This window comes from Gloeocapsopsis crepidinum LEGE 06123, assembly GCF_015207655.1.
Lineage (GTDB): Bacteria > Cyanobacteriota > Cyanobacteriia > Cyanobacteriales > Chroococcidiopsidaceae > Gloeocapsopsis > Gloeocapsopsis crepidinum.
The window spans coordinates 1-41,699 of sequence record NZ_JADEWN010000057.1; the positions used below are offsets into that span (position 1 = coordinate 1).

Here is a 41,699-nt window from a genome sequence, read left to right on the forward strand (position 1 = left end):
CCCCAACTACTGCATTCAGGGTTGATCTTCTCATTGCCACTGCACTCGATTTAATTAATCCCGTGCATTTGAAAAACTGGTTTACTCACTGTTGCTACTGTGCCTCATAAAACTGCAATAGGCTGTAACTTCCTTCTAGAAGTCCTGTTTCAGGATGTAATTATAGATAGGGGATAGGAAGGCGATCGCTTTTTTTAAATTGAGTATCAAAGTAACAGAATGCTGTAATACCTTTTTATTGAAATTACTTTGTACGTTAATTTACGGAAAAAATTTATCTAGTAATTTCTATCGATATCGTAGTTCTGCGGTGGAATATCAAAGCTTTGACTTGTTAAGACTGTACAGAGTAGTGAAGCAGTGCGTTATTGCGAATCCTAGATAGGGGAACTCATTACACATAGCTGCATAAGTTTATATTAATCACACTTGGCATAATTCCAAGTTCGTTTCGTGCTGCTCGTCATTTTGTTGAGGAAATAGTTTTTATTTTTAGCAGGAAAGCAGTCATGTCACGTCACAAGCAAGATAAAGCCATCCAGCGTTTCTTATCTCAGACGAACTTTAAACCTCAGTTACAGTGGTTTCTGCGTAGTTTAGTCGTCATCACTAAACAAAATAATCTTGCTGATGCTGGCTTTGTGTTGCCAACAGTCACTATGGTGTCAATGGTAGTTGTATTACTAACCACAGCGATAGTTTTTCGGTCTTTTGATCGCTCCAAAAACGCTACCTACGCCAGAGTCAATCAAGCTGTACTCAACGCTGCTAATCCTGCACTTGATCGCGCTAGAGCAAAATTAGATGCTTTATTTGCAGATCCTACACTACCAAGGGCAACGCCTTCTGATCTTGCTTTATACACTGCTCTGACAAATAACAGATATAGCTTCGGCGATGAAGAGCGTTTGAAACTGGTTAAAGATATTAATGGAGTTGCAGGTATTCAAACATCTCCCGATGTAATAGAAAATGATGATACCTTAAGAACTGCATGGAGATTTCCAGTCGATACAGATAATAACGGCAAGTTCGATAGCTATACTCTTTACGGTATTTACTTTCGTAGTCCCACTCGTGGCAGTGATGGGAAATTTAATAGAGCCAGAAATCCTCTAGAGGCAAGAACTCCACCAATGAGGGGTGGTAATATTGGTAATCAGTGTGCGAATGCTGCTGGTACTAGTGCTAGTTTGGTAGGTGACTCTAGTTGGTATAAATCTGGTGGCAAGCTGACTAAGAGTTTCTTTGTCTACACTGCGACTGTTCCAATTACTGAGCCTCCTCCTGATGATCCTGACAATAATAAGTACTATGAAAAAGGTAAGCAAAGCTTTTCTGCTTTAGAGTATCAGCAAGATCGAAGTCTTATACCTCTAAGTAATAATGCAGCTGTGTTTCAGGATGATCTTGAATTAACTCCTGGCTCGGCTTTCCGAATGAATGGTAGAGTCTTTACAAATGCTAACTTGCTCATTGGTGGACGCAATAGCACTGTAGTTAGGCTTTATCAAGTAAGTAGCAAAAATTCATGCTTTTATGAAGAAGAGAACAGTAAAATTACTGTTGGTGGTAATGTAGGAACTGGAAACGTTGCGGATACTTCAGACCAAAATGAGGTTACTGTTGATCTTTTCAAAGGTTTTGGCAATGATCCTGGTACTGCCACAATAAACAGTAGCAATAAATCTACAAATATTGAGGGTGGAGCACAAGTAGCATACAACGATGCTGCTTATAACAGACGGATTGCTGTAATGAAACGGACAGCACTTTCCTTACACGGAAACTATAGCTCTACAACAAATAAGATTGACCCACCACCAACAATCAGCAGCGTTAATGGAGTATCTCGGTATCCTCAAGCGGTGAAAGATGGATTTAAAGCCAAGATTCAAGCATCTGGAGGTAGTAGCTTAAATACGCAAGATGTTTTAGCACAAGAACTCGAAATTTACTTAAAGAATCGTACTCGGCGTGTTCCTTATTCTGAAATTGCAGCGCCTGATGGTACAGGTGCATTAGGTTCGTACGACAGTGATGGTGATGGCATTGATACATCCGTTTTTGCATCAGGTACGATTGATCCGCCTGATGCTTGGAGTGAAATTACAAATACCAGTCCTCTTTCTCTTACTACTGCTAAATTAGAACAGACTCAACCAGAGCAGCAAAAAAAAGATGGCAAGGAAACATATGTGGGTGATCGCATTCTTGTCGGCAATAACCTTCCTGCTTTCTGGAAAAAAGATGGCAAGTATGTTACTGGACGTAATGAAAAGCAGTTTCTTGGCACTACTATCAATTGGACAAGTCCAACTAATGAACCACGTTATCGTACTACTCAAGTAGTTCCTTTACCTGATATAGGAATATCTGACAGAAATGGTTTCTGGGAAGATGCTGCGGCTCAAGAACCACTAGGTAGCGCCAACACAGGCGGACTAAGGGTAATCACTGGAGCAGGAATTTATCGCAATGATTCATCTTCTTACACGGCTTTATCCACTTCTTCTTTCTTACCTAAGCCTATTACTCTAGATTCCGGTGGCACTATCCCAAATGCACCACGTTTAGCAGGTGAGTCTACAGCAACTCCATACAACTTGGTTTGGTCTGACTTGATGGCAATGACTGGCGGTGCGAATAGTCCTACTGCGCCACCGGACTTACGCATGAGAGCAACAGCTGTTTATCACTATAAAGGTAATGCGGGAACTAGTCAGACTCCGATCGCCTGTGTTAGCAGCTACTACGATCCAACAAACGCAACTTCAGCTAGGAATCCAACAGGTTTACCCGATGTTAGTGGTGTTATCAATGGAGCGCAGCCTGCAAATGGAAGATCGAATAATGGAGTAGTTTATCCTCCTCCCTACACTACTACTAGATTCGCGGCGATCGCAACTTATTTGCCAGAGTTAAAGGCTCAAGCAAAACTGATGTTTCCTAATGGACGCATTGTTAATGAACCATTGCAGCAAGCTTTACAAAAACTCAACACAAGCGGACAACTCGCAGATACGACTAAACCATTAAGCTTATCTGAAAATTCAGCAATTGATGCAGCAATTTGTGCGCTCAGAATTTTAACTGATAACATATTCACACCTAATAGCACTGTACTTCCTCATGGTGCAATTAAGGAAGCTACTTTCCTCGATGCCAGACAAGTAAGAGCAATCGATAAAACTCCAGCTAACTACGACTTAGAACTAGAGCAACGCCAACCCTTAGAAATTCGAGTAACTGATCTCAATATTGGTCAATTGGCTGCCAGATCGATTGGTTCCTCAACCAAGCAAGAGTATATCTTACCTAATAGCGGCATTATCTATGCGAGTCGCGATGATGCTTTAGCTGATTTAAGTGATACAAGTGTTGAACGAGAGTTACTTAGCCCTACTGATTTTAGACTTGATGCTACTCGTCGCCCAAATGGTATTCGCTTAATTAACAGCAGTAATTTAGCAAGAGAAAATAATTATAGAGAAGAAGAAAAGGGCTTAATTCTAGTCACTAATTTACCTGCTTACGTTAGAGGCAATTTTAATCTACACCAGCAGCCAGGATCGGGTACAGCTACTGAAGAGTTTGAAGAGACTCTAGATTCTAATTGGGGTAATTTTTATAATCGTGATAAACCTTTTAATAATAACTTTGCTTGTCGTCCTGGACAAACTGGTTGTGGTAGTAATGGCGATCAATGGCGTCCTGCAACGATAATTTCTGATGCAATTACTCTACTTTCTAATAGTTTTAGAGATGGTTTTCGCAGTGAAGGAGATTATGACCTAAATAATAACGCTGGTAGCTCTGCTACTCGCTCTCGTCTCCGCAATGGCTTTTGGAATAATAACTTTGTTACCAGTGCTTTTTGGTGGCTTGCAAGTAATACAAGCTCCAGTGTCTATCCGTACGATAAAACTACTGGCAGCCATGTTGGTTCTTATTTAACCAATGGAGTAACACCCATCCAACGGCGGGTTGATTTTCCTGAATATTTGATGGAATACTGCCCAAAAATACCTGTTTCTCAATGCCAACCTGCTGATTGGGTAATTAATTCTAGCGGTACAAAAGCGACTAGTGCTATTGGTCAAACCTTTAGTATTGCTACTCATCAAGCAGGCACAACAGCACAAGCTGCATCTTCTACACTACAACGTTATGCTCGCCGTGTTGCTTTTAAACGCAGATCTAATGGCACGCTTGAACTTAAGGAATGGAACAACAAGGCTACACCTATACCATTAGGAATCAACTCTAGTGGTAATATTGATGAATTTCCTTACGACACATACAGCGCCAAATCTCCAAGGATAGTAAAGAACGCTCTTTGGTTTAGGACAACAAATAATACAAGTGGCGAACCATATAATAACCCTAGTTACAGAACTGATAAACCGTTAGCATACATAGGCACTACTCGCATAATTTCACCCCCTACCCCTGAGATTCCAGGAATTCCTAGTCTCAATTTGCCTGAAGGAAATGCACCGTCTAACTACACAATTTGTACAAACGAAAATAAACAAGGATCTACCGAAAAGTTTTTGATTGAAAGACCTGGTGATATTGACTTAGATCGTTGTCCTAGTGCAACTTTAGCTCAAATAGCGGCAGTGCGTAACGCTTTAGTCAATACAACTACCTTTAATCCAAATTCTTCTGTGACAGATAATATTGTTGAACCTATACGAACTGGAACCTTTGGGGCATTTCCTGCTGCTGCTGGAACAACCACTATCTTTACGAGTAACCCTCTTGTACTATCTCAAGCAGCTATTAATGTTATTGACATAGGAGGAGACTTTAATACAAGTACCGCTTGTACAACTATTAAGCTTGTGGGTAATGAAAATTCAATATTTGTATTGAGAAAACCCTCAAATAGTCAACTGAGTTTTGGTGGTGGAAGTAGTCACTGTGGTATTCAAGTTCAATTAGAAGGAGTTGAGCCAAATAATGTAATTTGGGCAATAAATGCTAACGTCCATTGGAATGCAGTAGATCCTACTAAACCTCATAAAATGGTTGGTACTTTCATAACTGATTCTACTGGTAGTCCTAAATGGGAAACTGTAAACTTCGAGGATGGCGGTCGGATATTAGGACCTAACGGTGTTCCCTCAGCTCCGAACTTCGTTAATAGTAAAGTTTATGCGATCGCTTCCAATGGACAACCGTATTTAGTTCCAATATTACAAATTCATAGCCCCGAAGGAACTCCTTCTACTAGTAGCGATTCTTTACCAACTAATGGCAACTTAGAAAGCGAATGGCTATCAAGAGTAGCAGCAAACGCAACAATGAATGCTGTTTTTGTGTCAGGTAATAGTCCGAGTCGCCCAGCAGAAGAATCAGCAGGCTTGCATAACTTTGTGCGTTTTATCGAAACATGGCAGAATACTGCTCAAAGAACACTTAACATTAGAGGCAGTTTTATTCAATTTAAACGAACTGCCTATGCTACAGCACCTTTTGCAACTGTGTTAGTTAGTAAATCTGGAGCTAATGATGGCTCTCTTAGTATTTTTGGCTATATACCTACAGTCTACAAAGTTCAAAACGGTACACCTGTTAATGGTACTCTACCTTACTACAAAGCACCAACTTGGCAATGGGGTTTTGATGTAGCAATCTTATCTCAGTCACCCGATCTATTTGCTCAAAAATTCACTCAACAGCCTACAAACCCTCCTGATGAGTTTTTCAGACAAGTTGATCGCAATGATTCTTGGATTGAAACTCTGTTGTGTGCAGCGAAAGGATCTGGAACAAGCTACTCCTATGCGGTTGATCCAAGCGATCGCCCCACAAGTTGTCCATCTCTGAGTTCATATAACGACTAATAAAACATAGTTAGAACTTAAATTAGGTGGATAATAATGATTAAACGCAGAGTAAAGCAATATTTTAATCAAAACCAATCAGGTTTCACGATTATTGAGTCATTAATGGCTGTTATTGTAGTTGGCATCTTAATGAGTGCGATCGCTCCTGCAATTGCGCTTTCGGTTGCAACTAGAGTACAAGCAAGGCGAGTAGAATTAGCGACTCAAGCCGCAAGAACTTACATTGATGGTGTGAGAAGCGGTACAATTACTCCTCCTAGCACAACCGTTGAACGTAGTTCAACTCAATACTTTTTACACGACGTTAATCCTCCTACAGCCTCAGCAGAAGGTTTAGCAAGCTTGCATTGTGTAAGCCTCGATGAAACTTCAGGTTGTAGTAGTACTAGTTCTAAAGATTTAGTTATTCAAGCTGTTCGCAGTGTAACTTCAACATCGACTGATGCTGATAAAGGCTACCGTCTAGGTTTGAGAGTATATAGGGCTGATGGTTTCAGTGATAGTGGTTCTCTTAAAGCAAGTGACCGAAACACAAGACAAACTCAGATAACTTTTACTGGTGGGCTAGGCGATCGCAAAAAACCATTAGTGGAAATGACAACAGAAATTACCACAGCTAAAACGACATTTCAAGATTTCTGCGATCGCCTTGGTGGATGTTAGTCATGCAAACAGGGAAGCCATAACATGAGAAAATCACTAAAATTCTTATTCCAGCAATCTCATCAGAGTAGAAAGACAAGCGGCTTTACCCTAACTGAACTACTCGTGGGTATGCTAATGGCATCGCTAGTCATAACACCTTTGTTCTCGTTTGCTCTTAATATTATGGACAGCGATCGCAAAGAACAAGCGAAAGCAACTACCGAACAAGAAATTGAGTCAGCGCTTGACTACATTACTCAAGACTTAGAACAAGCAGTATACATTTATGATGCTGATGGCTTAGACAAAAACTCAACTGACACTCCTGTAGGAATTAAAAATCAAATTCCACCTGTATCTGCTACTGGCAATTGTGGAAGTACAACACCAACTTGTGTACCAGTTCTTGTGTTTTGGAAACGCGATCATCGACCAGGTATTCTTCCCGTATCTGGTAGCTCTGTCAAGGACGATACCTTTGTCTATTCCCTAGTTGCTTATTACTTAATTAAAGGCAATACTGGTACGCAGCCTTGGTCTAGCGCTGCTCGTATTGGAAGATTTGAAATTCGAGATGGTGTAAGAAATCCCACTTCACCTACAAACAGTGATGGTACACCTAACTTTATTACAAACGAATCTACTAGTGCAGGTTTTCAGTTATTTGACTTGAGTGTCACTGGTAGCAGCCTTAAAGAAAAGATGAATCGTTGGACAAAAGCAAGTGGTAGTTATACGACCAATGTTCTTACTTTAATTGATTATGTAGATCACAGTAACTTAACGCCACAGGCTTGCCCTACAGGTATGCAAAGAGTGCCCTCTGCAGCAACTTTACCAGGTGGATTTTATGCTTGTGTTGATTCAGCTGCAACTTCTGCACAAATATACATCAGAGGAAATGCATTAGCACGTTTAGGAAATAACACTACATTCAGTACAAATCAATCTGCTTATTTTCCAAGTGCAACAATTCAAGTAAAAGGACGCGGTTTTCTTGGAGTTGAATAAACTTAATTATATTGATGATGTTAAAGCGATCGCCACATAAACTAAATCAAGGATTCACCATGATAGAAATCCTAGTGGTGATATTAGTAATTGGCATACTAGCTGCGATCGCTGTTCCCAGTTGGCTAAATTTTCTAGATACTCGTCGCCTCAATATTGCCCAAGATCAACTTTACCAAGCTATGCGTGATGCTCAAAGAAACGCCAAAAGAGATAAATCAAATTGGCAAGCTAGCTTTAGGCAAGATAATGGAGTTGTTCAATGGGCTGTTCATCAAGTAAGCAGCACGCCCACTACAACAGATTGGCGAAGCTTAGATCAAAATGTTCGCATAGTTGCGACGCGACTTAACTCTACAGATCCTAATGACACTACATTATTCTTTGATAATACAAATAATCTTTGGAGAATTGTATTTAATCACAAAGCAAATCCAAATGGTCAAATAGGAAAAATTACACTATCTACTCGCAATAACAATCAACTAAAACGTTGTGTGATAGTCTCTACTTTGATAGGAGGTATGCGAACTGCTAAAGATAATAAGTGTTCTTCTAGTTAAGTTATTTTCTTACATAGCTATTGTGATATTTTAGGTAAGTCAATAAAGATGCTAAATATGATTGCAAATAATAAATTCTTGCAACGTAAATGAATGAACATCAACGGTTATCTAGCAAAATTACTCCAGCTATACAAGCTAGGATCGCCCAAGCAATTGAACGTCACCGTAAACTCGGAGAATCTATCGCCATCTGGCGCGATGGTAAAGTAGTTATTCTAGAAGCAGCGCAAATTCCGAAAATGTCAGTAGAACAACAGGAAACGACGGCTCCAGATTGATTTGGAGTGTTCTACAGTATATAAAGTTGAAGATGGCGATCGCTTATGCAAATTACATTACACTCTCACGTCGGGGAAGATGGAATTTTACATCTAGACGTTCCTGTAGGAATGACAGATGCTGACTTAGAAATTACACTGACAGTCCAAGCTGTAAAATCAGTACCAGAAGGTAGTTGGTCTCCTGGTTTTTTTGAAAAAACTTTTGGTGCTTGGGAAGGAGAACCCTTGGTACGAGAAGACCAAGGCGAATTTGAATCGCGGGAGTCATTCGATTGACTTACTTGCTGGACACTAATACTTATATTATTGGGTATATTAGTCGCCGTAGCTTACCTATTTTTCATCGATTGACTTCGCTTGCTCCAACCGAGGTGATCCTTTGCGATGTTGTTAAACTAGAACTTTACTACGGCGCTTATAAAAGTTCGCGTAGAGAAAGAAACTTGGAACTTTTGCAAGCCTTTTTTAGCGAGTTTATTAGTTTACCTTTTGATGGACGTGCAGCTAAAGTATCTGGTCAAATCCGCGCTAAACTTGCGGCACTGGGGACACCGATTGGTCCGTATGATATACAAATTGCTGCGATCGCACTAACAAATAATTTAACCTTAGTAACACATAATACCCGCGAATTTAGCAGAGTATCAGATTTAAATCTAGAAGATTGGGAAGTAGAATAAACTTAAAATTGCAGAATATAGCGATCGCTTATGCAAATTACATTATCTAGCAGCAAAATTTGAGCAATATCACATTATCCAAATTAGCGATCTTCATATAGACAAGTGGACAAGTGAAGAGCGTTTAAACCGTATTTTCCACTTAGTTAATTCTCAACTGAGCAACAGATGTTTCTCCCCAGGCTAGCGGCTACTATCAGTCAACTTGCATCCAAAGATCCAACTAAGTTGTATTAGATGAATTTGAGTTGCAATACGTGAACGAAGGCTGCTCGGTTGATCGTGCTATCGAAATGCTACCCAAGGTTGCTAGTTTTGTATATCGTTATTGTGCTAAGTTACAAGCAGCTTTAACTTTTGCTTTAAAAGTCTCTTGATCGTCATGTACTGACAGCAGTACGACATCACTTCGCAACGCTGCAATTTCCTTAATTACAGTTGCTCGATCGCGTCCTAATGTTACTTGGCTCTCTACATAACCAGGAATTTGGTCGTGAGTCAAGTACATTATCTCTGTTGAGTTCATAGCAGTTCTCCTTGCGTGTCAAGAATGTAGATTTGCTGGTAGTCTGCATCGCATGATTGTGTTGTTACGTAGAGAAATCCTCCTGTTATTTCCATTTTGCAGATATATCTCCGAGTCAATGATAAAACGGCTACTAAACTACACAATCTCTCCCATTGAAGTTCAGTCGGTATTTCAAACACTTCAATTAATTCTCTTACATATCACTAAACTCATTAAGTAACTCAGTTACACTCCAACCGCTGCCGTAGACTGATTCATCTAGATAGCTTTCTACCAAAGACTCTAGCTGTACCAATGGGGTGGGCTGTTCTATATCTAGTTCAATGTCATCAACATCGGTTTTGACCTGTTGCTCATCTTGAAAAACTGATTGAGGTTCTTCTGCTAGCTTTTTCAGTGGTTTACTAACTCTGATAATCTTGCCTGAAGTCATACGCTCCATTTTATTTTACTTGGGCTGATTTCGCCTTGCAAGTAGGCGATCGCATATTCCAATTGGATGAAAACATTAGAGGTTAATTCTTTTCATCAGTTGCGCGTTCTATTTTACCCAATCGGTAAGCAGTCAGTGGACTATTGCGAATATCTGCTTCTAGACGAGAGTTGAACTCCTCTAAGTCTAAAATGTGACTATCCATACGCTTAACGAGTTCGCGCAACTTGGAAACCGACTTGACTCTTGTCTCTAGGTTAGGAACTCTTGGTTGATTACTCATAGCAAATTCCAATTATTTTTGATCTCTTGAATGCTTGCTTTGATTGCGTCAATAGTAGCTTGTGCTTGCTCAATAAACAGAGTAAGTCAATCTAGAGTAGCATTAGAAGCCGCAGGTTGGGACTCATAAATTCGCCGCAGAGTTTAGAAAAACGAGAATAATACGTGTCTGCTCGTTCTATAAATATTGCGAATTTCATTTAATTCTGGAATCGTTTCCTCTTCGCCAAAGTGTTCAAAAAGTGCAAACTCTACAGCAGTTGCCTCGTCAATTTGTTCTAACAGTTGGATTTGTAGATTAAAAATAACTACAAGAGTTGCGTTCGGTAACTTTGCCATATACCGCGTGTATTTAAAAGCACAACAATAGTTTAGACTATCCCGTACTAGTAGCAACCGTAAACATTGAGTAAAAATACTCTGTAAAGATTTTGTATAAATGCGATCGCCCTCACAGCAGTTCTTCGTTAAACGCTACAATAACTGTGGTTTTCTTAAGCACTAATTGATACTATCCAATGTAAAGCTCAACCTACCAAATCGCCTTCACAACAAACTTGCTTTTCAATTCAGCGATAGAATATTTCAGCTTGTGGCAAGGAAGCAGTTATGTCAACTGGTAAGCACAACAATGCCATCCTAAATCAATTAAAGCATGGGCAGCGATTGCGCTCTTCTCAGCGCCAGAGACGATCGCAACTACAAAGACAATGGCTGCTACGTAGTCTAATCGTGATGCGGCAAAGGACTGCTACCTCAGGATTCGTCTTGCCTACAGTGGCAATGGTGTCGTTGGTGATTGTACTGCTGACGACTGCAATTTTAGTGCGATCGTTCGACCGATCGCGTACTGCAAGTAACTTGAGAGTGAGTGAAGCCGCTTTAAATGCTGCAACTCCTGCACTTGATCGCGCTAGAGCAAAAATTGATGCTTTACTGATCGATCAAACACTACCACAAGTCACGCCAACCGATACCGAACTAGAAAACGCCTTAAATCGTAACAGTTACACTCTTGGTGATGAAACTCGTTTAACACTTGCGCAGGATACTAATAATCGTAACCAAGGTAACACTCTAACAACGGCTTGGAAATTTCCTGTTGATACCGACGGTAATGGTAGATTTGATAGCTATACACTTTATGGCATTTATTTTCGCAGCGGTACCGCAGAAGAAGCACGAAATCCTTTGCAAGCACGAACGCCACCTATGCAGGGTGAGTTGTTGGGGAGAGAATGCGAAAATGTATTTGGTAATAGCGATCGCTCTTTAGGTGACTCTGGATGGTATCAAGCTGAGGGACAACTTAGTAAAAGCTTCTTTGTTTACACTGCAACTGTTCCTATTACAAACCCGCCAAATAATAACAGTTATGAAGCTTATCGTGGAAATCGCAGCTTCTATGCATTGGAATTTCAACAAGATCGCAGTCGCAACCCATTAAGAAATCATGCAGCGCTGTTTCAAAACGACTTAGAAATTACTCCTGATTCTACGTTTCGCTTAAATGGCAGAATTGCGACAAATGGTAACTTATTAGTCGGCAGTCAAAACAACACAACTACCCAACTTTATCAAGTTAGCAGTCAATATTCTTGTTTTTATAACGAAGAAAACGGCAAAATCACCGTCGGGGGAAATGTTGGTTTAGGAAATGCGGCGGATACAAGCGATCGCACAGCAGTAAATATCGATTTATTCAATGGATTTGGTAATAATCCCACAACAGTAGTACTCGATCGCAACATTAAATCGACAACGACTCAAGGTGGGACACAAGTTAGTTATAACGATGCGGCTTATAATCATCGAATTGCTTTGATGAAGCAGACAGCGTTAGATTATCACCCCAATTTTGAACGCCGCAACACAATAAATGAGATTCCGCCAACAGTAGAAAGTGTTGCATCTGTCAGACAGTATCCCTCAGAAGTTAAAGCAGGATTTGCAGCAGCGATCGCAGATAGTAACAATCAACGCGGAAGTAGTTTAAATGCTTGGGATGTCTTAGGCGAACAAATCGAGACTTATTTAAAATATATAACTCGTCGCGTACCTTATGCTGAAGTTGCGACAAGCGATCGCCGGAGTGCTTTAGAACAATATGATTTTGATAATGATGGCATTGATACCAGCGTGTTTACTCGCGATACTATTGAACCACCGCTAGAGTGGCGCGAACCGACACAAATAAACACTCAATTAACGCTAAATCAGTATAACTTACCGCAGACGCAACCAGAAAAACAGCGACAAGAAGGTAAAGAAAGTTATGTAGGCGATCGCATTGCTGTTGGTAATAATCTGCCGACTTTTTGGAAAAAGACAGGGAATTTCTTTTTAGGCTTTAATGAAAAGCAGTTGTTTGCTAACGGCGTCAATTGGAATAACCCGAATACTCAACCGCGTTATCGCACAACTCAAACATTACCGCTTCCTGATAGAAGGATACTCGAACGAAATGGATTTTGGGAAAATGCAGCTGCACAACAACTTTCGACAACCTTAACAGGTGCAGGTGGTTTACGGATTATTACAGGTGCAGGAATTTACGATCGCGCTGCTTCTTTTTTACCTGAACCGAAATTAGAAGAAGGTGTAACAGAACCACCAGCTTTTAGAACTCGTTCTTTTAGCAGCGATCGTAATATTGTTGTTTGGTCTGATTTGCTACCAATGACAGGTAATGCTGAAGATGGCAGCAAAAAAGGCGATCTTCAGATGCGGGCGACAGCAGTATATCATTACATAGATTCAAGGTATACCGGAACAGATTATGTTGAAAGAACTCCTACAGTGTGTATTAGTAGTTACTACGATCCTACAAGTGCAACGACTGCAAGGAATTTAGCTGATTTACCGGATGTTAGTGGGGTTATTGATGGCACGCAGCCTGCAAATGGTAGATCGAATAATGGTGTTGTTTATCCGTCTCCGTATAATGATAATGGTGGTCGAGAAGCCGCAATTAATCAGTATCGAGAACAACTTAATATTCAAGCAAGATTGATTTTTCCAAATGGGCGAGTTGCCAATCAACCATTGCGCGATGCTTTAGTTAAAATTGACGATAATCGAACGCGATCGCTAGCAGATAATTCAGCAATTGATACGGCAATTTGTGCGATTAGAATTTTAGATAATAGTCTTTCTCCTGTAGGAAATCCTATCATTCCGCATGGCGCGATTAAGGAAGCTACTTTTTTAGATGCTAGAGAAATCAAAGCTATTGATAAAGATGAATCATTAAGAAACTATGACTTAGAACTAGAAAAGCGCCAACCCTTAGAAGTTCGCGTCACTGATATTGATTTAGGTTTACTTGCAGAAACAGAAATTGGTAACGAGAGATCTCAAGAGTATCTATTACCTAATAGTGGCATTATCTATGCCAGCCGCGATGATGCCTTAGCAGATTTGAGTGACAGAAGTAGCGAAAAACTACTCAGCGCTACTGATTTTATTCTCGATCCAACTCGTCGCCCAAATGGAATTCGTTTAATCAATGGAAGTAATTTATCGAGAGAAGAGAATTACCGAGAAGTAGAAAAAGGCTTAACTTTTGTCACCAATTTACCTGCATACATCTTGGGGGACTTTAATTTACACCAACAGCCTATTACCCGAACTCCTACCGAAGAGTTTTTAGAACGGCTAACATCAAATTGGACGAATTTTTATACTCGTAATACAAGTTTTGATAGAAATTTCGCTTGTAGAAGAGGACAACCAGGTTGTGGAAATAATGGCGATCAATGGCGTCCTGCAACTATTGTTTCTGATGCAGTTACAGTATTATCTAATAGCTTTGTTGACGGGTTTCGGAATGATGGAGACTACGATCTAAATAATCATATTGGCAATTCAGTTACTACACAACGCAAGAAAGTTGGCTTTGTCGATAATAGCTTTGCTACTAGTGTTAATAGACAAACTGATAATAGAAGTAGAAATTCTTATTTAAATAATGGTGTGACTCCAATTCAACGCCGGACAACTTTTCCTGAGTACGTTATGGAAATTTGTCGTAAACTTCCTGTATCAGAATGTAAGCCCAATGATTGGGTAGTAGGATATGAAAATGATAGAAATCTAAAAGCTGCAAGTTTACCTGAAAGAGCAAAAGCTGCTAGCTTAATTGCAGGTACAACAGCTAGACCTGCACTCAATCCAGAAGATAGACGTTATCCACGGCGAATCGCATTTCAACGTAATGAATTAGGTACACTAGAACTCTCAGAATTTGGTAATATTTCTACTCCTATACCATTAGGAATTAATTCCTCTGATGAAGTTGATTTCTTTCCTTATAATACTTATAACACTAAGCGCCCGAAGCCAGTAAATAATGCTTTATGGTTTAGAACAACAAGCGATCCTGAGCAACCTGATAATGCGCCTAGTTATCAAAACGATCAGCCTTTAGCATATACACCAAATACTCAACTTATTTCACCTTCTACTCCTGATATTGGTGCTATCAATTTGAATTTACCAGAAAATAATCCTGTTTCTAGCTATACAATTTGTACAATGTCAGGTAGATACTTCAGGCAATACGAATTTATCAGCGGAGAAGTGCTGCAAATATTACCAAGTGAATGCGGAACAGATGTCCGAAACCAAATTCAAACGGCGTATCAAGATTTAAGAAATCTGAATCCAGACACGGATGTAACTGATGATATTGTCACAGCAATACAACAGGGGACTTTTGAAGCTGGAAGAGAAACAATTATCACTGCTAATGATAGCCAAATCATCAATGTTGCTGACATAAATGTCGAAAGAATACCTACTAATAATGTAGCTGCAACAACAATTAGATTAGTAGGTCAAGAAGACTCAATATTTATTATTAGAAATACTACAGGACAACTACAATTTGGTAGTGGAGGAAAAGATCATCATGGAGTAAATATAGAATTAGTCGGAGTTAGCCCTAATAATGTTTTTTGGGTTATTAATGGAAATTTAGTTGTCAATCAAGTTGCTGATGATAAACGACATTCGCTAGCAGGGACTTTCTTAAATAATGGCGCTAGCACTCCTACATTAAAAAATGTCGAAATTAATGGGCGTTTACTTGGATTTCGAGATCTACCTGAGAAAGGAGAAAACTTTACTGAAGGAAGTAAAATCACTGCAATCACTTCAGATGAACAACCCTTATTGATTCCTGTTTTGCAAGTTCATAGTCCTAATGGTTCCCCTAGGGGAAGTAACTTAGATCGCGGAAGCGCTGATCTGCAAGATGCGTGGTTGCAAACTCCAGAAAATGATACAACTGTCAATGCTGTATTTGTCTCAGGAAATAGCCCTAGTCGTCCAGGAGAAGAACCCGCAGGTTTACAAAATTTTGTCCGATTACTAGAAAATTGGCGTAACAGAACGTTAAATATCAAAGGTAGTTTTATTCAACTACATCGCAGTGCCTATGCTACAGCACCATTTGCCCCTATATTATCGAGTAAGTCTACAGCAAATGACGGCAGTTTAAGCGTTTTTGACTATAGATTTACGCAGTATAGAACGAATAATGGTCAATTTGGCGGTACGCTACCTTATTTCACTGCACCAAACCGACAATGGAGTTTTGATGTTGCACTTTTATCACAATCGCCAGATTTGTTCGCCCAAAAGTTCACGCAACCGCGCTTGACTTCAGCTAATGAATTTATTCGCGAAGTTAATCGCGACGATCCTTGGATTGAAACGTTGCTGTGTGCAGCAGAAGGTTCAGGTAATAATTATACTTACGCAGTGGATGAAAGCGATCGCCCCAGCAGTTGTCCTGCATTAAATGCTTACCAAGACACCCAAACTAACTTCACGCCATGATTTCTCGTTCACAAGATGGGTTCACAATCGTTGATGCTTTAGTCGCGATCGTCGTTGTCGGAATTTTGATGAGTGCGATCGCACCTGTCATGGTACTCTCTGTCGGCAACCGCGTACAAGCCCGTAGAGTAGAACTCGCAACTCAAGCAGCAAAAACCTATCTTGATGGTATTAGAAATGGCACAATTCTACCGCCTAATCACACCATCGTGTTGAACGAAGTTGATTCTACCAGTGCTACCCAACAATTCAACGCCCAGCGCGTTACCTTCAATGATGCTGCGGTTCCACCTGCTAGTAGTTTAGCAAATTGCACTCCCACAGCACCAGATTATCCATACTGTCAAAATTCTCCAAATTTGAGTTTGTACTGTATTGATTTTGATGAAGCAGCAGGTTGTAGTAGCAACAGTGTACGCGATTTAGTTGTTCAAGCATTTCGCAGCACCACGCCAACATCTACAGATGCTACAAAAGGTTATTTATTGGGTGTAAGAGTTTATCGTGCTGATGCTTTTAATGATAGTTTACCTCTTGTCAAAAGTGATGTGGATACCCGACGAACCCAAGCAACCTTTACCGCAGGATTAGGCGATCGCAAAGCCCCACTGATGGAAATCACCACCGAAATTAGTACTTCAGAAACACGATTACAAGATTTATGCGATCGCCTTGGTGGTTGTCAACTTTAGTAGGAATACGAATGGCGATGATAGGACAGCTATGCCATGATTAATTCACTTAAACTGCTGCGGTACATCCACACACGTTTTTATCCAAAACTAAATCGTGGCTTTACCTTAATTGAACTGCTAGTCGGTATTGTCCTAGCAGGGTTAGTGATTGCGCCATTAATGAATTTTATGCTCAACATTTTAGCAACACAACGCCAAGAGGAAGCAAAAGCTAATTCTGAACAAGAAATTCAATCAACAATTAATTATATTACACAAGATTTAAGGCAAGCAATTTATATCTATGATGCCGATGGTTTAAATAATACATCAACTAATATATCGCCAGGGATTAAAGATCAAATTCCTCCTTTAGCACCTGCACAAGGGTGTGATACTGATGCAGAATGTACTCCAGTTCTTGTTTTTTGGAAACGTGAATTTAAGCCAGAAGTTTTTTCACGCTGCACAAATGAATCAATTACCTGTTTGACTAGTACGAAACTTGATGATACTTTTGTTTACTCACTAGTCGCCTATTATTTAGTTGAAAATCCAGAAAATGAAACTAATTCTAATACAGCTCGGATCGCGCGATTTCAAATTAATGATGGTGTCAAAGATCCGAGAAATCCTAATAATTATATTGAATCACCGCATGATGGTTTTCAATTTTTTAATTTAAGAGTTCCTGGAGTAACTTTAAAAGATAAAATGAACCGCTGGCAGAAAGCTAATGAAAACTATACTCATAGCGTAGCTACACTCGTTGACTTTATTGACACAAGTGTTAGCACAAAGCAAAATTGTCCAGATAATACACAACAAGTTCCCGCTGTTGCAAGTGGTTTTTATGCTTGTATAGACTCAATAAACACAACAGCACAAGTTCACCTCAGAGGAAATGCGATCGCGCGGATTAGAAATGATGCAACGTGCGATCGCACTTCTGTATATTGCCCTAATGTTAGTGTGCAAGTCCAAGGGCGAGGATTACTAAGTCGTAATTAATAAAGAAATCAAGGCGCAGGGATTAGAGATTTCTCAGTTCATAATTACTTATTCTTAGCTATTACCGTTTTTTAGAATTATGAATATAGTTAACTCAAAACTCAAAACTATCTTTATCAAGTATGTCAAATGAGCAATTAGATTCAGGGTTTACACTGATAGAAGTTATTGTAGTTACCTTAGTTATTGGAATTTTATCGGCGATCGCAGTACCATCTTGGTTAGGTTTTGTGAATCGTCAACGGATAAGTGCTGTCAACGAATCAATTTTACGAACTTTACAAAACGCCCAGCAAGAAGCTAGAAAGCAAAAAATTAGTTATAGTGTCAGCTTTAGAACTAACAATCAAATTCCTCAAGTCGCAATTCATCCTATGGGTACTACACCAAGTAATACAGATTGGAAACCATTGACTGAAGACTTAGGAATTAACCCCCAACAAATTCTGCTAGGAACTAATTTAAATGGTGACAGCATTGCGAATACTGCCATAACTTATGCAGCAAATACAACACAAACAATTAGTTTTGATTTCAGAGGTAACTTACCACGCGATGCTAGTTTTAGCGAAACTAATCCTTTAATTGTTACTGTAGCCCAACCTGGTAATAATTCCACACAACCTCTAGCAGGAACAAGACGATGTGTAGTCGTCAGAACTCTTCTGGGAGCAATGCAAATAGGTAGAGAAGACCAGTGTAACGCTGGTAGCAGCTAAGACTGTTTGTCAAATCTCTTAGGGGAAACGTTTGCATACGTGGCGTCAGACTGACGTGGAGTTGAGGAAGACAATCAACATAAATTTTTACTAATCACTTAGCTCTCTCTTGCTCAAGTGACTACTGACGCTTGCTCTATGAGCACATGGCATTAGCCGACTCTAATTCTCTACTTAAAAGCGTTTGGCAAGTGTGAACTTTAGCTAACGTTATGTATTATTACATTAATCAAGTCTCAGATCCTTATCAAAAGTAAACAAATTGCTCAGTGACATGATATTGATATTAGAGCAGCTTAATCTCTAACTGTCACTTAACAATCATTCATTATGGGTTTTGCAGATGTATCCATTGCAGAATTAGCAACGGACTACAACCTCACAGTAGAAGAAGTATTTTCTTTGTGCGATCGGCTGGGTATTGCTTATAAGTCCTCTAAGACTCGTCTACCCTTGGAGGATGCCAAAGCAATTATCTCTCACGTAATCGAGAAGAATAACTCAGATTCTCAAGGGGAGGCTAGTTCATGACATCGAGTCAGAACCTAAAATCAAGCAGTCGGAATTTCGCCTTCGCTGTGAGTGAGAGTACAAGAAGGGATTGAGTTACCACGATAAAGCTGTGTTGAGGTCGAAATTTTTAAGAGGAAACAATGTTTAAAAGATTCATCGGGCTTGCGGTGGCTACTATATTGTTGACATTCGGATTGATTGTTAACAATGCAGCCGCAGTGGAACTAAGCGAAGCAGTGCGAACAGTACCGCTGAATGATCAAGGTGATACCACTGTGCTGAGCCTCAAACAAGTCCAAGAAGGTAAACGCTTATTTAACTTTGCTTGTGCGCAGTGTCACGCAGGAGGTGTAACTAAGACAAACCAAAACGTCGGGCTTGACCCTGAAACTCTTGCTTTAGCAACACCACCCCGCAACAATATTGAGGGACTTGTGGATTATATGCACAATCCCACCACCTACGATGGTGAAGAAGAAATTGCGGAGTTGCATCCTAGCACTAAGAGTGCAGATATTTACCCAGCAATGCGCAATCTTACCGAAGATGACTTAGTGGCGATCGCAGGTCATGTGCTGTTGCAACCAAAAATTGTTGGCGATCGCTGGGGCGGCGGCAAGATTTACTACTAAACTCTTGTCAACAAGCGATTAGCTTTTAGCAATTAGCTTTTAGCGCAACCCTGAATAGTTAGCCAACTAGATCAAACCTAAGAGCTAATTGCTTTTCTGTTATTTAGACAGTGAAAGTCAGCAGATTTAAATTTTTCCTACGAGTATCTCGATTTCTAGCCAATAATCTTACATTAATCGTGTTTCAAGCTTAAATAAATGTTAAGTACAAGCTGTGTGCGCCGTCTAGTTATATTTTTGTCTATCGTTGTCGTTTCGTTGTTACAGATGACTCCCTCAGCAACTGCTGCGGCTATCGACCCTTATCTTGCACGATATCTACGGCTTACAGAACCAATTGCTCTTGAAGTGGATGAACAAGGCACTACTCGCGATTTTTCCCTCGAAGAAATATCTCAAGGCAAAGTGCTGTTTGAAAACAACTGCTTAAACTGTCATGTAGGTGGTGCTACTCTTCCAGATCCTCAAACATCGCTTGCACTAGACAAGCTCAAAGGAGCAAACCCTCCAAGAGATAATGTCGGCAATCTCGTTGCTTTTCTTCGCCAACCGATGGTTTACGATGGCTCAGAAGAAACATACTGGTGTCGCCAAGTACCTGAATCTTGGATGACTCAGGAGGAAGTAGAAAGCTTAGCTGCGTTTGTCCTCACAGCAGCACAGAAGGCTAGAGGATGGGGTACAGAAAGCTTTTAACTGAATTTTCCTGATTTTTTTTAATAATAAAAAATGTATCTATGACAACTCGTCGTACTTGGTGTTTGTTTTTATTTAAAATTAAATAGCGACAATAAACTTCTTTGGAGAAAACTATGAAATCTATTGCTGCAACTTTGCGGCGCTTTGGTACAGTTGTCTTAGCACTCGTACTCGTTGTTGGTAGCTTTGCGTTCTTTGCTCCTACAGCAGCAGCTGAAACTTACCAAGTCAAACTAGGTTCTGATAAAGGAATGTTAGTTTTCGATCCGGCAAAACTCACAATCAAGCCTGGTGACACAGTTGAATGGATAAACAACAAAGTACCTCCCCATAACGTTGTCTTCGATGCAGCTAATAATCCTACTAAGAGTGCAGATTTAGCGAAAGGTCTGTCTCACAAGCAGTTGCTCATGACTCCTGGTCAACAAGTTAAGACTACCTTCCCAGAAGATGCACCCGCAGGTGACTACACCTACTACTGCGAACCCCACCGTGGTGCTGGGATGATTGGCAAAATTACCGTTGAAGGCTAATTATGCTGCTTGCGTGTTCAGTGGCATAAATTAACCTTGTACAGAGCATCGCTGTTGATGCCTCAAGAGTCATATAATAAACTCTTGGGGCATTTTGATTAGCTGAACCAAGCCTGACGAGGAATGTCTTGAAAAAATTACTATTGCTTGTCGTGCTAGCGATCGCTATTTCAATTTTTGGGACAACGCACGCCGCTATAGCAGACGAAACAACCAACGGTGCTAGGATTTTTCAAAATTACTGTTGGGCGTGTCACATGGGCGGTGGTAACGTGATTATTGCCTACAAAACCTTGAAGTTACCAGCCCTAGAAAAATACAAGATGAACTCAATGGTTGCGATTGTTAATCAAGTCCGCAACGGTAAAAGTGCTATGCCCGCTTTTCGAGGTCGATTGAGCGATCGCGAAATTCAAGATGTGGCAGCGTATGTTCTGCTCAAAGCTGATATAGGATGGTAAAGAAACTAGCCTAATGATGCTCTATACGTTGACTTATATAATCCAGATCGCTCTGAAAATAGGGAGCAATACCTTAATTAATTATTGGAAAGTTGAACCTGGGGCACTTGCTGATTCAGTTTTCCAGTTTTAATCGAGCCTTCGTCTCTCTTGTTTGGGCTAGAAATGCATCGAGAAGCGGCTTGCCAAACTGGATTAATGGTTGCACGATTTCCTTGCCCGCCGTTTCTGGTGTGCCTGCATTGAAAGGTGGCTCAGGTGTGTATTCCATCATCAATTGAGTCATTTTCGCGATCTCTTCACCGCAAAGCAAACCCAATAGCGTTAAGCCAAAATCAATTCCTGATGTGACACCAGCTCCTGTCACTCGATTACGATCAATCACAACCCGTTGAGGAATCACTTCGACCCCCAGCATTACCAGTTGATCTCGAAATGCCCAATGGCAAGTTGCTTTGTAGCCTTGCAGCAAACCAGCCGCCGCCAAGACCATTGAACCTGTACATACGCTTGTCACATATTGAGCAGAGATTGACTGTTGTTGCAGGAATGACAAGATTTCAGCATCTTTCACGATCGCAGTCTGCCCGATACCACCACCTGGTACACAAATCACGTCCAAAGGAGGGCAATCCGCAAGCATGACGGTTGGTATAAGGGTCAAGCCTTCGTTAGTGGCGATTGGTGTCAATGTTTTCCAGATTAAATGTAGTTGTGTGTTGGGTGGAAATGCTAGAACTTGATAAGCTCCCATCACGTCGAGTTGAACCACACCTGGATAAATAAGAAAGCCAATTTGCAGTTGGGTCATGGTCTACAGTTGCTTGAGATTTCCAATTGTGGAACGATTGTAGGGAAAGTCAGTTGCTGCGACTAGTCCTCAAGTGGGTACACTTCAACACATGGATCATTCTCTTCACCATTTATTTCAAGCAATCGCTACGGCACCCACTGAACAAGCGTTACGGTTTAGATTTATGGATGGTGTTAGCGGATACTTTGGAGTACAACGTTGGGGAATTTATCTTCTGGACGTAGAGAACCGCCCAGCTAGTATTGATGTCAAGGGCGTTTCAGATACGTTCGTTGAACAGTATCAAAAGTTTGGGAAATTCGTTGATCCAGTTTTACAATATGTTGTAAGATATCATGCTCCAGCCCATGAGGAGTTAGTTTTGCCAAAGGGAACTTGGAAGCAGAGTGAATTGTACAAAAGATGTTGTTCTATATGCGATCATGAGCATATTATGACTGGTCCAATTGTTGGGCAAGGACAGTTAATCGGTACAGTGAACTTTGCTCGAATTGGCAATACTCCTGCATTTAATCAACTTGATTTGGCTAGTTTTGGCGCAGTTTGCACGCATTTTTCTGCACGTCTTGCTGAGTTGCGCAAACAACCTTCAGTCATTCCGAATCCACTTTTTAAACGTCTCACACCTAGAGAAATTCAAATTGCTAAGCTCGTTGCTAAAGGTCTGACCAATGCAGAAATCGGTGCAGAGTTATGGATAACACAAAATTCTGTTAAACAAGCCCTAAAGCGCATTTTTCGGAAATTGGAAGTTTCTACTCGGACAGAAATGGTGGCAAAATTGCGCGATCTTCTTCAATCATGAAAGAAACTGGGCAAATGGTGCAAGATTGCCAGTCGATGAAGCGAACAGTTAAGACTTGATGGGCTTGCCAAGGTTATCTGCTACTGCTTAAGGTCACTAGACCGCAAGCCCTCAGTTGGATATTAGCTTAAACTTGCTAGTAAGGCGTTTAGAAGTAACCTTGCACAGTCAAGGAGTTGTAACGACAATTTATAACTACAATTGGCTATTGTAGCTGTCGTTTAGTCATGGAATACGAATCGGATGAAGCACAGCGTCTTATCAATCTTCGCAAACACGGGATTGATCTTACCGATGTCCCCACTGTATTTGATGGCGATATTTTGACTGTTGAGGATAATCGCTACAACTATGGAGAGCAGCGGTTTGTCACATTTGGTTTGTTGCAAGGGCGAGTGATTGCCGTTGTCCATACAGAGCGTAATAATTGTACCCGTATTATTTCTGCAAGAAAGGCAACGAAATATGAACAACGAGTCTACTTCGAGCAACTCTCAAACTGACTGGCAGCGCCTAGATGCCATGACGGATGAAGATATTGGTTTATCAGACTGTCCAGAGATTACGCCGGAAATGTTTGCAAAAGCAGTAGTGCGGCGTGTACCTAGTGCAACTAAAACTCAAGTTACACTCCGCATTGATAGCGATGTATTAGAGTGGTTTAAGTCTCAAGGGCGGGGCTATCAAACACAAATTAATCAATTACTACGAGCTTACATGGAAGCGCATCAGTAGCCACTAGCCGTTAGTTACTTGCTCTTGGATAATTGCCAAAACTAGCCACTAGTTAGAAGATATAAATTAAAAAATTGGTTATTGTGATTGCCAGTTTCTCACAACAAATTGCATGGTTCCTATTCGAGATAACAATCCTACGTCAATTACGCCTTATGTTACCTACGGGCTAATTGCTGCAAACGTTCTTGCTTTCTTGTACGAAGCAAGTTTGCCTCCACAACAACTTGATGCCTTTTTCCATTTAGCTGCAATTGTACCGCGTGAGTTGTCCGCCAGCTTTGCTGGAATTCCGGTAAATCAGCCTGTACCAGAGTGGGCGACGTTAATTACATCGCAGTTCCTCCACGGTGGTCTTTTGCATTTAGGAGGTAATATGCTGTTTTTATGGATTTTTGGCAATAATGTAGAAGATCGTTTAGGACATTTCAAGTTTTTGTTTTTCTACCTAGCTTGCGGTGTTTTAGCAGGCTTAGCCCAGTGGTTCTTTTCACAAGGTTCGACAGTTCCTTCTTTGGGTGCAAGTGGCGCGATCGCAGGTGTCATGGGAGCCTATATTATCCGCTTCCCAAAAGCTGAAGTATTAACGTTAATTCCTTTAGGATTTTACTTTCCTGCCGTGCGCCTTCCGGCATTTTATTTTCTCGGTTTCTGGTTTCTCCAACAAGCTATTTATGGAGTTGCGAGTTTAGAAGCCCGCACAAATATCGGTATGGAAAGCGGTGGTATTGCTTACTGGGCACACGCTGGTGGTTTCGTGTTTGGAGCAATTTTAGGTCCAGTATTAGGCTTATTTAAAGGCGATTCGCAGCAAGAATATCTCTAAACACAGAATGTAAAGGGAAACCGTTTTCCTTTTACTTCTGTAAGCAAATTTTGATAAAAAATTACATAGGATAGTTTTAAAACTTAGTAACTATCGCCACTTCTTCGGATAGACAACACCCCAATTGTCTAATTCTTGCATCTCAAACAGTATTAACATTAAAGCTACATACTCGCAAACAACACGGAGTTTAGCTTTTAGTTATCATGAATAACTAGTGGTGGTAAAGAGGCAGACGATACATTAGCATTTGTATTTGACGAATAGGAAGCAAATCTGTGGTACCACTGCGAGATAATAACCCAACATCAATCACGCCCTATGTGACTTATGCGATAGTTGGGGCAAATATATTCATTTTTCTATATCAAATAACGCTGTCACCGCAAGAACTACAAGCATTTTTCAATCGTGCAGCAGTAGTGCCATGTCAACTATCAACAACCTGTCCTGTTCCTGTGGATCAAGGAATACCAGAATGGTTAACTCTAGTGACATCACAATTTTTGCACGGCGGTCTCCTGCATTTAGGAGGCAATATGTTGTTTTTGTGGGTTTTTGGTAATAATATTGAAGACCGTTTAGGTCATCTCAAATTTTTCATTTTTTATATCAGTTGTGGCGTTTTAGCTGCATTGGCGCAGTGGTTTTTCTCTCAAAATTCCGGTACTCCAATGGTGGGTGCGAGTGGTGCGATCGCAGGCATAATGGGTGCATACATTCTCCGCTTTCCTAAAGCCCAAGTGTTGACTTTAGTGCCTTTAGGCTTTTTCATTACAACATTCCGCCTTCCTGCCTATTTCTTCCTCGGATTTTGGTTTATTCAGCAAGCATTTTATGGTTTAGTTAGCTTGCCTGCACGCACAAATGTTGGCATGGAAGGCGGCGGTGTTGCTTACTGGGCGCACGCTGGAGGTTTTGTTTTTGGAGCAATTTTAGGTCCAATGTTAGGTTTAATGCGGCGCGATTAACTCAATATTGCGCACAGCTAGGAAACAGAGGAGAAATTGGTTGTATTTCTCGATCAGAGAAAGGTATGACCTGTTATGATATGCAATACCTTCAGATGAATGTAAATCGCACAAAGCAAATTGCTAGCATTGTAGAAAAACGCCGTCCTTTAGCAGAAAAAATTGCGGCAGCAGTAGCAAATCTAGAAAAGCTTTCTCAAGCACTACGCGATCTTGAAGCGCATCGCCAGCAGATCCTCACGCAAGTAGATGATGTGAATAGCTGGGGACGTTTACAGGAAATCGATCTATCGTCGATACAGAGTAACATTGTCGCAGAATTACAAGCGCTAGCACAGCTCAAGCAACGTTTTGCGCGGAATACTCTTAATATTGGTGTAGTTGGACGCGCTCGACAAGGTAAGAGTCGATTACTGCAAAGTTTGACAGGACTGACCGCTGGGGAAATTCCTGATGGCGATCGCCAACACTGTACAGGTGTGCGTAGTACGATTCACCATAATCCAAGTATGGATGTTTATGGCGAAGTGTGGTTTCATTCAGAGCGATCGTTTTTAGATGAAGTAATTGCGCCTTACTATGAACAGTTACGTCTAGGCGCTAAACCAATTACCTTAACTGAATTTACCAAGTCTCCATTACCACCTTTACCCCGCGAACTTCCTGGCTATGCTGAACCAGGGGCAATGTATGAACATTTAGGACGGTATCACACCCATGCTGACAAGTACCGTCATTTACTGCGATCGCCTTCTCCACAAAGAATCTCAAGATCGGAAATTCGCGAATATGTCGCCCAAGATACGACTGATGGTCAGCGCGTGTTTTTTAATTATCTCGCAGTTCGCGAAGTGAAAATTGTTTGTACTTTCCCACATGCGGATGTCGGACAAATTGCCTTAGTTGATATGCCAGGCTTGGGCGATACTGGCGTTGGTGATGCCGAACGACTCGTTAAAACGCTGGGAAACGATGTCGATGTCGTCTTATTTGTGCGAATGCCAAAATCTTCTGGTGACTACTGGGCGGATGTTGATGTGCGGTTGTATGATACTGCACGCGCTGCATTAGTTGACTTACCACTCGAATTGTGGTCATTTATGGTGCTGAATCGCACTGATGCTAACTCGAAAAACGGCGATAACTCAAATAACTGTCAAGATTTAGCCGATACGCTAGCTGAAAAACACTTGAAAGTGGTTGATTGTGTCATTGCTAATTGTGCTGATTCCGTTGCTACAAATCAAGTTTTAGATCAAATTCTCGACTATTTGGCAGCACATATTACAACTTTAGATCAGCAGTATGCTACATCATGTCAAGAGCGATTAAATAGACTTCAGCAGACAGTAAACCTTGAGTTAGAGAAAGCTCATAAAGCTTTAGCGCAGGTAACGACAGGTGATAGCTGGTTTCCTTTGTTTGTTGAGTTGTTTGAGCAATTGTGGAATGAACTAACAAGTGGTTTAGAAGCACTGCTACGACATCTTAAAGCACAACGCAATGAACAGAATATTGATTTTAAACAACAAGTAGCCGCAGCAATTGCAGCGTGTCGTCAGGATACAGGAATTCCTGAACTTGAACAAATTGAAAAACGGCGCGATCGCACAGGTGGTTATCCTAATGCTTACTATCAATACTTGCATGAAATTCGTGCCCATCTATCACAGCATTTTTTAGCTTTGGATGTTGGTTTGCAGCGATCGCTTATACGGGTAAAATCGCAAGTTGCAGATGTGTTAATTCATCAAGGGCGTTTGGGTGGCATCACACCTGCAACAGGGGTAGAATTTCTCCAGGAAGTTGCCCAACAACTACCCGAATCTTTACCGACGCTACGATTGGGGTTTCAAATTTTGGCTGAATTTGAGATTTCCTATCGGGGATTGATTCAGCACCGGATTCGCAAGCATTTGGATGGGTTAACTCCTGATGAAACAACGCTGCAACTTTCTAAATCACCCACTGCGAAAGAAATTTTCTCTAACTTGAAAACACTTCATGCAGAAGCTGTATACGGTTGCGAAACAGCGTTAGAAGACTTACTGAGTGAACCAAGTTTAGCTGCATTTGCGATTGTTGAAGAGTTTGTCGATCGCATTCTCCGTGCTGAAGGTGCAAAATCAGAGTGGCGGATCTTTTTGGAAGAAGTTAGGGCGCAAGTTTGGCAAACAGAATTTACTGCATTAGGCGATCGCACGCGACTGCGGCGTGAATGGTTGGAAGCGATTGCGCAAGCTACCGCAGCAAATCAATCGAATGCTATGCAATTTTTGAATTAAAGTCAGGGCGATCGAATGCACGAAATTAAGATTACTATGTTAGGTCCTAGTGGGGTGGGTAAGACGACATTACTCACGGCAATTTATGAGCAGTTTGAAAGTAATATTGGTAAAACAAATTTACAACTGACTCCCGATGAAGAAAGTTCTGCGATTCTGCAAGAAAGGTTAGTGGAACTGAAAACTTTACTTGACGATTTTGAAGCATCTGGGGGAATTCAAGGTACAGAGGGCGAACCTGAAGAGTTGCGATCGTTTATCTTTGGTTTAGGGCAAAAAGGACAAAAACCTTCTTTACAATTACATTTTCAAGATTACCCTGGTGGATATCATGCTGCAAAAGCAACACCAGAAAAACGGCAATTTGTCAAGGATTTACTGACTGATTGTGTTGCAGTTCTGATTGCAATTGACGCACCTGCTTTGATGGAACAAAACGGCAAATGGCATGAATTTATTAATCGCCCGCAGCAAATGACTGATTTATTTAAAACTGCGTATCAAGATTTAGATTCACCGCGATTAGTGATATTTGCACCAGTTAAATGTGAAAAGTACATCCAAACTGAAGCCTCGGCTAAAGAACTTTTGCAGCGAGTTAAAGAAGGATACAGCCGCTTAATTGACTTGTTTAATTCAGCGAATTTACTACCTAAAGTTGCTGTAGTCGTTAATCCTGTGCAAACAGTAGGCAGTGTTGTTTTTTCTAGAATAGATAATAATAGTAGCACTCCGCATTTTCGCTTTCGTAAAATTAGTCATGATGCTGTCTATAATCCTCAAGATAGCGAACAACCATTGCGGTATTTACTGCGGTTTATTTTAAAGTTACATATCGATACGCGATCGCGTAGTTGGGGCTTATTTAGTTTTCTTCGCGATTGGCTAGGAAGAGATTATCATCTCAAGCAAGCGGTTAGTCAATTTGCTAGTGAATGTAAAACAAATAATGGCTTTGCCTTACTGCAAGGAGAAGAATTATTAAAAATTAGCTAGGGCGCGTACAAATTCGGATTTTATGAGCTATGAATATTTATGTCCAAAGTCGCGGTGATGCTCCAGATGATGATTATTGCTGGCAGCCGGAAGTACCATACACTCTTAAAAAACATCGCATTAATGAATTGATTCAGAGTGAATCGCCATCAGTTATTTTAGCTCGTTTTGATGGGAATCTACTCTTACTCGTCACCGGTTTAGAATCAAGTGAAAGAAAAGATTTTCAAGGACGTACTATCCGTAATTCTGTTGCTTGGGTAGGTGAAGATACAGAATCAAACGAAATAAAGTTACGCGCGATCGCTGCCTGTGCTTTACGCGACGAATTGCGAGAAAATTTAAGAGCAGAAATTGACCATGCTATCACTTTTGGTGGTGATTGCGGTTTTCAAGTGAATTTTGATTCACTAACTCATTTAGCTATTGAAGAAGTTATTAATGTTTATAATTTTCCGGCTAATTTAGACAAAAAACTTGGTAAAAATTCAAAACAGCAACGTGATGAACTAGCATACGAACTCGAACAACATATATTACCCAGCGAAAATGCTCCTTTGCTAGTCGTTACAGGGATTAAATCTGAATCAACTTTAATTCAAGCCGGAGTTTGGCGAGGATTATCTAGTCTTGTGCAAGCAGGAGGTTGGAAAGATCCTTATAAAAAAAGTTATACGTCCGCACAAACAACTACGAACAGTTACCAGAAAAATCAGAAAAACAATAACTTAGTTTTACTGATTTTATTACTTGTAGGAATAGCGATCGCTATCTTACTTTTACTTCTAATTGCTGAAGCCAACTTACAGTCACAACCAGAACTTAAACCAACTTCTCAATATATTTCTTATAGATTAAACAAATCGGCTATTCTAAGCATGAATTACTGATGCCCTTCGACTAAAATCAGTGCTACTCAAGCAAAGTGAACCTTCGTACTCTAAAGTAAGATTTTAATAGTACGTCCACGCAGGTGAAAAAGTTTATTTAATAGTGTATAAAAGGATGAAAAAATGTTATTAGAACTCAAAAAAATAAGTGTTCCGCCAGGACAACATGTGTTACTTCATGAAGTCAGTTGGCAGGAGTTTGAGCTGATTTTAGATGAATTAGGAGAACATCGCTCAGCGCGAGTTGCTTATGACAATGGGACTTTGGAGATTATGACGCCCCTACCAGAACACGAGGCTATCAAAGAAATTATTGGCGATTTAGTTAAAGCTCTATTAGAAGAATTAGATATTGAATTTTTAACGCTTGGCTCTACAACGTATAAAAATCAGGCAATGCTTAAAGGTATTGAACCAGATCAATGCTTTTATATTCAAAATGAGCTAGCAATTCGTGGTAAGAAGCGACTTGATTTAACTGTCGATCCTCCACCTGATTTGGCGCTAGAAATTGATATTACCTCGCGGACGCATCCAAACATTTATCAAGCACTTGGAGTTCCTGAACTTTGGCGTTTTGAGCAAGGTAAACTCCAAATTAATTTGCTACAAGCTGATAAATATGTTGTATCCACAAACAGTCTTATCTTTCCAAAAATACCTCTAGTTGAGGCAATTCCTCAATATTTAGAGCAAAGTAGAACTGCGGGTAGAAATACGACAATGAAAGCTTTTCGCCAGTGGGTCAGAGAACTTGCGGGCGATAGTTAATAAAATCCCCTTACCATTCATTCAGATTCTCCTATGTTTTCATTGGTGCAGCTAGCACTTTATCAACGCGATTACCGTCCATATCAACAACTTCAATTCGCAGTCCTTGCCATTCAAAATAGTCAGAAGCTGTGGGAATGCGCCCAAGATGGGTAATCACAAAACCACCTAAAGTTTGATAACTCCCGCGATGTTCTGTAGAAACTTCTTTAATTGCAAAAAGTTCAAAAAATTCATCAATTGATAACATACCATCCAGCAACCAAGAACCATCTTCTCGTTGTACGGCTTGGGGTTCTTCCTGCTCATCATCAGGAACATCACCAACGATTTCTACAAGAATATCATTGAGTGTCACTAATCCTTGAATTACTCCGTATTCATCAACAACAAGGGCAATATGCGTCCCAGTTTGCTTAAACATTTCTAAAATTTTCAACCCGCGCGTACTTTCTGGGACAAATACCGGCTGACGCAGCGAAACAGTTAGATCTAAGGGTTGATTCGACAAGCAACGGGCGAGTAAGTCACTAACAGGCACAATTCCTAAAACGTTATCTAATCCTCCTTGACATACAGGAAAACGCGAGTGACCGCCATTGATAATTCTATGGCGATTTGCTTCAAGGGAGTCTTCCAAGTCAAGCCAAACAATCTCTGGACGGGGCGTCATCAACGCACTCACAGGGCGATCGCCTAGCCCAAAGACACGTTCAACCATATCTTGTTCAGCCGCTTCAAAGGTTCCCGCCTCAGTTCCTTGTTCGATTAGAACTTTAATTTCTTCTTCGGTCACTAACGGTTCAGTCGAGGGACCAATTCCTAAGATGCGTAAGACAAAATCAGTAGAAGCACTCAAAAAATAAACAGCTGGAGAAACGATCGCCGCGATTGTACGCATAGGCATTGCAATATTTGCAGCAATTCGTTCGGGGCTATTTAATGCTAGGCGCTTCGGCACAAGTTCGCCGATAATCAGTGAAAGATATGTAATGGTCAAAACCACGATACCTAATGCGATCGCTTGACTATACGGCGCAAGCACAGGAATTTGCTGGAGATAATTTGCGAGATTTCCGGCGATCGTCGCACCACCAAAAGCACCTGTAAGAACCCCAATTAGTGTAATTCCCACTTGTACAGTTGATAGAAAGTTATTTGGCGACTCGGCAAGCTTTAATGCCGCTCGTGCTTTAGCATTACCTTCATTTGCTAATTGTTGCAACCGTGCCTTACGTGATGAGACAACCGCTATTTCTGACATAGCAAATATGCCATTAGCGACGATCAGCAGAAAAATAATGAGAATTTCAACGTTCATGGAGGAGATTAACTAGGGGCGAGGGGCGTTAGCGAAGCGGGACGAAGTCCGGGGCGAGGGGCGAGGGAATAGAAATGTCATTATTATCTCTGAGTTATTAAGTCGTGGGAAGAGAAAACTGGTCAACATCTAAGCTGACTTAAGATTCTGGTTATACCAATTTTCACAAATTATATATTCTCAATTCTCCTCTACTCCCTCTGCTGCCTAGATGTCGCAACTCTAAAGCGGAAACGGTATAAGTAGGGGAATCCAACCTTTAATAACTAAATATCATCGCGTCAGGGACTCTAAAATAGTCAAGGAACCTATTTTCTAGCACCTTGTTAGGCAGAAGACATCAATAAGACAGCGGAAGCTATGGCATTTTTTTCCATTGTTCGTGCTTTGGGGCGATCGCCGCTCACAACAGAAATTTTAGCTAAACTTGAGCGACAGCGCGTCTGTCGTTTAAACGGCATTCCTCGCCTTCCTAAAGGATTGGTGGCTTCAGCTTTGGCACAAGAGGCGCAATCGCATCTTTTGGTTGTGTGTTCCACCCTTGAAGAAGCCGGACGCTGGACAGCACAGCTTGAAGCAATGGGCTGGCAAACAACGCACTTTTATCCGACTTCTGAAGCTTCTCCCTACGAACCTTTTGACCCTGAAACAGAAATGACGTGGGGACAAATGCAGGTTTTGGCAGATTTGGTGAAGAATCGGGGCGATGCTAGCTTCTCAAAGATGGCAATCATCGCGACGCAGGCGGCGCTACAACCACATTTACCACCCCTAGAGGCATTTCAGCCGTACTGTTTGAATGTTACGCAAGGGATGGAGTTAGATCTGAATGCTTTTGGTGACAAACTGGCGCAATTAGGCTATGAACGAGTACCGCTAGTAGAAACTGAAGGGCAATGGAGTCGGCGCGGAGATATTGTCGATGTGTTTCCTGTCGCTTCCGAGTTACCAGTACGTTTAGAGTGGTTTGGGGACGAAATTGAGCAAATTCGCGAATTTGACCCAGCAACGCAGCGATCGCGCAGTTCTAATGGCAGCGCTTTGGATAAAATCGATTCTCTGATACTCACTCCGACAACTTTTGCTCCGATTATCGTCTCCTCTCTTGCTGACAAGAAGCAACAAGTCAGCGCTTATTTATCACCAGAAGAACAAGAGCAATTTGAGACAAATCAAACTCTAGAAGGTAGTCGTCGTTTCTTAGGTTTAGCCTTTGACAAGCCCGCATCTTTACTTGATTACTTACCCGAAAACACGCTAATTGCCATTGATGAAATTGAACAATGTCAAGCACATAGCGATCGCGCTTTAGAAAACGCCGAGGAACAACACGCCGCACTCAGTCATCTACCGCGCATTCATCGTGCTTTTGAAGACTCTTTAGCAACCGCCAGCAATTTCCGACAACTCCATCTCTCAGAACTTGTCATTGAAACAGATCTTACCTCACCCCTCAACGCCAGTTTGCTCAACGGAGGACACCTCCGCACGCAACTGGCTCCCCCTCAATCCTCACCCCTCAATCTAGCAAGTCGCCCTGTACCAGTGTCACCGCATCAATTTGGCAAGATTGCTGAAACGATTCGCACTGAACGCGATCGCGGTTTTTCAGTATGGTTAGTTTCGGCGCAGCCTTCTAGATCTGTTTCCTTATTACAAGAACACGATTGTCCTGCACAGTTTATTCCTAATCCCCGTGACTTTCAAGCGATTGATAAGCTACAGATATCACATACGCCGGTAGGTTTGAAGTATTCGGGCTTAGCAGAACTCGAAGGCTTTATTTTACCAACGTTCCGACTCGCAGTCGTGACAGATCGCGAGTTTTTCGGTCAGCATACTTTAGCAACGCCAAGTTATGTTCGCAAGCGCCGTCAAGCTGCATCGAAGCAAGTTGATTTAAACAAGCTGCGTCCTGGCGATTATGTTGTCCATCGCAATCATGGTGTTGGGAAGTTTCTCAAACTCGAAAGCTTAACGCTGAATAAAGAAACCCGCGAATACATTGTTATTCAGTATGCTGATGGCTTACTGCGCGTCGCTGCCGATCAACTCGGATCGTTATCGCGATTTCGCAGTACAACTGAATCGCCCCCAGAATTAAACAAGATGACGGGGAAAGCCTGGGCGAATACTAAAAATCGCGTTCGCAAGGCAATTAAGAAATTAGCAGTAGATTTACTCAAACTCTATGCAGCGCGATCGCAACAACAAGGTTTGGCGTATCCCTCCGATCAACCTTGGCAAGAAGAACTTGAAGACTCATTCCCTTATCAACCAACAACAGATCAGTTAAAAGCGGTACAAGACGTTAAACGCGATATGGAAAGCGATCGCCCGATGGATCGTCTGGTTTGTGGTGATGTCGGTTTCGGGAAAACTGAAGTAGCAATCCGCGCCATCTTTAAAGCTGTCACTGCAGGTAAACAAGTCGCCCTACTTGCGCCTACGACGATTCTCACACAGCAGCACTACCACACCATCAAAGAACGTTTTGCACCTTACCCGATTCAAGTGGGTTTACTCAACCGCTTCCGTACCGCCGAAGAACGCCGCGATATTCAACGCCGCCTTACTACAGGAGAATTAGATGTCGTTGTTGGTACGCATCAGCTATTAGGTAAAGGCGTAAACTTCCGTGATTTAGGTCTACTCGTGGTAGACGAAGAACAGCGCTTTGGTGTCAATCAAAAAGAGAAAATCAAATCACTTAAAACGCAAGTTGATGTTTTAACTCTCAGTGCAACTCCCATACCGCGCACTTTATATATGTCGCTGTCGGGAATTCGCGAGATGAGTTTGATTACCACACCACCTCCAACTCGTCGTCCGATTAAAACGCATTTAGCACCATATGATTCAGAATCGGTACGTAGTGCAATTCGCCAAGAACTCGATCGCGGCGGACAAGTTTTTTACGTCGTCCCGCGTGTTGATGGTATTGAAGAAACTGCGGCAAATCTGCGGGAAATGATTCCAGGAGGTAGAATTGCGATCGCCCACGGACAAATGGATGAAGGCGAACTTGAATCGACAATGCTCACGTTTAGCAACGGTGACGCAGATATTTTAGTTTGTACCACAATTATTGAATCGGGATTAGATATTCCTAGAGTTAACACGATTTTGATTGAAGATGCCCACCGTTTTGGCTTATCGCAACTTTATCAGCTACGCGGTCGTGTCGGTCGTGCAGGAATACAAGCCCATGCCTGGTTATTTTACCCGAAGCAACGCGCCTTATCCGATGCAGCACGGCAACGTTTACGCGCGATTCAAGAATTTACGCAACTCGGTTCAGGTTATCAACTGGCAATGCGCGATATGGAAATTCGCGGTGTCGGTAATTTACTCGGTGCAGAACAGTCAGGGCAAATGGATGCGATCGGTTTTGATCTTTACATGGAAATGCTCGAAGAAGCAATCCGCGAGATTCGCGGACAAGAAATTCCCAGTGTTGATGATACGCAAATTGATCTAAATCTCACCGCATTTATTCCCGCAGATTATATCGCCGATATGGATCAAAAGATGAGTGCATATCGTGCTGTCGCCGCTGCAAAAACGAAAGAAGAATTAACACAAATAGCCGCCGAGTGGAGCGATCGCTACGGTACGATTCCTAGTGGTGCAAATCAATTACTGCGCGTGATGGAACTCAAGCAAGTTGCTAAATCCTTAGGATTCAGTCGCATTAAACCGGAAGGAAAGCAACACGTGATTTTAGAAACTCCAATGGAAGAACCCGCGTGGAACTTACTTGCAGCAAATTTACCCGAAAGTTTGCGATCGCGTTTTGTCTATTCGCCTGGTAAAGTTACCGTACGCGGTTTGGGTGTCCTCAGCGCTCATCAACAACTCGAAAACCTGATTGATTTCTTGAGTAAAATGCAAGGCGCACTTCCCGAACCTGTACTTACATAAATTGTTGCAGCTTGAGAGCTATCTTCTTGACTTATCATTGGCAAGCCGAGATTATTAAAACTAATTCTCATTAGAATAACCTGTAATCTCCTCATCTCTCATGAGCCTCGACTTAACTACGCAAGAAGTACATGAAATCTGGATGGAAGCTGAGCAACATTGCCCCCCTGTAACTTCCGTTGATTGCTTAGAAACAATTTGTACCGTGCCATTGCAGTTGGGCAGTGGCTATGTGCGAGAGATAGAGCTATATCCAGGTTTGGAACTATGTATTTTTAATGAAACCTACAACGATATAACGCAGCGAGTACCAGAGAATAGTCACTTTGTGCAGTTTGCAGTGTACTTGTCAGGAGTAATAGATGACGATTTAGTATCGATCAATGGAGAACAAAGTTATGTGGGTGGCAGCGGTATTCAGCGAAGCCATCAGATGTTTAGACCACAGTTTCAACCTCATGTTGGAGTTGATATCCATATGCAGCCACACTTGCTGAGGCAATTTTTTGCAACACCGACAGGGCAGTTACCAACCGAACTAAAACCATTGGTGCGAGGAGACGATTGGCAACAAGTATTTTCGCCTAAAACTACAGCAGCAATGCGATTAGTGGCGCAGCAGATCATCGACTGTCCATTTTTGGGAACAACTAAGCGGGTGTATTTGCAGGGCAAAGTGTTTGAGTTGATGGCACTTCAGCTTGAGGGCGTTGTGGATAATTCTGCTATGAGAAGGTTGCGCCAGCAACAGACAGCATCAGCCCTCAAACCCAGCACGATCGCCCGAATTTATCATGCAGCAGAAATTTTGCGCTCGCATCTAGAACATCCCCCTTCACAAATTGAACTCGCGCAGCAAGTAGGAGTTGGTCATTGTACGCTGCATAAAGGGTTTCGCTCGCTGTTTGGAGTCACGCCTTTTGCTTATCTCACTCAGCAGCGGATGGAACAGGCTGAACGCTTGTTACGGGAACCTGACTCTACAGTGGCAGAAGTAGCAAATCGTGTCGGCTATGCAAACCCCGCTCAGTTTGCCGCAGCGTTTAAGCGTCACTTTGGGATCACTCCCAGCGATTGCATCCGTGGCAAAAAATTGCTTTTTGAATCAAAAAATCCTTAAAAATAGAATCTTGGGGTGATGGTGTAGGTTTGGAGTAGATTTGGCGATCGCCTTCTGTTTAAACTCAGTTCTACATAAATAAGAACTCTTTGCAATTGAGAGAGCCGAGTGAACTGGGTGAGGACGAATATGGCGATGAGTCAGGTTTGGGTAACGGTTCAATGCGTATTGGCACTAAGCTTGTTGGGTGCTGCAATCAATATAGAAATACCAGCCAGGGCGCAGGAAGTACCACAGTTAAGTGAAGAACAACCTGCAACTACTGTCGAAGCCTCACCGGTGCAAATTACTGGAGTACGGGTAGAGACGACCGAGGCGGGTTTGCAAGTGGTGCTAGAAACAGCAAACGCTTTGGAAGTTCCTGAAACTCGAATCGTCGGCAACACTCTAATTGCAGAGATTCCGAATGCGGCGATCGCTCAAGAGTTTTTGCAAATAGACCCGATTGAGGGCATTGCTTTGGTGCGTGTGACAAGTTTGCCAGATAGTCAAGTGCAAGTAGCGATTACAGGAACCGATGCACCACCTCTCGTTGAGGTAACAACAGAAGCTCAAGGGTTAGTATTAGCGGTAACACCGGATGCTGCTGAAGCCGTGGCAGAAGATGATGTGATTGAGATTGTCGTAACAGGACAAGATGAGGGCTATAACCCGTCAAGTGCTTCAACTGCAACGCGAACAGATACACCGCTACAAGATATTCCCGCTTCCATTCAGGTAATTCCTCAACAAGTAACTGAAGATCAGGGTGTAACAGGGTTACAAGATGCAGTGCGAAATAATGTACCTGGTATTTCAGTGGCTCGTGACTACGGTGGATTTGGTGCAGGTAGCTTTATTATTCGAGGATTTGAGCAACCTTCTAATTTTAGAAACGGATTTCGCTTCAATGGGACTAACATTGTAGATCTTTCTAACGTTGAGCGAATTGAGGTGTTGCGCGGTCCCGCTTCTATCCTGTTCGGACAGTTACAACCAGGGGGTATTGTTAATGTAGTGACGGAACAGCCTTTACGTGAGCCAACTTATACGGTGGAATTCACAGCTGGGCAATTTAGCTTTTACCGTCCAGAAATTGATTTTTCAGGTCCATTAACAGAGAATGGCGAATTGCTATATCGCTTAAATGCCGTGTATCAAAACTCTGGAAGTTTTCGGGATTTCGTTAATACAGAACGTGTTTTTATCGCCCCAAATTTACAGTGGAATATCAATGAGAACACAACCCTAAATCTTGATTTTTCTTACTTGTATAATGATCCCGTCTTTGATCGTGGTTTGGTAGCACTGAGTGATGGTTCTCTACCGCTACCAATTAACCGATTCCTCAGTTACCCATCTTTGGAAGGGGTTTATGTTGAAAGGTATGAAGCAGGTTACAGATTAGAGCATCGGTTTAGTGAAGACTGGCAGATTCGTAATGGATTTTTTCTATCTTCCAATTATGAGGGAGGAAGTAATGCTGAATTTGGTAGTCCTTTTGCTCTAATCGATGATCGATTTATCAGTAGAGGCTATGAAGAATATGATTCCTTTACAGAGGAATACAGACTTCAGACAGATATTATTGGAAACTTTAGAACAGGCTCAATTGAACATGAGGTACTAGTTGGATTTGATTTGGGTCGATCTACATTCAATTATCGTGAGAACACAGCTAGTCTGCCACCGATTGACATTTTCGACCCAAACTACACTGTTTCCAGACCAGACACATTACCCAACTCGTTTTCTCTGGTAACGTTCACAGATAATTTAGGAATTTATTTACAGGATCAAGTTTCTCTGCTAGATAACTTGATTGTAGTCATTGGTGGTCGAATTGACTTTACTGATCAGAGAAATTATTCTTCTGGATCGCAGACCAATCAATCAGACACAGCATTCAGCCCCCGCATTGGAGTTGTTTATCAACCAATTGAACCAATTTCTCTCTATGCCAGCTTTAGCCAATCTTTTAATCCTGTTGTTGGGCGATCGCAAGATAACTCAGCTTTTGAGCCAGAGCAAGGAACTCAGTACGAAATTGGCATTAGAGCAGAGATTACTAACAATCTCTCTGCAACATTAGCTGCTTTTGACATCACCAAAAGCAATGTACTGACAACAGACTTAGATAATCCAGATTTCTCGATTCAAATTGGAAAGCAACAAAGCCAAGGCGTTGAATTTACCCTTGCAGGTGAAATTTTGCCAGGATGGAACATCATTGCGGGTTATGCCTACACGGATGCACGAGTCATAGAAGATAATCGTGTCCCAGAAGGAGATTTTTTGAGCAACGTGCCCAGAAATTCAGCAAACCTTTGGACAACTTATGAGATTCAAAGAGGCGATTTTCAAGGATTAGGCTTTGGATTAGGTCTGGTGTATGTAGATGAGCGACAAGGTGAATTTCCTAACAGCAATTTTCAACTTCCTAATTATGTGCGTGCTGATGCAGCTTTGTTTTATAGACGAGATAACTGGAGGGCTGCTATTAATGTGCAAAACCTTTTTGATGTGGAATATTACGAGGTTAGTCAAGGTAGAGACTTTTCTGTTTATCCAGGCGCACCTTTTAACGTTAGAATGTCGCTCTCTTTCACATTTTAGATTTGAAGTATCCAGTATTAGTAGCTAAAGATGTAGTGCTTTTGGAGTTTCACTAGGAGATGAGAAAACTGAAATTGCCGAGAATTTTCAATTGGTTAAATCATTGGTTGCAATTATCTATACTGTCAATTTTAGTATTTCTTATTGTTTCATCATGTAGTGGTCATCAACATCAACTTACAACATCGAACTTTAATCAACAAGCGAATACTGATAAGTGCCGCATGATTCAACATGCATTGGGGGAAGTTTGCGTACCAAACAATCCTCAGCGTGTTGTTACTTTAGGTAGACCTTCCTTGGGAAACGCACTGGCTCTTGGTGTAAAACCAATTGGTAGCAGCTTCGACCTTGAGAGAAGAGACGAATTTTCTCCCTATTTAAAAGATAAAGCAAAAGGGGTAGAGCCAGTAGGAGATCAAAATCAGCCAAGTTTAGAAAAGCTACTGTTGCTTAAACCTGGTTTAATTATAAGCTGGCAACCTATTGAAACTGTTTACCCTAAACTTTCAGAAATTGCTCCTACTACGCCATATGATTGGCATGGCAAAGATGACTGGGATAGCAATAAAGAACTGAAAGGAATTTGGCGTGACTACTTCAATTTCATGGCTGAAGCACTAAATCAAGAAAAAGCTAAACAACAAGCTTGGGAGCATTATTACCAGAGGATTGAAGAACTTAAATCTGCTTTAGGCGATCGCTATCAAGATAAAACAATTTCCCTCGTTAACTTTTGCTGTGGTGAAATATTTAGTGATGTGAAGAATTCATTCCCTGGCTCCATACTTAATGATATAGGGCTAAAACGTCCGGAAGCTCAAAACACTACTGCTCCTCTGGGATTTATCACGTTTTCAGAAGAAACCTTTGATAAAGCCGACGGGGATATTTTATTTGTGTACAATTCCTACGATGGTGAATCGCACTTACAAAGGCTTAAAAACAATCCTCTTTGGAGTAAACTCAAAGCTGTTCAACAAAATCGTGTTTATTTTGTCGATGTCTCAGTTTGGCGCAATAGCGACATGATTGCTGCTAATGCAGTGATTGATGACCTTTACAAGTACCTCGTCAGTTCTTCTTAAACTGATGCAGAAACTCAGCTTGTTTATCTGCCAATTCTACCACCGCTTTGAAGAACAACTTAGTTCAATGATGCTGAGGCGATAAGTGATTACAATGCTAATATTCTGTTTAAATGATGATAACAAGTCGCTATCCTAAAATTTTATGAGCTTCATCGGGTTAGTGGTAGATACTCAACGCGGTCTTGGTATTCATCCTCAAACGATGCACCTGCAATTATAATTAACTCTTCAACGGTTTGTCCAATGCTTTGAGATAAATTGATTGTGATAATTCCTGGCACATGGCGACCCGCAGCCAAATGGTCAGTCAAATGCCTCGGCATTGATTTACGATTATTTGTCACTAAAACAAACTTATTAATTTCACACCAAATCAAGATGTCTGGGTCTAGAGTGCCTTTAGGCGGTGCATCCAAATCCCCAATCATCCGCACAACTAACTCAGGTTCGCGTCGTACAAGTTGAAAGCGATATACCGGATTAAGATGCTCATCTAAGAGGAGGTCTGAAAAGTAAAAAAGCTCTCGTTACAATAACCTGTCAATAGCAAAAAATGACAGAGAACGAGAGTCATGGGTCAATCATATCGTACCGATCTCACAGATGAACAATGGGAATTACTGAGGAAGTTGATTCCACCAGCTAAAGTAGGCGGTCGTCCTCGTAGCGTAAATATGAGAGCAGTCATAAATGGAATTTTTTATGTACTTGTAGCGGGATGCGCTTGGTCATTATTGCCTCATGACTTCCCCAAGTGGAAAACGGTATATCACTATTTCCGGCAGTGGCGTTTAGATGGGGATTGGGAAAGGATTCACGAGCAGTTAAGACAATGGATGCGAGCTACCTGTAACCGTCATCCTAGTCCTTCGGCAGCAATCTTGGATAGCCAATCTGTCGAAACTGCCACCATGATTCATTTAGGTGTTGGCTATGATGCAGGCAAACAAGTCAAAGGTCGTAAACGTCATATTTTGGTTGATACTTTAGGCTTGTTAATGGTCGTGGTTGTCACCGCCGCTAACTTGCCAGAAAGAGAAGGCGCCAAATTAATCTTACCTGAGTTCGGGTTAAGCAGATGGAGGTAAAGCCCATTCTAAGTGAAGGGAGGGCTTTTTGGGCTGATGACAATAAGCAATCAAACCACAGAGGACATTAACACCAAAATTGACGGGACTACGATG

General features: G+C 41.4%; 36 protein-coding genes and 2 pseudogenes. 30 read left to right on the forward strand and 8 right to left on the reverse strand.

Annotated features, from left to right (window positions below):
* The first annotated feature begins 509 nt into the window (after positions 1-509).
* From hpsA (IQ230_RS19505) to IQ230_RS19535, 7 genes are all read left to right on the forward strand, one after another.
* A complete protein-coding gene (gene hpsA, locus IQ230_RS19505) occupies positions 510-5,855 on the forward strand; it encodes a hormogonium polysaccharide biosynthesis protein HpsA (RefSeq protein WP_193933921.1) in 5,346 nt (1,781 codons plus the stop codon).
* Positions 5,856-5,891: 36 nt separating this feature from the next.
* Positions 5,892-6,521 (forward strand): hormogonium polysaccharide secretion pseudopilin HpsB, encoded by a 630-nt coding sequence (gene hpsB / locus IQ230_RS19510; protein ID WP_193933922.1) that lies wholly within the window; start codon positions 5,892-5,894, stop codon positions 6,519-6,521.
* A 24-nt stretch (positions 6,522-6,545) separates the two neighbouring features.
* Entirely contained in the window at positions 6,546-7,514 is a 969-nt protein-coding gene (gene hpsC / locus IQ230_RS19515; protein ID WP_193933923.1) for a hormogonium polysaccharide secretion pseudopilin HpsC, read from the forward strand.
* Between the two features lie 17 nt (positions 7,515-7,531).
* Positions 7,532-8,077 carry a type IV pilin protein gene (locus tag IQ230_RS19520; RefSeq protein ID WP_265576240.1) on the forward strand — a complete coding sequence of 182 codons (546 nt, stop codon included), beginning with the start codon at positions 7,532-7,534 and terminating at the stop codon, positions 8,075-8,077.
* Positions 8,078-8,166: 89 nt separating this feature from the next.
* Positions 8,167-8,358, forward strand: a complete 192-nt coding sequence (locus tag IQ230_RS19525) for a hypothetical protein (RefSeq protein ID WP_193933924.1) — start codon at positions 8,167-8,169, stop codon at positions 8,356-8,358.
* Between the two features lie 45 nt (positions 8,359-8,403).
* Positions 8,404-8,637: a hypothetical protein gene (locus tag IQ230_RS19530; protein ID WP_193933925.1), complete on the forward strand. Its 234-nt coding sequence runs from the start codon at positions 8,404-8,406 to the stop codon at positions 8,635-8,637.
* A complete protein-coding gene (locus tag IQ230_RS19535; protein ID WP_193933926.1) occupies positions 8,634-9,041 on the forward strand; it encodes a type II toxin-antitoxin system VapC family toxin in 408 nt (135 codons plus the stop codon). Before IQ230_RS19530 ends, IQ230_RS19535 begins: the two co-directional genes overlap by 4 nt.
* Before the next feature lie 325 nt (positions 9,042-9,366).
* On the opposite strand, the gene IQ230_RS19540 is transcribed toward IQ230_RS19535, so the two are convergent.
* The 4 genes from IQ230_RS19540 to IQ230_RS26895 all read right to left on the reverse strand — a co-directional run bounded on the left by IQ230_RS19540 (position 9,367) and on the right by IQ230_RS26895 (position 10,624).
* On the reverse strand, positions 9,367-9,567 hold the full coding sequence (locus tag IQ230_RS19540) for a hypothetical protein (protein WP_193933927.1): 201 nt from the start codon (positions 9,565-9,567) through the stop codon (positions 9,367-9,369).
* Between the two features lie 196 nt (positions 9,568-9,763).
* Positions 9,764-10,012, reverse strand: coding sequence for a hypothetical protein (locus IQ230_RS19545; protein WP_228055157.1), 249 nt, complete (start codon positions 10,010-10,012; stop codon positions 9,764-9,766).
* A gap of 73 nt (positions 10,013-10,085) precedes the next feature.
* Positions 10,086-10,286 (reverse strand): hypothetical protein, encoded by a 201-nt coding sequence (locus IQ230_RS19550; protein WP_193933928.1) that lies wholly within the window; start codon positions 10,284-10,286, stop codon positions 10,086-10,088.
* 143 nt (positions 10,287-10,429) lie between these two features.
* Complete coding sequence (locus IQ230_RS26895; protein WP_228055158.1) at positions 10,430-10,624, reverse strand: hypothetical protein; 195 nt, start codon at positions 10,622-10,624, stop codon at positions 10,430-10,432.
* A 270-nt stretch (positions 10,625-10,894) separates the two neighbouring features.
* On the opposite strand from IQ230_RS26895, the gene hpsA (IQ230_RS19560) reads away from it, so the two are divergent.
* The 9 genes from hpsA (IQ230_RS19560) to petJ all read left to right on the forward strand — a co-directional run bounded on the left by hpsA (IQ230_RS19560) (position 10,895) and on the right by petJ (position 21,371).
* Positions 10,895-16,129 carry a hormogonium polysaccharide biosynthesis protein HpsA gene (gene hpsA / locus IQ230_RS19560; RefSeq protein WP_193933929.1) on the forward strand — a complete coding sequence of 1,745 codons (5,235 nt, stop codon included), beginning with the start codon at positions 10,895-10,897 and terminating at the stop codon, positions 16,127-16,129.
* The gene (gene hpsB, locus IQ230_RS19565) at positions 16,126-16,821 is read left to right on the forward strand and encodes a hormogonium polysaccharide secretion pseudopilin HpsB (RefSeq protein WP_193933930.1); all 696 of its coding nucleotides are present in this window, start codon (positions 16,126-16,128) and stop codon (positions 16,819-16,821) included. Before hpsA (IQ230_RS19560) ends, hpsB (IQ230_RS19565) begins: the two co-directional genes overlap by 4 nt.
* A gap of 36 nt (positions 16,822-16,857) precedes the next feature.
* A complete protein-coding gene (hpsC, locus tag IQ230_RS19570; protein ID WP_193933931.1) occupies positions 16,858-17,814 on the forward strand; it encodes a hormogonium polysaccharide secretion pseudopilin HpsC in 957 nt (318 codons plus the stop codon).
* A gap of 122 nt (positions 17,815-17,936) precedes the next feature.
* Positions 17,937-18,533 (forward strand): pilus assembly FimT family protein, encoded by a 597-nt coding sequence (locus tag IQ230_RS19575; protein WP_193933932.1) that lies wholly within the window; start codon positions 17,937-17,939, stop codon positions 18,531-18,533.
* 330 nt (positions 18,534-18,863) lie between these two features.
* Positions 18,864-19,064, forward strand: a complete 201-nt coding sequence (locus IQ230_RS19580) for a translation initiation factor IF-2 (protein WP_193933933.1) — start codon at positions 18,864-18,866, stop codon at positions 19,062-19,064.
* A 122-nt stretch (positions 19,065-19,186) separates the two neighbouring features.
* Positions 19,187-19,678, forward strand: coding sequence for a photosystem II cytochrome c-550 (psbV, locus tag IQ230_RS19585; protein ID WP_193933934.1), 492 nt, complete (start codon positions 19,187-19,189; stop codon positions 19,676-19,678).
* Between the two features lie 198 nt (positions 19,679-19,876).
* Positions 19,877-20,374, forward strand: coding sequence for a photosystem II cytochrome PsbV2 (gene psbV2, locus IQ230_RS19590; protein ID WP_193933935.1), 498 nt, complete (start codon positions 19,877-19,879; stop codon positions 20,372-20,374).
* Positions 20,375-20,490: 116 nt separating this feature from the next.
* Positions 20,491-20,910: a plastocyanin gene (gene petE, locus IQ230_RS19595; protein ID WP_193933936.1), complete on the forward strand. Its 420-nt coding sequence runs from the start codon at positions 20,491-20,493 to the stop codon at positions 20,908-20,910.
* 128 nt (positions 20,911-21,038) lie between these two features.
* Complete coding sequence (gene petJ / locus IQ230_RS19600; RefSeq protein ID WP_193933937.1) at positions 21,039-21,371, forward strand: cytochrome c6 PetJ; 333 nt, start codon at positions 21,039-21,041, stop codon at positions 21,369-21,371.
* A 115-nt stretch (positions 21,372-21,486) separates the two neighbouring features.
* Here petJ and IQ230_RS19605 read toward each other — a convergent pair whose 3' ends face one another.
* Positions 21,487-22,182, reverse strand: a complete 696-nt coding sequence (locus IQ230_RS19605; RefSeq protein WP_193933938.1) for a DJ-1/PfpI family protein — start codon at positions 22,180-22,182, stop codon at positions 21,487-21,489.
* Between the two features lie 91 nt (positions 22,183-22,273).
* Here IQ230_RS19605 and IQ230_RS19610 point away from each other — a divergent pair, with 91 nt between their 5' ends.
* From IQ230_RS19610 to IQ230_RS19650, 9 genes are all read left to right on the forward strand, one after another.
* Positions 22,274-22,990 (forward strand): LuxR C-terminal-related transcriptional regulator, encoded by a 717-nt coding sequence (locus IQ230_RS19610; protein WP_193933939.1) that lies wholly within the window; start codon positions 22,274-22,276, stop codon positions 22,988-22,990.
* A gap of 227 nt (positions 22,991-23,217) precedes the next feature.
* A complete protein-coding gene (locus IQ230_RS19615; RefSeq protein ID WP_193933940.1) occupies positions 23,218-23,493 on the forward strand; it encodes a BrnT family toxin in 276 nt (91 codons plus the stop codon).
* Positions 23,456-23,725, forward strand: a complete 270-nt coding sequence (locus IQ230_RS19620) for a BrnA antitoxin family protein (protein WP_193933941.1) — start codon at positions 23,456-23,458, stop codon at positions 23,723-23,725. The genes IQ230_RS19615 and IQ230_RS19620 overlap by 38 nt, the downstream gene beginning before the upstream one ends.
* Before the next feature lie 112 nt (positions 23,726-23,837).
* Positions 23,838-24,551, forward strand: a complete 714-nt coding sequence (locus tag IQ230_RS19625; RefSeq protein WP_193933942.1) for a rhomboid family intramembrane serine protease — start codon at positions 23,838-23,840, stop codon at positions 24,549-24,551.
* Between the two features lie 278 nt (positions 24,552-24,829).
* Positions 24,830-25,522 (forward strand): rhomboid family intramembrane serine protease, encoded by a 693-nt coding sequence (locus IQ230_RS19630; RefSeq protein WP_193933943.1) that lies wholly within the window; start codon positions 24,830-24,832, stop codon positions 25,520-25,522.
* Positions 25,523-25,587: 65 nt separating this feature from the next.
* Positions 25,588-27,807 (forward strand): GTPase family protein, encoded by a 2,220-nt coding sequence (locus IQ230_RS19635; protein WP_228055159.1) that lies wholly within the window; start codon positions 25,588-25,590, stop codon positions 27,805-27,807.
* 15 nt (positions 27,808-27,822) lie between these two features.
* Positions 27,823-28,803: a Rab family GTPase gene (locus tag IQ230_RS19640; RefSeq protein ID WP_193933944.1), complete on the forward strand. Its 981-nt coding sequence runs from the start codon at positions 27,823-27,825 to the stop codon at positions 28,801-28,803.
* 29 nt (positions 28,804-28,832) lie between these two features.
* Entirely contained in the window at positions 28,833-29,693 is an 861-nt protein-coding gene (locus IQ230_RS19645; protein WP_193933945.1) for a hypothetical protein, read from the forward strand.
* A gap of 123 nt (positions 29,694-29,816) precedes the next feature.
* On the forward strand, positions 29,817-30,464 hold the full coding sequence (locus tag IQ230_RS19650) for a Uma2 family endonuclease (RefSeq protein ID WP_193933946.1): 648 nt from the start codon (positions 29,817-29,819) through the stop codon (positions 30,462-30,464).
* Positions 30,465-30,495: 31 nt separating this feature from the next.
* Here the strand turns inward: IQ230_RS19650 and IQ230_RS19655 are convergent, their stop codons facing one another.
* A complete protein-coding gene (locus IQ230_RS19655; protein ID WP_193933954.1) occupies positions 30,496-31,794 on the reverse strand; it encodes a hemolysin family protein in 1,299 nt (432 codons plus the stop codon).
* 351 nt (positions 31,795-32,145) lie between these two features.
* On the opposite strand from IQ230_RS19655, the gene mfd reads away from it, so the two are divergent.
* The 4 genes from mfd (at position 32,146) to IQ230_RS19675 (ending at position 40,512) form a co-directional block, all read left to right on the forward strand.
* Positions 32,146-35,709, forward strand: coding sequence for a transcription-repair coupling factor (gene mfd / locus IQ230_RS19660; RefSeq protein ID WP_193933947.1), 3,564 nt, complete (start codon positions 32,146-32,148; stop codon positions 35,707-35,709).
* Between the two features lie 100 nt (positions 35,710-35,809).
* Positions 35,810-36,829, forward strand: a complete 1,020-nt coding sequence (locus IQ230_RS19665) for a helix-turn-helix transcriptional regulator (protein WP_193933948.1) — start codon at positions 35,810-35,812, stop codon at positions 36,827-36,829.
* A 129-nt stretch (positions 36,830-36,958) separates the two neighbouring features.
* On the forward strand, positions 36,959-39,424 hold the full coding sequence (locus tag IQ230_RS19670) for a TonB-dependent siderophore receptor (protein ID WP_193933949.1): 2,466 nt from the start codon (positions 36,959-36,961) through the stop codon (positions 39,422-39,424).
* Between the two features lie 224 nt (positions 39,425-39,648).
* On the forward strand, positions 39,649-40,512 hold the full coding sequence (locus tag IQ230_RS19675; protein ID WP_228055161.1) for an iron-siderophore ABC transporter substrate-binding protein: 864 nt from the start codon (positions 39,649-39,651) through the stop codon (positions 40,510-40,512).
* Positions 40,513-40,664: 152 nt separating this feature from the next.
* Here the strand turns inward: IQ230_RS19675 and IQ230_RS19680 are convergent, their stop codons facing one another.
* Positions 40,665-40,943: a hypothetical protein gene (locus IQ230_RS19680; protein ID WP_339384100.1), complete on the reverse strand. Its 279-nt coding sequence runs from the start codon at positions 40,941-40,943 to the stop codon at positions 40,665-40,667.
* A 144-nt stretch (positions 40,944-41,087) separates the two neighbouring features.
* Here IQ230_RS19680 and IQ230_RS19685 point away from each other — a divergent pair.
* A pseudogene (locus IQ230_RS19685) lies at positions 41,088-41,573 on the forward strand (IS5 family transposase); the annotation flags it as partial.
* 12 nt (positions 41,574-41,585) lie between these two features.
* Here IQ230_RS19685 and IQ230_RS27755 read toward each other — a convergent pair.
* Positions 41,586-41,699 (reverse strand): annotated as a pseudogene (locus tag IQ230_RS27755) (IS982 family transposase); the annotation flags it as partial.

What these genes read in the sequence shown, in the direction of transcription:
- IQ230_RS19605 (WP_193933938.1), bottom strand. Translation starts at nt 22,182, where the DNA reads ATGACCCAACTGCAAATTGGCTTTCTTATTTATCCAGGTGTGGTTCAA.
- psbV (WP_193933934.1), top strand. Translation starts at nt 19,187, where the DNA reads ATGTTTAAAAGATTCATCGGGCTTGCGGTGGCTACTATATTGTTGACA.
- IQ230_RS19645 (WP_193933945.1), top strand. Translation starts at nt 28,833, where the DNA reads ATGAATATTTATGTCCAAAGTCGCGGTGATGCTCCAGATGATGATTAT.
- IQ230_RS19545 (WP_228055157.1), bottom strand. Translation starts at nt 10,012, where the DNA reads ATGGAGCGTATGACTTCAGGCAAGATTATCAGAGTTAGTAAACCACTG.
- hpsA (WP_193933929.1), top strand. Translation starts at nt 10,895, where the DNA reads ATGTCAACTGGTAAGCACAACAATGCCATCCTAAATCAATTAAAGCAT.
- IQ230_RS19540 (WP_193933927.1), bottom strand. Translation starts at nt 9,567, where the DNA reads ATGAACTCAACAGAGATAATGTACTTGACTCACGACCAAATTCCTGGT.
- IQ230_RS19620 (WP_193933941.1), top strand. Translation starts at nt 23,456, where the DNA reads ATGAACAACGAGTCTACTTCGAGCAACTCTCAAACTGACTGGCAGCGC.
- IQ230_RS19550 (WP_193933928.1), bottom strand. Translation starts at nt 10,286, where the DNA reads ATGAGTAATCAACCAAGAGTTCCTAACCTAGAGACAAGAGTCAAGTCG.
- IQ230_RS26895 (WP_228055158.1), bottom strand. Translation starts at nt 10,624, where the DNA reads ATGGCAAAGTTACCGAACGCAACTCTTGTAGTTATTTTTAATCTACAA.
- IQ230_RS19610 (WP_193933939.1), top strand. Translation starts at nt 22,274, where the DNA reads ATGGATCATTCTCTTCACCATTTATTTCAAGCAATCGCTACGGCACCC.
- IQ230_RS19675 (WP_228055161.1), top strand. Translation starts at nt 39,649, where the DNA reads ATGATTCAACATGCATTGGGGGAAGTTTGCGTACCAAACAATCCTCAG.
- IQ230_RS19635 (WP_228055159.1), top strand. Translation starts at nt 25,588, where the DNA reads ATGACCTGTTATGATATGCAATACCTTCAGATGAATGTAAATCGCACA.
- IQ230_RS19525 (WP_193933924.1), top strand. Translation starts at nt 8,167, where the DNA reads ATGAATGAACATCAACGGTTATCTAGCAAAATTACTCCAGCTATACAA.
- IQ230_RS19580 (WP_193933933.1), top strand. Translation starts at nt 18,864, where the DNA reads ATGGGTTTTGCAGATGTATCCATTGCAGAATTAGCAACGGACTACAAC.
- psbV2 (WP_193933935.1), top strand. Translation starts at nt 19,877, where the DNA reads ATGTTAAGTACAAGCTGTGTGCGCCGTCTAGTTATATTTTTGTCTATC.
- IQ230_RS19520 (WP_265576240.1), top strand. Translation starts at nt 7,532, where the DNA reads ATGTTAAAGCGATCGCCACATAAACTAAATCAAGGATTCACCATGATA.
- petE (WP_193933936.1), top strand. Translation starts at nt 20,491, where the DNA reads ATGAAATCTATTGCTGCAACTTTGCGGCGCTTTGGTACAGTTGTCTTA.
- IQ230_RS19665 (WP_193933948.1), top strand. Translation starts at nt 35,810, where the DNA reads ATGAGCCTCGACTTAACTACGCAAGAAGTACATGAAATCTGGATGGAA.
- IQ230_RS19615 (WP_193933940.1), top strand. Translation starts at nt 23,218, where the DNA reads ATGGAATACGAATCGGATGAAGCACAGCGTCTTATCAATCTTCGCAAA.
- IQ230_RS19530 (WP_193933925.1), top strand. Translation starts at nt 8,404, where the DNA reads ATGCAAATTACATTACACTCTCACGTCGGGGAAGATGGAATTTTACAT.
- hpsC (WP_193933923.1), top strand. Translation starts at nt 6,546, where the DNA reads ATGAGAAAATCACTAAAATTCTTATTCCAGCAATCTCATCAGAGTAGA.
- mfd (WP_193933947.1), top strand. Translation starts at nt 32,146, where the DNA reads ATGGCATTTTTTTCCATTGTTCGTGCTTTGGGGCGATCGCCGCTCACA.
- hpsB (WP_193933930.1), top strand. Translation starts at nt 16,126, where the DNA reads ATGATTTCTCGTTCACAAGATGGGTTCACAATCGTTGATGCTTTAGTC.
- hpsC (WP_193933931.1), top strand. Translation starts at nt 16,858, where the DNA reads ATGATTAATTCACTTAAACTGCTGCGGTACATCCACACACGTTTTTAT.
- IQ230_RS19575 (WP_193933932.1), top strand. Translation starts at nt 17,937, where the DNA reads ATGTCAAATGAGCAATTAGATTCAGGGTTTACACTGATAGAAGTTATT.
- hpsB (WP_193933922.1), top strand. Translation starts at nt 5,892, where the DNA reads ATGATTAAACGCAGAGTAAAGCAATATTTTAATCAAAACCAATCAGGT.
- IQ230_RS19640 (WP_193933944.1), top strand. Translation starts at nt 27,823, where the DNA reads ATGCACGAAATTAAGATTACTATGTTAGGTCCTAGTGGGGTGGGTAAG.
- IQ230_RS19670 (WP_193933949.1), top strand. Translation starts at nt 36,959, where the DNA reads ATGGCGATGAGTCAGGTTTGGGTAACGGTTCAATGCGTATTGGCACTA.
- hpsA (WP_193933921.1), top strand. Translation starts at nt 510, where the DNA reads ATGTCACGTCACAAGCAAGATAAAGCCATCCAGCGTTTCTTATCTCAG.
- IQ230_RS19625 (WP_193933942.1), top strand. Translation starts at nt 23,838, where the DNA reads ATGGTTCCTATTCGAGATAACAATCCTACGTCAATTACGCCTTATGTT.
- IQ230_RS19650 (WP_193933946.1), top strand. Translation starts at nt 29,817, where the DNA reads ATGTTATTAGAACTCAAAAAAATAAGTGTTCCGCCAGGACAACATGTG.
- IQ230_RS19680 (WP_339384100.1), bottom strand. Translation starts at nt 40,943, where the DNA reads ATGATTGGGGATTTGGATGCACCGCCTAAAGGCACTCTAGACCCAGAC.